58 protein-coding genes (1 of these 58 only partly in view) are annotated in these 53967 nt (G+C 62.4%); 30 read left to right on the forward strand and 28 right to left on the reverse strand.

All coding sequences use genetic code 11. The features are described 5' to 3' along the window. Positions 1-490: 490 nt before the first annotated feature. From FGE05_RS22770 to FGE05_RS22785, 4 genes are all read right to left on the reverse strand, one after another. On the reverse strand, positions 491-871 hold the full coding sequence (locus FGE05_RS22770; protein WP_139648477.1) for a RidA family protein: 381 nt from the start codon (positions 869-871) through the stop codon (positions 491-493). A 68-nt stretch (positions 872-939) separates the two neighbouring features. Beyond that, a complete protein-coding gene (locus FGE05_RS22775; RefSeq protein ID WP_139648479.1) occupies positions 940-1806 on the reverse strand; it encodes an NmrA family NAD(P)-binding protein in 867 nt (288 codons plus the stop codon). Positions 1807-1831: 25 nt separating this feature from the next. Then, a complete protein-coding gene (locus FGE05_RS22780; RefSeq protein WP_139648481.1) occupies positions 1832-2509 on the reverse strand; it encodes an SOS response-associated peptidase family protein in 678 nt (225 codons plus the stop codon). A 202-nt stretch (positions 2510-2711) separates the two neighbouring features. Next, on the reverse strand, positions 2712-3614 hold the full coding sequence (locus FGE05_RS22785; RefSeq protein ID WP_139648483.1) for a LysR family transcriptional regulator: 903 nt from the start codon (positions 3612-3614) through the stop codon (positions 2712-2714). A 101-nt stretch (positions 3615-3715) separates the two neighbouring features. Between FGE05_RS22785 and FGE05_RS22790 the strand changes: the two genes are divergently transcribed. Further along, the gene (locus FGE05_RS22790) at positions 3716-4579 is read left to right on the forward strand and encodes an aldo/keto reductase family oxidoreductase (RefSeq protein WP_139648485.1); all 864 of its coding nucleotides are present in this window, start codon (positions 3716-3718) and stop codon (positions 4577-4579) included. Between the two features lie 64 nt (positions 4580-4643). Here FGE05_RS22790 and kefC read toward each other — a convergent pair whose 3' ends face one another. From kefC to FGE05_RS22810, 4 genes are all read right to left on the reverse strand, one after another. Next, a complete protein-coding gene (kefC, locus tag FGE05_RS22795) occupies positions 4644-6470 on the reverse strand; it encodes a glutathione-regulated potassium-efflux system protein KefC (protein ID WP_139648487.1) in 1827 nt (608 codons plus the stop codon). A gap of 1 nt (position 6471) precedes the next feature. Further along, a complete protein-coding gene (kefF, locus tag FGE05_RS22800; protein ID WP_139648489.1) occupies positions 6472-6993 on the reverse strand; it encodes a glutathione-regulated potassium-efflux system oxidoreductase KefF in 522 nt (173 codons plus the stop codon). A gap of 98 nt (positions 6994-7091) precedes the next feature. Further along, positions 7092-8441, reverse strand: coding sequence for an ATP-binding protein (locus FGE05_RS22805; RefSeq protein ID WP_139648491.1), 1350 nt, complete (start codon positions 8439-8441; stop codon positions 7092-7094). Further along, on the reverse strand, positions 8438-9148 hold the full coding sequence (locus FGE05_RS22810; protein ID WP_047700760.1) for a response regulator: 711 nt from the start codon (positions 9146-9148) through the stop codon (positions 8438-8440). The genes FGE05_RS22805 and FGE05_RS22810 overlap by 4 nt, the downstream gene beginning before the upstream one ends. 330 nt (positions 9149-9478) lie before the next feature. Between FGE05_RS22810 and FGE05_RS22815 the strand changes: the two genes are divergently transcribed. The 3 genes from FGE05_RS22815 (at position 9479) to FGE05_RS22825 (ending at position 11118) form a co-directional block, all read left to right on the forward strand. Next, positions 9479-10255 (forward strand): VacJ family lipoprotein, encoded by a 777-nt coding sequence (locus FGE05_RS22815; RefSeq protein ID WP_139648493.1) that lies wholly within the window; start codon positions 9479-9481, stop codon positions 10253-10255. Then, complete coding sequence (locus FGE05_RS22820; protein ID WP_139648495.1) at positions 10248-10484, forward strand: hypothetical protein; 237 nt, start codon at positions 10248-10250, stop codon at positions 10482-10484. Before FGE05_RS22815 ends, FGE05_RS22820 begins: the two co-directional genes overlap by 8 nt. A gap of 154 nt (positions 10485-10638) precedes the next feature. Then, positions 10639-11118 (forward strand): VOC family protein, encoded by a 480-nt coding sequence (locus FGE05_RS22825; RefSeq protein WP_139648498.1) that lies wholly within the window; start codon positions 10639-10641, stop codon positions 11116-11118. Positions 11119-11383: 265 nt separating this feature from the next. On the opposite strand, the gene FGE05_RS22830 is transcribed toward FGE05_RS22825, so the two are convergent. Next, positions 11384-11785: a RidA family protein gene (locus FGE05_RS22830; protein WP_139648500.1), complete on the reverse strand. Its 402-nt coding sequence runs from the start codon at positions 11783-11785 to the stop codon at positions 11384-11386. A 134-nt stretch (positions 11786-11919) separates the two neighbouring features. Between FGE05_RS22830 and FGE05_RS22835 the strand changes: the two genes are divergently transcribed. Together FGE05_RS22835 and FGE05_RS22840 are read left to right on the forward strand one after the other, a co-directional pair. Further along, a complete protein-coding gene (locus FGE05_RS22835) occupies positions 11920-12846 on the forward strand; it encodes a LysR family transcriptional regulator (RefSeq protein WP_139648503.1) in 927 nt (308 codons plus the stop codon). A 94-nt stretch (positions 12847-12940) separates the two neighbouring features. Next, on the forward strand, positions 12941-13330 hold the full coding sequence (locus FGE05_RS22840; RefSeq protein WP_139648505.1) for a GFA family protein: 390 nt from the start codon (positions 12941-12943) through the stop codon (positions 13328-13330). Between the two features lie 5 nt (positions 13331-13335). On the opposite strand, the gene FGE05_RS22845 is transcribed toward FGE05_RS22840, so the two are convergent. The 3 genes from FGE05_RS22845 to FGE05_RS22855 all read right to left on the reverse strand — a co-directional run bounded on the left by FGE05_RS22845 (position 13336) and on the right by FGE05_RS22855 (position 16496). Further along, positions 13336-14793 (reverse strand): aldehyde dehydrogenase family protein, encoded by a 1458-nt coding sequence (locus tag FGE05_RS22845; RefSeq protein WP_139648507.1) that lies wholly within the window; start codon positions 14791-14793, stop codon positions 13336-13338. A 190-nt stretch (positions 14794-14983) separates the two neighbouring features. Beyond that, entirely contained in the window at positions 14984-15370 is a 387-nt protein-coding gene (locus tag FGE05_RS22850) for a RidA family protein (protein WP_139648509.1), read from the reverse strand. Continuing rightward, positions 15360-16496 (reverse strand): DSD1 family PLP-dependent enzyme, encoded by a 1137-nt coding sequence (locus FGE05_RS22855; RefSeq protein WP_139648511.1) that lies wholly within the window; start codon positions 16494-16496, stop codon positions 15360-15362. Before FGE05_RS22855 ends, FGE05_RS22850 begins: the two co-directional genes overlap by 11 nt. A gap of 94 nt (positions 16497-16590) precedes the next feature. On the opposite strand from FGE05_RS22855, the gene FGE05_RS22860 reads away from it, so the two are divergent. The 13 genes from FGE05_RS22860 (at position 16591) to FGE05_RS22920 (ending at position 32184) form a co-directional block, all read left to right on the forward strand. Beyond that, a complete protein-coding gene (locus FGE05_RS22860; RefSeq protein ID WP_139648513.1) occupies positions 16591-17475 on the forward strand; it encodes a LysR family transcriptional regulator in 885 nt (294 codons plus the stop codon). A gap of 468 nt (positions 17476-17943) precedes the next feature. Beyond that, entirely contained in the window at positions 17944-18612 is a 669-nt protein-coding gene (locus FGE05_RS22865) for a haloacid dehalogenase type II (RefSeq protein ID WP_139648515.1), read from the forward strand. A 35-nt stretch (positions 18613-18647) separates the two neighbouring features. Next, a complete protein-coding gene (locus FGE05_RS22870; protein WP_139648517.1) occupies positions 18648-19922 on the forward strand; it encodes an FAD-binding oxidoreductase in 1275 nt (424 codons plus the stop codon). 87 nt (positions 19923-20009) lie between these two features. After that, positions 20010-21653, forward strand: coding sequence for an ABC transporter substrate-binding protein (locus FGE05_RS22875; RefSeq protein ID WP_139648519.1), 1644 nt, complete (start codon positions 20010-20012; stop codon positions 21651-21653). A gap of 45 nt (positions 21654-21698) precedes the next feature. Beyond that, complete coding sequence (locus tag FGE05_RS22880) at positions 21699-22655, forward strand: ABC transporter permease (RefSeq protein WP_139648521.1); 957 nt, start codon at positions 21699-21701, stop codon at positions 22653-22655. Next, the gene (locus FGE05_RS22885; protein WP_139648523.1) at positions 22652-23527 is read left to right on the forward strand and encodes an ABC transporter permease; all 876 of its coding nucleotides are present in this window, start codon (positions 22652-22654) and stop codon (positions 23525-23527) included. Before FGE05_RS22880 ends, FGE05_RS22885 begins: the two co-directional genes overlap by 4 nt. 1 nt (position 23528) lies before the next feature. After that, positions 23529-25373, forward strand: a complete 1845-nt coding sequence (locus FGE05_RS22890) for an ABC transporter ATP-binding protein (protein ID WP_139648525.1) — start codon at positions 23529-23531, stop codon at positions 25371-25373. Beyond that, positions 25370-25678 carry a (2Fe-2S)-binding protein gene (locus tag FGE05_RS22895; RefSeq protein WP_041020269.1) on the forward strand — a complete coding sequence of 103 codons (309 nt, stop codon included), beginning with the start codon at positions 25370-25372 and terminating at the stop codon, positions 25676-25678. Before FGE05_RS22890 ends, FGE05_RS22895 begins: the two co-directional genes overlap by 4 nt. Beyond that, positions 25660-27036, forward strand: coding sequence for an NAD(P)/FAD-dependent oxidoreductase (locus FGE05_RS22900; RefSeq protein WP_139648527.1), 1377 nt, complete (start codon positions 25660-25662; stop codon positions 27034-27036). Before FGE05_RS22895 ends, FGE05_RS22900 begins: the two co-directional genes overlap by 19 nt. Next, entirely contained in the window at positions 27033-28190 is a 1158-nt protein-coding gene (locus tag FGE05_RS22905; protein WP_139648529.1) for an FAD-binding oxidoreductase, read from the forward strand. The genes FGE05_RS22900 and FGE05_RS22905 overlap by 4 nt, the downstream gene beginning before the upstream one ends. After that, a complete protein-coding gene (gene argE, locus FGE05_RS22910) occupies positions 28187-29344 on the forward strand; it encodes an acetylornithine deacetylase (protein ID WP_139648531.1) in 1158 nt (385 codons plus the stop codon). The genes FGE05_RS22905 and argE overlap by 4 nt, the downstream gene beginning before the upstream one ends. Positions 29345-29606: 262 nt before the next feature. Then, positions 29607-31064 (forward strand): NAD-dependent succinate-semialdehyde dehydrogenase, encoded by a 1458-nt coding sequence (locus FGE05_RS22915; RefSeq protein ID WP_139648533.1) that lies wholly within the window; start codon positions 29607-29609, stop codon positions 31062-31064. A gap of 40 nt (positions 31065-31104) precedes the next feature. Continuing rightward, positions 31105-32184 (forward strand): tartrate dehydrogenase, encoded by a 1080-nt coding sequence (locus FGE05_RS22920; RefSeq protein WP_139648535.1) that lies wholly within the window; start codon positions 31105-31107, stop codon positions 32182-32184. A 229-nt stretch (positions 32185-32413) separates the two neighbouring features. Here FGE05_RS22920 and FGE05_RS22925 read toward each other — a convergent pair whose 3' ends face one another. The 3 genes from FGE05_RS22925 to FGE05_RS22935 form a co-directional block, all read right to left on the reverse strand. Then, entirely contained in the window at positions 32414-33121 is a 708-nt protein-coding gene (locus FGE05_RS22925; protein WP_139648537.1) for a cupin domain-containing protein, read from the reverse strand. A gap of 28 nt (positions 33122-33149) precedes the next feature. Further along, on the reverse strand, positions 33150-34007 hold the full coding sequence (locus FGE05_RS22930; protein WP_139648539.1) for a GNAT family N-acetyltransferase: 858 nt from the start codon (positions 34005-34007) through the stop codon (positions 33150-33152). A gap of 408 nt (positions 34008-34415) precedes the next feature. Further along, positions 34416-35342 (reverse strand): glyoxylate/hydroxypyruvate reductase A, encoded by a 927-nt coding sequence (locus FGE05_RS22935; protein WP_139648541.1) that lies wholly within the window; start codon positions 35340-35342, stop codon positions 34416-34418. Positions 35343-35536: 194 nt separating this feature from the next. On the opposite strand from FGE05_RS22935, the gene gabT reads away from it, so the two are divergent. The 3 genes from gabT (at position 35537) to FGE05_RS22950 (ending at position 38109) form a co-directional block, all read left to right on the forward strand. Beyond that, positions 35537-36829: a 4-aminobutyrate--2-oxoglutarate transaminase gene (gene gabT, locus FGE05_RS22940; protein ID WP_139648544.1), complete on the forward strand. Its 1293-nt coding sequence runs from the start codon at positions 35537-35539 to the stop codon at positions 36827-36829. 90 nt (positions 36830-36919) lie between these two features. After that, positions 36920-37576 (forward strand): 2-haloalkanoic acid dehalogenase, encoded by a 657-nt coding sequence (locus FGE05_RS22945; protein ID WP_139648546.1) that lies wholly within the window; start codon positions 36920-36922, stop codon positions 37574-37576. A gap of 44 nt (positions 37577-37620) precedes the next feature. Beyond that, on the forward strand, positions 37621-38109 hold the full coding sequence (locus tag FGE05_RS22950) for an Lrp/AsnC family transcriptional regulator (RefSeq protein ID WP_003203167.1): 489 nt from the start codon (positions 37621-37623) through the stop codon (positions 38107-38109). 137 nt (positions 38110-38246) lie between these two features. Here FGE05_RS22950 and FGE05_RS22955 read toward each other — a convergent pair whose 3' ends face one another. Further along, on the reverse strand, positions 38247-39203 hold the full coding sequence (locus tag FGE05_RS22955) for an alpha/beta fold hydrolase (RefSeq protein WP_139648548.1): 957 nt from the start codon (positions 39201-39203) through the stop codon (positions 38247-38249). A gap of 280 nt (positions 39204-39483) precedes the next feature. Between FGE05_RS22955 and FGE05_RS22960 the strand changes: the two genes are divergently transcribed. Further along, positions 39484-40233: an ABC transporter substrate-binding protein gene (locus FGE05_RS22960; protein WP_139648550.1), complete on the forward strand. Its 750-nt coding sequence runs from the start codon at positions 39484-39486 to the stop codon at positions 40231-40233. A gap of 4 nt (positions 40234-40237) precedes the next feature. Here FGE05_RS22960 and FGE05_RS22965 read toward each other — a convergent pair whose 3' ends face one another. Together FGE05_RS22965 and FGE05_RS22970 are read right to left on the reverse strand one after the other, a co-directional pair. Then, positions 40238-40471, reverse strand: a complete 234-nt coding sequence (locus tag FGE05_RS22965) for a hypothetical protein (RefSeq protein ID WP_139648552.1) — start codon at positions 40469-40471, stop codon at positions 40238-40240. Positions 40472-40487: 16 nt separating this feature from the next. After that, the gene (locus FGE05_RS22970; protein WP_175385841.1) at positions 40488-41315 is read right to left on the reverse strand and encodes a hypothetical protein; all 828 of its coding nucleotides are present in this window, start codon (positions 41313-41315) and stop codon (positions 40488-40490) included. A gap of 49 nt (positions 41316-41364) precedes the next feature. Between FGE05_RS22970 and FGE05_RS22975 the strand changes: the two genes are divergently transcribed. After that, a complete protein-coding gene (locus FGE05_RS22975; RefSeq protein WP_139648554.1) occupies positions 41365-41529 on the forward strand; it encodes a DUF2986 domain-containing protein in 165 nt (54 codons plus the stop codon). Between the two features lie 221 nt (positions 41530-41750). Here the strand turns inward: FGE05_RS22975 and FGE05_RS22980 are convergent, their stop codons facing one another. After that, positions 41751-42572 (reverse strand): helix-turn-helix domain-containing protein, encoded by an 822-nt coding sequence (locus FGE05_RS22980; protein ID WP_139648731.1) that lies wholly within the window; start codon positions 42570-42572, stop codon positions 41751-41753. A 95-nt stretch (positions 42573-42667) separates the two neighbouring features. Between FGE05_RS22980 and FGE05_RS22985 the strand changes: the two genes are divergently transcribed. Further along, entirely contained in the window at positions 42668-43879 is a 1212-nt protein-coding gene (locus FGE05_RS22985; RefSeq protein WP_139648556.1) for an MFS transporter, read from the forward strand. 107 nt (positions 43880-43986) lie between these two features. On the opposite strand, the gene FGE05_RS22990 is transcribed toward FGE05_RS22985, so the two are convergent. Further along, a complete protein-coding gene (locus FGE05_RS22990) occupies positions 43987-44589 on the reverse strand; it encodes a TetR family transcriptional regulator (protein ID WP_139648558.1) in 603 nt (200 codons plus the stop codon). 167 nt (positions 44590-44756) lie between these two features. On the opposite strand from FGE05_RS22990, the gene FGE05_RS22995 reads away from it, so the two are divergent. After that, positions 44757-45758 (forward strand): NADP-dependent oxidoreductase, encoded by a 1002-nt coding sequence (locus tag FGE05_RS22995; protein WP_139648560.1) that lies wholly within the window; start codon positions 44757-44759, stop codon positions 45756-45758. Between the two features lie 19 nt (positions 45759-45777). Here FGE05_RS22995 and FGE05_RS23000 read toward each other — a convergent pair whose 3' ends face one another. Continuing rightward, complete coding sequence (locus FGE05_RS23000; RefSeq protein WP_139648562.1) at positions 45778-46269, reverse strand: DUF1543 domain-containing protein; 492 nt, start codon at positions 46267-46269, stop codon at positions 45778-45780. Between the two features lie 111 nt (positions 46270-46380). Between FGE05_RS23000 and FGE05_RS23005 the strand changes: the two genes are divergently transcribed. Genes FGE05_RS23005 through FGE05_RS23015 form a run of 3 tightly spaced genes read left to right on the forward strand, consistent with a single transcriptional unit; the run spans position 46381 to position 47761 of the window. Then, the gene (locus tag FGE05_RS23005; RefSeq protein WP_139648564.1) at positions 46381-46920 is read left to right on the forward strand and encodes a chalcone isomerase family protein; all 540 of its coding nucleotides are present in this window, start codon (positions 46381-46383) and stop codon (positions 46918-46920) included. 2 nt (positions 46921-46922) lie between these two features. Next, positions 46923-47459, forward strand: coding sequence for a DUF3833 domain-containing protein (locus tag FGE05_RS23010; protein WP_139648566.1), 537 nt, complete (start codon positions 46923-46925; stop codon positions 47457-47459). Next, positions 47456-47761, forward strand: coding sequence for a DUF6482 family protein (locus tag FGE05_RS23015; protein WP_139648568.1), 306 nt, complete (start codon positions 47456-47458; stop codon positions 47759-47761). The genes FGE05_RS23010 and FGE05_RS23015 overlap by 4 nt, the downstream gene beginning before the upstream one ends. Positions 47762-47779: 18 nt before the next feature. Here FGE05_RS23015 and FGE05_RS23020 read toward each other — a convergent pair whose 3' ends face one another. The 7 genes from FGE05_RS23020 to FGE05_RS23050 all read right to left on the reverse strand — a co-directional run bounded on the left by FGE05_RS23020 (position 47780) and on the right by FGE05_RS23050 (position 53286). Next, positions 47780-48268, reverse strand: a complete 489-nt coding sequence (locus FGE05_RS23020; protein WP_139648571.1) for a DUF2878 domain-containing protein — start codon at positions 48266-48268, stop codon at positions 47780-47782. Beyond that, complete coding sequence (locus FGE05_RS23025) at positions 48268-49530, reverse strand: cyclopropane-fatty-acyl-phospholipid synthase family protein (protein WP_139648573.1); 1263 nt, start codon at positions 49528-49530, stop codon at positions 48268-48270. The genes FGE05_RS23020 and FGE05_RS23025 overlap by 1 nt, the downstream gene beginning before the upstream one ends. Next, positions 49505-50314, reverse strand: a complete 810-nt coding sequence (locus tag FGE05_RS23030; RefSeq protein WP_139648575.1) for a DUF1365 domain-containing protein — start codon at positions 50312-50314, stop codon at positions 49505-49507. Before FGE05_RS23030 ends, FGE05_RS23025 begins: the two co-directional genes overlap by 26 nt. Then, positions 50311-51558, reverse strand: coding sequence for an NAD(P)/FAD-dependent oxidoreductase (locus FGE05_RS23035; RefSeq protein ID WP_139648577.1), 1248 nt, complete (start codon positions 51556-51558; stop codon positions 50311-50313). The genes FGE05_RS23030 and FGE05_RS23035 overlap by 4 nt, the downstream gene beginning before the upstream one ends. A 3-nt stretch (positions 51559-51561) precedes the next feature. Then, the gene (locus tag FGE05_RS23040; protein WP_139648579.1) at positions 51562-52317 is read right to left on the reverse strand and encodes an SDR family oxidoreductase; all 756 of its coding nucleotides are present in this window, start codon (positions 52315-52317) and stop codon (positions 51562-51564) included. Then, positions 52314-52736 carry a nuclear transport factor 2 family protein gene (locus FGE05_RS23045; protein WP_139648580.1) on the reverse strand — a complete coding sequence of 141 codons (423 nt, stop codon included), beginning with the start codon at positions 52734-52736 and terminating at the stop codon, positions 52314-52316. The genes FGE05_RS23040 and FGE05_RS23045 overlap by 4 nt, the downstream gene beginning before the upstream one ends. A 103-nt stretch (positions 52737-52839) precedes the next feature. Next, positions 52840-53286: a PAS domain S-box protein gene (locus FGE05_RS23050; protein WP_139648582.1), complete on the reverse strand. Its 447-nt coding sequence runs from the start codon at positions 53284-53286 to the stop codon at positions 52840-52842. Between the two features lie 147 nt (positions 53287-53433). On the opposite strand from FGE05_RS23050, the gene FGE05_RS23055 reads away from it, so the two are divergent. After that, positions 53434-53967: the 5' portion of a MerR family transcriptional regulator gene (locus FGE05_RS23055; RefSeq protein ID WP_139648584.1), read on the forward strand. It continues 354 nt past the right edge of the window; 534 of the gene's 888 nt are visible here — the first part of the coding sequence; its start codon is at positions 53434-53436; its stop codon lies off the right edge, out of view.

Here is a 53967-nt window from a genome sequence, read left to right on the forward strand (position 1 = left end):
CAGATTCAACAGCGGCGTGACAGACACTCCGCTTTCGCGAGCAGGCTCGCTCCCACATTGGATTTGGGTTGCACGCAGCCTTTGCGGGGCGCCACCAGACCGGTGGGAGCCAGACTTGCCCGCGAAGGCGATGGCAGATTCAACAGCAGCGTGACAGACACTCCGCTATCGCGAGCAGGCTCGCTCCCACATTGGATTTGGGTTGCTCGTAACCTTTGCGGGGCGCCACCAGGCCGGTGGGAGCCAGGCTTGCCCGCGAAGGCGATGGCAGATTCAACAGCGGCGTGACAGACACTCCGCCATCGCGAGCAGGCTCGCTCCCACTGGGGAATTTGTGGTCAACAGGATTTGCGGGGCGCCGCAGAAAAACTGTGGGGTCTGCGGGATACGTTGGCTCTGTGACCGCCGGGAAAACTCATGTGGGAGCGAGCCTGCTCGCGATGGCGTCGGCACAATCGACCCCACTGCAAGCAAGCGTGCGAGGAGCGTTTCAGCCTTTGGCCGCCATCGCCGTGACTTCCACCCGCATGCCCTCGACCCCCAGTGCCGCCACGCCGATCGCAGCGCGGACCGGCCAGGGTTTGGCGAAGAAGCGTTTGTACACTTCGTTGAAGGCGGCGCGTTCGGTCATGTCGGTGAGGTAGATGGTCAGGTGCAAGACCCGGTCCAGGGAACTGCCGGCACGTTCCAGCGCGGTCTTGAGCGCTTGCAACGTGCATTCGCTCTGCAGGGTGATGTCGCCCAGCTCCAAACTGCCGTCGGCGCGGGTCGGGATCTGGGTAGTGACCAGCAGGCCGCCGAAGCCGGCGACGTCGGAAGAAATGGAGTCCGCATCCGGGTCGGGAGTGAACGTGATGTCTGGGTTAGCCATGCGGTGCCTCATGCTGGAAAGGAAAAAGACGCAGTCTACCGTCCATTGGTGCGCCGTTCCCGGTTTCCTTATCTATCCTCGTTTCGCACCAGCGCCCGGATGTAGGCTTCGATCGTGGTGGTGCCGCGCAGCCCATCCTCGACAATCTCGAAGCCGCTGTCGACGCTGACCTCGGTCATCCGAGTATAGGATTGCGCGGCGGCAGGGCTGAAACCGAGCTCCAGGAAGGCCTGTTCCCAACGGTCCCTCGGTATCACCTGCACCTCGACCGGCCGACCGAGCGCCTTGGAAAAAGCCTGCGCAACATCGTTGGGTGAATACAGGCGAGGCCCTTGCACATAACGAACGCCAACATCGGTCACTGGCGACAACAGCCTCGCCGCTGCTATTTCGCCCATGTCCTGGGGAGCGACCATGGGCAGGGCCAGGTCTGCGGGAAGCAGGGTTGGCAGCTTGCCTGTAGCGCGGACGGTGTCGAGCACGCCGTCCCAGTTGCTCATGTAATAAACGGCGCGATTGATCGCTGCCGGGATCGACTGATTGCGCAAGCCTTCTTCCAGCTCCCACAAGACGCTGAGGTCGCCGAGACGCTCGCCGGGTTGGGCACCGGCGGTGGACTGGGCGACGATCTTCTCCAGGCCCGAGCCGTCCAGCGCGGCGAGAATGTTGGCCACAGTGTGCCGTTCCACCGCATCGGTATCGGTACTCGGAGGGGCTGGCGGGTTGAGGATGAAAGCCCGGTGCCCGAGTCGCAAGGCGGCCCGCAGCGATTCCACACTCTGCGCATCCGCCTCGACGATCCGAGCGCCTTTGGCGCGCCACTCCTCCCCATGGGCGGCGTTGCGGGTCAGGACAATTACCGGCTCTGCCTGGGCCAGCAATGCCTGGACGGTGGCCGAGCCTACATGCCCGGTACCTCCCATGATCACGTACATGATTTACCTCCCTCCGGGGCCAGGGTCAAAGGTTGGCCTGGACCTGGGCTGTCATCGCCGGTTCAAGGTGCGCTTCCACGCTGTTCAGGCGCTCGGCCCATTGTTGTGCCTGCTCCCAACCGAACTCAGGTCCCAGCCAATCGAGTGCTTCGTCTGTGCTCAAGGCCAGTACGCGTTGCTGTTGGCTGGCAATATCGCCATAAGTCACCAGGGCCAGGCCGTCGCAGCCAAAGGAGGTCTCGCTGGCCTGGGCCAGGGCCGCCAGGAAAATCGGCGCCGGCTGCCGTGAGGTCGTATAGCTGAAGGGTTGCGCCTGGGCTGAGTCGCAGGGCGCTTGTGAGTCGTACCAGCCTTCCACGGGCACCAGCACGCGGCCTTCGCCCTTGATAGGTTCGAAGACCTTGGAGCGCATCACCAGATGCAGCGGCAGATGCGTCAGCGGAGGCATCGTTCCCACCGACCAGATGGGTGACCAGCCCCAACGAACCTTGATGGATTCCAAGTGCCCGCCACGGCGGCGAATGGCGCTGACCTGCATGTTCGGCTTGATCAGGTTGTGCCGCTCCTGTGGCCTGGCGGGTACCATCCTGTACAAGTCCAGGTGCGTCACGCTGGAATCGAAACGTCCTCTCGGGGTGTCTCGCTGGGCGAAATACGCCAGGGCGTCCTTTGAGGAAACGTGCTGAACAAAACCCTCACACATGGCGAAAACTCCCGGAATCGAAACGCAACGGACCGTCGCGCTAGCCGTTCGAGTCTCGACTGCTCAAGCGCGTCATCACTGATTTCAGTGGTGTCATGTAGGTCCGAGCCGTGCGCAGGGGCTTGGTTCGAAAATCTTCGGAACGGGGAGACGAGCGGCTGTAGCCGTCTGTGCGGAGCAGGATGAGCAGTACAACGGAGGGTCAGTGCCCTCGGTTCTCATTGATGAAGTCCACGAAAGCCCGCAATGGCGAGGGCAGGTAACGGCGGCCGGGGTAGTAGAGGTACGGCCCGCTGAAGCCCTGCCACCAGGGCTCCAGCACCGGCACCAGCGCACCGCTGTCCAGGTAGGGTTTGAGCCAATCCTCGAACAGATAGATCACCCCCAAGCCATCCAGCGCAGCTTTGATGGCCAGGTCCACCGCGCCTGCCACGCGGAAAACCAAGGGGCCGCCCGGGTCCACGCTGACGGTTTCGCCGTCACGTTCGTAGTCCCAGAGCGGCATGGCCCCACTGGGGAACTTGCCCCGCAGGCAGGCGTGCTGGAGCAGGTCCCGAGGATGAGCAGGGCGTCCCCTGGCCTGGAGATAGGCCGGTGAGGCGGCCGTTGCGAAACGCTGCACGCGTGGACCGATGGGAATGGCGATCATGTCCTGTTCGAGGCGATCGTCGTAGCGAATACCGGCATCGCAACCGGCCGCGAGCATGTCGACGAAGCTTTCTTCGGTGATGATCTCCAGGCGAATATCGGGGTAACTTTTCAGAAACGGAGTGATGATCGACGGCAACACCAGCGTCGCTGCACTGACCGGCACATTCAGCCTGAGGGTGCCCGAAGGACGATCACGGAACTCGTTGACCACGTCCAGCGCGGACTCGACTTCACCCAGGGCCGGCACGATGCGCTCCATCAGTCGGGCACCGGCTTCGGTCGGCACCACGCTGCGGGTGGTGCGGTTGAGCAGGCGCACGCCAAGCCGAGTTTCCATCCTTCGTACCGCATCGCTGAGGCTGGAGGCGGACTTACCGCTCAGCCGAGCGCCTTCCCGAAACCCTTTTGCATTGACCACGGCCACGAAGGACAGCAGGTCCTGGATATCCGTCATAGTGTTCTCTGTACCGTACAACCTGTGCGGATTGCACCTGATTATCAGTGGAGTGGTCAACGCCTATAGTCGGCTCACGCATTTAATTCGAGGTATTCGCGATGAGCAGGGTAGACAAGGCAGGTAGTTTTTTACTGGGCGACCGCAAGATCAATCGCATGGGCTATGGCGCGATGCAACTGGCGGGGCCTCACGTGTTCGGGCCACCGAAAGACCCGGTAGCGGCCCTCGCCGTGCTGCGTGAAGCCTTGGCGGCTGGGGTCAACCATATCGACACCGCTGACTTCTACGGGCCCCATGTCACCAACCGTCTGATTCGCGAAGCACTGCACCCTTATGCCAGTGATCTGGTGATCGTCACCAAGGTGGGTGCCGTCCGTGGCGCCGACGCTTCGTGGAATCCCGCCCTGAGCCCCGCCGAGTTGACCCAGGCCGTCCACGACAACTTGCGCAACCTGGGTGTTGACGCATTGGACGTAGTCAACCTGCGGGCCTGGGGCAACATGCAAGCGCCTACGGAGGGCTCCATCGAGGAGTCGTTCTCTACATTGGCTGAGTTGCAGCACCAGGGTCTCATCCGCCACCTGGGGTTGAGCAACGTCACGGCTGCGCAGGTCAAGCAAGCCCAGGGCATCGCCAACGTGGTGTGTGTGCAGAACCACTACAACTTGACCCATCGAGGTGACGAGTCACTCATCGCCGATCTCGGTCGGCAGGGCATCGCCTACGTGCCGTTCTTTCCTCTGGGTGGCTTCACACCGCTGCAATCACAGGCCCTCTCCACCGTCGCGGCGCGCCTGGAGGCGTCACCGCTGTGCGTTGCGCTGGCGTGGCTGCTGCAACGTGCGCCGAATCTGCTGCTGATTCCAGGTACATCGTCGGTGGCGCACCTGCGGGAAAACCTCGCGGCCAGCGAGCTGCGGATTCCGGCGCCGATGCTGGCCGAGTTGGACGCATTGGCCTAAGCCGCCTGGAGTCCCGGCGTCTCGCCATCTTCCGATGTCGAGCCCGTCGGCCATTGCAGCGACCTCAGCTACGCGCCTCATCCGTCTCGTTGCGATGATGTTCAGGCCAGCGGTCGACGGGGCGCGCGCGGTCTTCGTTGAACATGTCCGTGAGCAGCGCATTGGCGCGGCGGTAGGCATCGTGCCGGAACTTGAGGTCATCTTCCGGCTGGGCGACGATTTCTTCCAGCATTTGCAGGTTCAGGCGACGGAACTGATCCGCCCGTTCGCGGGCTTCGTAAGCCCCGACGCCCATCTGCATCAACGCGCGTCGGCCCAAGGACAGCGCACTTTCGAAGGTTTCCCGTTCGGCCGCCTCCACCCCCATCTGCCGCAGGGTGATCAGGTGTCCCATGTCCCGCGCCCGCACGATCAGCTTCAAGGTGGGGAAATGCTCCTGGATCAGCCGGGTCAGCGTCAGGTTGTCCTGCTGATCGTCAATGGCATTGATCAGCACGACGGCCTGGGCCGCGCCGGCGGCGTGCAGCAGGTCAAGGCGCGTGGCGTCGCCGTAGAACACTTTCACGCCGAATTTGCGCAGCGTCTCGATGTTGTCGGGGTCGTGATCCAGAACCACCACCTCGACGCCACAGGACATCAGCAAGCGGCCGGCGATCTGCCCGAAGCGACCGAACCCGGCGATGATGATGCGTGGATTCTGCTGATCGACGAGGTCGGATTCCTCGTGGTTTTTCTTGGTGACGGATTCCAGTCGACCCAGCAGCAGGATCAGCAAGGGTGTCAGGCACATGGACAGGGCCACCGCCAGCGTCAGGCTCTTGCCCCACTGATCGGTCAGGATGCCAGCCAGCGTCGCGGCGCCGAACACCACGAAGGCGAATTCGCTGCCCTGGCCCAGCAACACCGCCTGCCATGAGCGTTGGCCCGCGGGGACATTGAGAAACCGGCTCACGGTCTTGATCACCAGCAGCTTGATCAGGATGAAGCCCAGGGTCAGGGTGGTGACCTTCAACGGTGCGTTGATCAGGGTGCCGAAGTCGATCGACATGCCGACGCCGATGAAGAACAGCCCCAGCAGCAGGCCTTTGAACGGTTCAATGTCGCTTTCCAGGGCATGCCGGTATTCGGAACTGGCCAGCAGCACCCCGGCGAGGAAGGCGCCCATGGCCATCGACAGGCCAGCTTCTTCCAAGAGAAAACCGAAGCCGAACACCAGGAACAGTGCCACGGCGCTGAAGATCTCCCGCAGGCCCGAGCGGGCGGCGAAGCGCAGCAATGGCCGTGTCACATAGCGTCCCAGTAGCACGACGACGCTGATGGCCGCGACGATCTTGACGATCGACAGCGCCAGGGCAGTGCCTGACGGTGTTTCACCGTGGGCCGACAGCAGGGGGATCATGGCGACCAGGGGAATGGCCGCGATGTCCTGGAACAACAGCACGGCAAAGCTGCTGCGGCCAACGGCGGTTGCCGTCAGGTTGCGTTCATTCATCGCCTGCATGGCGATGGCCGTGGAGGAAAGACTCAGGGTCAGGCCGACCAGCAACGCGGCCGTCCAGTTCAGGCCCAGGGCTGCGCAGAACACCGCGATGGCAGCGCCACAAGCCAGCATCTGCAAGGCTCCGCCACCGAACACCATCCGGCGCAACGCCCACAGCCGTTTGGGGTCGAGCTCAAGCCCGATGATGAACAGCATCAGCACGACGCCGATTTCGGCGAATTCCAGAATGGCCTTGACGTCGGTAATGAGCTTCAGGCCCCAGGGGCCGATGACGCACCCGGCCAGCAAGTAGCCCAGCACCGGTCCCAGGCCCAACCTGACGGCAATCGGCACGATCAAGGTTGCCGAGGCCAGGTAGATGAGCATCTCGATCAGGCTATGAGTCTCCATTTCAATCTTCCTTCCAGGAGGCCAGGCGGGCGCGGTAGTGTTCGATCTGTGCTTGTTGGGAATGCGATTCAGCGGCATAGGCGCCATGGACGACGACCGGATCCAGCCAGCGCATGCGGCAATAGACAGCCGTTGCGTGGAGGGGCTGGGCCAGCACGGAGAAGCCCGGATGGGCACCGATCTCGAAATGGTCCGGCTCGCCACCGGTGGTGACGGCCCACAGCAGGCTCTTGTCCTTCAGGGCCGTGGAGCCTTTGCCGTATGCCCAACCATGGGTGAACACCTTGTCGATCCACAATTTCAGCAGGGGCGGCATGCTGTACCAGTACATCGGGTGCTGGAGGACGATCAGGTCCGCCTGCTCGACGACGCGCTGTTCGGCGTCGACGTCGATGTCGAAATCCGGGTAGAGATCATAGAGGGACCGTACGACCACGTCCGGAAGGCTGGAGGCCCGTTCGAGCATCTGCTGGTTGACCCGCGACTGGTCGGGGTAGGGGTGGGCGTAGACAATCAGGATCATCGGGGCGATTCCAGGGCGGGTCCAGGCGGAAAGGCCGGCCATCCTACCGAGGATGGCCCCGGTTGTTTAGGCTTTGTTTGCCAACGGGCCCGCAGTGGTCAGCTCAATGGCAGCGAAATCGTCACTTCCAGCCCACCATCGCGCCGATTACCGAGGGTCAATGTTCCACCGTGTTCTAGCACGGTCGCCCGCGCCGCCGAGAGGCCGAGCCCGACGCCACCGGTGTTCTTGTTCCGTGAGCCTTCGAGACGAAAGAACGGGGTGAAGACTTGTTCGTGGTAGCGGGCCTCGATGCCCGGACCCCGGTCCAGAATGCGGATTTCAACGCGGTCGCTCCAGGCCTTGAGCTGAACACCGGGCTCTGCGCCATATTTGATCGCGTTGTCGATCAGGTTCACCAACGCTCGCTTGAGCCCGATAGGCCTACCTACGTAAACGAAGCGGGGGGCGCCCTCGAAGGTAACCTCGCTGCCGGCGTCCTTGAAGTCATCGACGACGGTGTGCAGCAGCTCAGCCAGATCGAAGGCGGTGGCATGTTCGAGCCGTGCATCGTCGCGGAAAAACTCCAGGGCCGAATTGACCATCGTCTGCATCTCGTCCACGTCCCTGAACAATCGGGATTGCTGCTCGGTGTCCTCGATGAACTCCCCGCGCAGCCGCATGCGGGTCAAGGGCGCGCGCAGGTCATGGGAGATGGCGGCGAGCATTTGCGTGCGATCCTCGATGAAGTGCTTGAGCTGGGCCTGCATGGCATTGAAGGCGAGAATGGCCTGGCGGATTTCGTAGGGGCCGATGACCGGAATGGGCGGTGCCTTGTGGTCCATGCCGAAACGCCTGGCACCTTCGGCGAAGCGCTCCAGCGGCGCGGCCAGATGCCGGGTGGCAACCAGCGCGACGATGAATGCCGACAGCAGGATCAGCGCGATGATGATCAGATTGCGCTCCCACTCCTCCAGGCCCCAGTTGCGCGCGGGCATGGAAAACATCACCCATGAATGGTCGCTCAGCTCGATCAGCGCGGCGTAGCGCCCGCCGGGCTGGTCGGCGGGCCAGTCGCTCGGCTCGTAGCCTTCTATCCGTGCATCGGACCTGCCCAGTTGCTGGCGCAGCCGTGCCACGCCGTCGCTGTATTCCGGGTCGTCGTCGACCACCGGCACTCGCGCCTCGGCATGGTCTTGCAGCCATTGGGTGGTAAATTCCCGGTCACTGGCGGCCTTGGCAATGGCGGGCCGCTGTTCAAGCGCTACCGAGTCGATGATGCGGGCGATGGCGGAGATCTTTTCAAACAGGCCGGTTTCCATCAGGGGCGGGCGTGCCCAGGCTCCGGCCAGTTGGCTGAACAACGCGTTCAGGGCCAGCAGCGTCAGCATGGCAACCAGGGTGGTCAGGGCGATCCAGCGCGCCAGGGTATCGCGCGGGCGGCGAGTGCCAGGGCTCGGCGGTTTCATCGTTTCACCACGTGGGGGCTGAAGTAGTAGCCACTGTTGCGCACGGTGCGGATCATCGACGCGCCGCTGATATCGGTCTCCAGCTTGCGACGCAAGCGGCTGACCTGCACATCGATGCTCCGGTCAAACGCGTCGAAGGTTTCGCCGCGCGCCAGGTCCAGCAACTGCTGGCGACTCAGCACCCGACGCGGGTGTTCGGCGAACACCAGCAACAATTCGAACTCGCCCGCCGAAAGCGGGATCATGACCTTATCCGGTGAGCGCAATTCACGCCGGGTGACGTCCAACTGCCACTTTTCGAACTCCAGGACCGGTCGCGAGGCGTCGTTCGGCGTGCCCCTGGCTTCGGCGGTACGCCTGAGCACGGCCCGCACCCGGGCCAGCAACTCCCGCGCGTCGAAAGGCTTGGTCAGGTAATCGTCAGCACCCATCTCCAGGCCGACGACGCGGTCGCTCAACTCGCCCATGGCGGTGAGCATGATGATGCCGACCCTGTGTTCGGCCCGCAGGCGCTGGCAGAGTACCAGGCCGTTGTCTCCTGGCAGCATGACGTCAAGGATGATCAGGTCCGGCAATTGGCGCTCGACCGCCTGCCACAGGGCGGCACCGTCGGCGGCCACGTCGACGCTGTAGCCATGTTGTTCGAGGAATTTGCGCAAGAGGGCGAGGACTTCGAGGTCATCGTCCACCAGTAGTAAATGGCTCACGGTGGGGGCACGTCGGGTCATGAATACAGGGAGCGATACTAGGGTCAATCCACGCCCTGCGTCATATATTTCAATCCTGCAATAAAGTTGCCGGCGGGCAATATTCTGGAAATCTCCAGGCAAAAAAACAGCGGCAGGATTGCTCAATGCCCGTCCCGTTGAGCGCAGAACCTGTGGGAGCCGAGCTTGCTCGCGATAGTGGCTGGTCAGTTGATAAAGATGTTGGCTGAACCACCGCTATCGCGAGCAAGCTTGGCTCCCACGGGAACTGTGAATGGCTTCATTCCTCGACTGACTGGCGTCGCCCATTCCTTGCCGAGACAGCCCCGTATGCCGCTCACCGATCCCGCTTCGCTCCGCGTTCGTCACTCCGTGGTCATCATGCTCGCAGCACTCGCCAGCGGCTGCGCCAGCACGCCCGCTGCAAAACCTGGCAGTTGCGAGAGTGTTCCGTACACCGTTTACGATCCCGGGCAGCCCATCAACCGCGGCATCTTCGGCTTCAACCGCACCGTAGACGACTACGCCTTGGCCCCCATCGCCCGTGGTTATCGCCATCTTCCGGATGCCGTGCAGACCGGCATGCACAACTTCGTGGCCAACTTCGGTGAGCCCAAGGTGTTCATCAACGATCTGCTGCAAGGCAATGCGCAGCGCTCGGTCAACACCCTGGGGCGTTTTGTCATCAACACCACGGCCGGCATCGTCGGCTTGATCGATGTATCGGGCAAACTCGGTATCGAGCGCCACGAGGCTGATTTTGGCCAGACATTCGGCGTCTGGAACATCGCCCCGGGGCCGACGGTGGAACTGCCTCTGCTGGGGACGGCCAACCTGAGGGATGCCACCGGCAAGGTAATCAGTTTCGTGGTCGACCCGTTTGGCGGCGACAGCAGCACTGTCGATACCCTGGGCACGATCAATACCGCAGGCGGCATCGTCGATGGCCGCGCACAGGCGCTGCCGCTGACCGACCAACTTCGCACCCAGCCGGATTACTACGTGGCCCTGCGCGACGCCGTGGCGCAGCAGCGCGCCGATGTTGTCGCGCAAGGCAAACTGGGAGCGGTGACCGCCCAATGCGAGGGAGGGCAGGCCGATGACTAACGATGCGTTGGTTCTGCGGCGAAGCGTGAAGGCGCTCGGCCAGGGTGGTCTGCAGTGCCGCGAGGTAGAGCTACGGTTGGCGGAGGATGGCGATCATGTGTTGCTCAGCCGTTACGTCGAACGCTACCGCCATGAACAAGGCGGTGAGTGCGTTATCCAGCAGCATCAGGTATCGATGACGCACCTGATTCGCTGGATGATGAAGCATGGGGAGCGGGTGAGGGTGTAGCCGGGGCGCGGTCGCCGAATCTCTCGGCACGATTGCTCGATAGCCGCGACGAGTCGGAACGTCTTGCAAGTGCAAAAAGCCGTTCATCACCTGATCGATCCTGGAAAAGGTGCGCTGCTAGACTGCACCGACCAATCCCTCTCGGAGAAGCCGGATGAATAACAAGAACAGGATCTGTCTCTGGTACGAAGGTGATGCTGTGGAGGCGGCGCAGTTCTACGCTGCGACGTTTCCGGACAGCGCAGTACACGCCATTCATCACGCGCCTGGCGATTATCCATCGGGCAAGGAAGGCGATGTGTTGACGGTGGAGTTCACGGTGATGGGCATTCCCTGCATCGGGCTGAACGGCGGCCCGGTGTTCAAGCACAACGAGTCCTTCTCGTTCCAGGTGTCCACCGATGACCAGGCTGAAACGGACCGTTTCTGGAATGCGATTGTCGGCAACGGCGGCGAGGAAAGTGTCTGCGGCTGGTGCAAGGACAAGTGGGGCCTGTCATGGCAGATCAGCCCGCGCGTCCTGACCGACGCCGTCGCCGGCCCCGACAAAGCCGCCGCCAAGCGCGCGTTCGAGGCCATGATGCAGATGACCAAGATCGACGTCGCAGCGATTGAAGCGGCGCTGAAAGGCTAACCGGCTGGCGACTGACCCACCGCCATCGCGAGCAGGCTCGCTCCCACAGTAAATATTCAGTGGACCCGATATCCGCAGCACACCCAAAACCTGTGGGAGCGGGCTTGCCCGCGAAGGCGTCGGCACATCCAGCCTCGATGCCAGCTGACCCACCGCTATCGCGAGCAGGCTCGCTCCCACAATGGATCTCCAGTGGGCCCGGTATCCACAGCACACCGCAACTCCCTGTGGGAGCGAGCCTGCTCGCGATGGCGTCATCACTGATTCACCGCCCAGCGTCAGGCAACCTGGCAATCACCTTGATCTCGAACTCGAACCCATACAACCACGTCACCCCCACCGCCGTCAGTGTCGGGTGCGGCGCGTTGCCCCAGAATTCAGGCACCACCTTCCAGATCTTCTCGAACTTCGATTCGGGGTCGACCATGAAAACGGTCACGTCCACCACATCGTCAAAGCTGCAATCGGCCGCGGCGAGAATCGCTTCCAGGTTGGTGAATGCACGCCGGACTTGAACCTCCAGATCGGCCTCAGGTGAACCGTCGTCGGTGCTGCCGACTTGCCCCGATACGAAGAGAAAACCATTGGACCGGATCGCCGGTGAATAACGATTACGCTCGTAAAGCGCTTGGCGTCCAGGTGGGAAAACTACATCACGCGGTGTCATGGGAACCTCCATCGGTCATCAGCCAGGGAAACAACGATGAAGTCACTCTAGGGGCTTGTGCCCTGGGGATAAACGCGCAACCTTGGCGATCACTGTTTGTAAAATCCAAACAATCATCGACACGCGGAGCAGCAATGGATCGTTTTGATGCGATGCAGGCATTCGTCCGGGTGGTGGAGGCGGGCAGTTTCACCAAGGCCGCCGAGACCCTGCACATGAGCAAGACCACCGTGACCCAGTTGGTGCAGCAGTTGGAGGCGCGCCTGCGGGTCAAGCTGCTCAACCGCACGACACGTAAAGTCAACGTCACTGTCCAGGGCGCCGTCTATTACCAACGGGTGCTGCGGCTGCTGGCCGACATGGAGGATGCCGAAACCAGTCTGTCCGAGGCCCAGGCACTGCCCAGGGGCCGGTTGCGGGTAGACGTCCCGAGCCCGCTGGCTGCGCTGATCCTGATGCCGGCGCTCCCGACGTTCCATGCGCGATACCCGGACATCCAGATCGACATGGGCGTCAGCGATCGCATCGTGGACATCATCGATGAAAACGTCGATTGCGTGGTGCGCGGTGGTGAACTGACGGATCAGTCGCTGATCGCCCGGCGCATCGGTGACCTTGAGCTGGGCGTCTTCGCGGCGCCGAGTTACCTGGCACGCGTCGGCACGCCCGCGCATCCACGAGACCTCGAAGACTCCCTGCATCGTATCGTCGGCTTCCTCTGGGCCCGCACTGGCAAAGCCGTGCCCTATGCCATGCACAACGCCAATGAACACCTGCACATCAACGGGCGCTACGCCCTGGCGGTCGACGACGGCAACGCCTACCTCGCGGCGGGCCTGGCGGGGCTGGGGGTGCTGTGGCTACCCACGTACATGTCCAGGCCCCACGAAGCCAACGGCGAGCTGGTGCCGCTTTTCGAAACGTGGCGAATCGACCCGATGCCGCTCTACCTGGCTTATCCGCCGAACCGGCATATCAGCGCCAGGTTGAGGGTGTTCATCGAATGGATGGTGGAACTGATGGCGCGGCATGCGCCGGTTGTTGATCGAAGTGGTGTGTAGACAGAAGCCTGACTTGCCGGGCACCAATGGATTAAACCCGTAGCGACGAGGACGGTCGAAGATTTACACCGCTCGATTGCAGAGGAGACATTCCATGGACCGATTCACCGGCGGTTGCCTGTGCGGCAACGTTCGCATCGAAGCCACGGGGCGCCCCTACCGGGTAGGCCTCTGCCACTGTCTCGACTGTCGCAAGCACCATGGCGCGCTTTTCTACGCCGCAGCCATGTTTCCCCAGGAAGCAGTGAAGGTCGAAGGTGATACCCGCAACTACGCCGGTCGATTCTTTTGCCCCCGCTGCGGCTCGCCGGTCTTTGCCCGCAGCGGTGACGAGATCGAAGTGAACCTGGGCAGCCTGGATGCCCCTGACCAATTGATGCCTAGCTATGAATGCTGGACCTCGCGACGCGAGGCCTGGCTGCCGGCGTTTCCGTTGACACGATACGAGCATGATCGTGCCGGCAAAGGTCGGTCCGAGGAGTAGGGCGATCAACCAAACCCGACAATCGCCTTGACCTCCGTGTACTCCTCGAACCCATGAACACCGTATTCCCGACCATTGCCCGAGCGCTTGTAGCCGCCGAACGGCGCCAACGGGTTCCACGCCGGGTAGTTCAAGAGCACCTGCCCGGCGCGGATGCGCGAGGCCACGGTGCGTACAGCTTCAAGGTCCTGGCCTTGCACATGGGCGCTGAGGCCGTAGACGGTGTCGTTCGCGAGGGCGATGGCTTCTTCCACCGTGTCGTAGGGGATGAGGCACAGCACCGGGCCAAAGATTTCTTCCTGGGCGATGCGCATGGCGTTATCCACTTCGGAGAAGACCGTTGGGCGGGCGTAGAAGCCTTTCGCAAACCCTGGCACTCGTCCTGGGCCGCCGCAGAGGAGCTTGGCGCCCTCACTCAGGCCTGCCTCGATCATCGCCTGCACGCGATTGAACTGGGCTTCGTTGGCGATGGGGCCGAGTTGCGTTTCTTCCGACCGAGGATCGCCGACGATGATCGCGTCGACGGTGGCGGTGACCAGGACTTCGACTTCCGCCAGCCGGTTGCGCGGCACGATCATCCGGGTCGGTGCACTGCATGACTGGCCGACGTTACGAAACGCAGACATCACGCCGGGTGGCACGGCTTTGGTGAAGTCGGCGTCCGGCAAGAATACGTTGGGTGACTTGCCGCCCAGTTCCTGGGTGACGCGCTTGACCGTCGGGGCGGCAGCCTGGGCCACCAGCGCGCCTGCGCGGTTGGAGCCGGTGATGGAGATCATGTCGATATCGGGGTGGGCGGCCATGGCTGCGCCGACGTCCGCGCCGCTGCCATTCACCAGGTTGAACACGCCCGGTGGAAGACCTGCATCATGCAGCAACTGGGCGAACAGCAGGGCGCTCAGGGGGGACAGTTCGCTGGGCTTGAGCACCACAGTGCAGCCGGCGGCAATCGCCGGGGCGACCTTGGCGGTGATCTGGTAAAGCGGCCAGTTCCACGGCGTGATGAGCCCGCAGACGCCAATGGGTTCGCGCTGGATGGCCGTACCGTTTTCGACGTTGCGCAAACTGTAGGTGGACAGCAGATCACGGGCGACCCGCACGTGCTCGGCCGCCAGAGGGACCTGCATGGCTCGTGCGAAACCGATGGCCGCGCCCATCTCCAGGGAGAGCACCTGGGCCAGTTGCTCTTGTCGTTCCAGAATCAGTTCATGGATCTTGCCCAGGACCTGCGCACGGGATGCGACCGCGGTCGTGGACCAGCCGGGAAACGCCGCCCGTGCCGCCGCTACCGCCCGGTCGACGTCCGCGCAGGAGCCTTGGGCGACTTCGGCGACCATCGCCTCGGTGGCCGGGTTGATCACCGGCAGCGTGGTCGGATACGCCGGAAACGACCAGGCGCCATTGATATAAAGCTGCCCCAAAGTCTGTGGGTCGAGGTAGCTGTCAGAAGATCGGGTTGTCATGCAACGGGCTCCCATAGAGCAGTGAGGACATTGCCAGCAGCAGATCGTGAGGCTGTGCCTGCTCAAATAAACTAACAAAGCGACCCTGATGGGATGTGCCGTTCTTGAGGTTGGCAAAGGAGAATCTGCTGAATCTGCCGGGCTAACCGGACAAAACGCGCACTGCGCTCACCTGACCCCTTGCTGCGCTTCATATACGGGCCAGCGCTTCGATTTCGATCAGGTAGCCATGGTGCAAGGCTGGAACCGGCACCACGGCGCGTGCGGGCCGGTGCTCACCGAGATAACGAGCGTAGACACGGTCGAAAGCCGGCCAGTGTTCGATGCCCGCAACGTAGACGGTCACCTTCAGCAGATCCCTTGGCTGTCGGCCGGCCGCCGCGAGAATCGCCAGCAGGTTGTCCAGCGCGAGGGCGGCCTGCACGTCGAACGGTTGCTCGACGCTGTGGCTGCCATCGGCGTGCACCGGCAGTTGCCCGGACACGTACAAGACGCCTTGGTGCGCAACCGCCTGGGCGTAATGCCCACCCGGCAGGGCGGCATCGGTTGTGCGGATCGTCTCGATTTCACCAGCCATGCAGGCGACTCCAGAGTTGGACTTGGCCAGTGTCATCACAGGCGCAGTAATGGGGAAATTGGGCGCCGGTGGCACAGGCGTGGTTGGGCAGGATGCGCAGGCGGCTGCCGATGGGATAGCGCGCTGTGATGTCGACGTGCTCGGCACCTGACAGGGTGACGATGCCGTGTTCCTGATTGGCGCCGGTGAGCCGTGCCCCTTCGATCCAGTCGCCGGCGTCGGTGCATACCTGCCCATAGCCGAAATCATGCTGCTGGCGCTGAGTGCCCCGGTCACGACTCATCGCCATCCAACCGGCATCGGTGATGATCCAGCCCTTGTCTGGCTGATGACCGATGACGCTGGTCAGCACGCTCAGCGCCAACTCATCCGCCTGACAAACGCCGACGTTGTGCATCACCAGGTCGAAGAACACATACACACCGGCCCGAACCTCGGTGACGCCGTCCAGGTTCAGTGCCGACAGGGCCGTGGGCGTCGAGCCGATGCTGACCTGCGGACATGCCAGCCCGGCGTCGCGGATGCGTCGGGCCGCGCTGACGCAGACCTGCCGCTCCTGTTCGGCCAGGGCTTGCAGCGCCTCGGGGGTGTCCAGCTCGTAGCTGGATCCGGCATGGGTCATGACGCCGCAAAGCCGCTGTCCACCTTCGCCGAGGGCTCGTGCGATATCGACGAGCGCTCCGTCTTCGATGCGCACGCCGGAGCGATGGCCGTCGCAATCGATCTCGATCCATACGTCGAAGGGTTCGTCGTGACGTTGGCCGAAATCGACAATCGCCCGGGCTGCCACCAGGCTGTCCGTCAGGATGCTCAGCTGGCAGCCTTTGCGCCTGAGCGCCAGGGCCTGGTCCAGTTTGCCGGGCACGATGGCCACGGCATAGAAAATGTCCTGGATGCCGTTGGCGAAGCAATGCTCCGCTTCCTTCAAGGTGGACACCGTGACACCGCTGGCTCCAGCGGCAATTTGGGCCTGCACTACCTGCAGGCATTTGCTGGTCTTGATGTGGGGGCGCAAGCGCACGCCCAAGTCGTCCATGCGTTGTTGCATGCGCTGGATATTGCGTTGCATGCGTGGCCGATCGATGAGCGCGGCGGGGGTGTCGAGGGAAGCGGTCGAGGCTGGCATGGCAGGGCCCGGTGGTGGAAGACGGGGTCGACTCTACTCAGGCGTCGTGAAGTCATGGTTCAATGCGGTGTCATCAATCATTAAGTTGAACTGAATGATCAGCATCGAAGACCTGCGAATGGCCGCGACACTGGCGCGTTGCGACTCTTTGAGCGCGGCCGCCAGGGCATTGGATGTCTCGCCACCGGCGCTGTCCATGCGTCTGCGCAAGCTGGAAGGCGTCCTCGGGCTGACCTTGGCCAATCGCGATGCCCGGCGCCTGAGCCTGACCGCCGACGGCGAGCGTTTTTCCCGTCAGAGCGCGCTGTTGCTGGAACAGCTTGAGGCCCTCCCCGAATCGTTCAGGCGGCAGGATGATCAACTGGTCGGCACCCTGAGGCTGGCGGCGCCGTTCGGCTATGGGCGCCAGCGCCTCGCGCCGTTGCTGGCGCGTTTCGCCAGGTTGCATCCGCAGCTGTGCCTGCACCTGGATCTGCGGGAAACGCCTTGGCCGGATCGGCATGACAGCGACGCGGTGATTCACATCGGCAACCTCAGCGACAGCCAGTGGGTCGCCCGGACCCTCACGCAAAATGATCGGTGGCTGTGCGCGAGTCCCGCCTATCTGGCGCTGAACGGCACGCCGTCAGCGCCCGAGCAACTGGCTGATCATCGTTGCATTTGCATTCGCGAAAACGACGAGGACGTCACCCTGTGGCACTTGCGTAAAGATCAGCAGCACAAGACGCTGCGGATCAAACCGGCTTTATTGAGCAACGATGGCAGCGTGGCGCGGCGTTGGGCAGAAGAAGGGCTGGGGCTGGTGCTGCGTTCGCAGTGGGATGTCAGCAGGGCCATCGCCGACGGGCGGCTGGTACGGGTGCTCGCCGATTGGCAATTCGACAGCGCCCCCATCAACCTGCTGGTGCCTTCGCGCAAAGTGCGCAGCGCGCGGGTCCAGGCGTTGGTCAGCTTCCTGGAAGCTGAGTTGAAAGCCTGATCGAAGGCAGCGCCATGCTGTCTTTTGACAGTGCTACCGCCATCGCGAGCAGGCTCGCTCCCACATGGAATTCTGGGAGCCATCGCGCTTTGTGATCCAAGCCAAATCCCTGTGGGAGCGAGCCTGCTCGCGATGGCGTCAGCCCGTTCGACAAAGATGCTGAAACGCCCCCGGTTCCTGCGCAGATTCTGCCGCAAACAGCTTGCCGCCGTGCCGTTTGGTGCACCAGAACTGCCCGCAAACCCACTGAAACATGGGCGCAACGCCCGTGCCTGGAGCATCCCGCAAAGTCTGCTGAGGGAGCCCCGCAAAACGGTGGTTTGTACCAAGCCGCCACTATTTTTAACCGATTATCCACGGTCTCATGGTGTTGTAATGAAAATGTGATGCAGCGTTGTGCCGGTGCTTAACGAATGGCGCCGATGCTTGCCACGTTCATGCCTCCAACAACCATTCAGGACCGCACCCATGAGCTTTCTTCGACCCAAGTACATCACCTTCGATTGCTACGGCACGTTGACCAACTTCCAGATGGGCAGCATGACCCGCGAGCTGTTCGCCGATCGTGTCGATGCCGGGCAGATGGATCAGTTCGTCAAGGACTTCGCCGCTTATCGCCTGGATCAAGTGATGGGTGACTGGCGCCCCTATGATGAAATCATCAAGACTTCCCTGGCCCGCGTCTGCAAGCGCTGGGGTGTTGAGTATCGGGGCGAAGGTCAGCTCTACTACGACGCCGTGCCGACCTGGGGCCCTCACGCCGATGTGCCGGCGGGCCTGTCGAAAATCGCCGACAAGATCCCCCTGGTGATTTTTTCCAACGCGATGGACGAGCAGATCATGTCCAACGTCGACAAGCTCGGCGCGCCTTTCCATAAAGTTTTCACCGCCCAGCAGGCACAGGCCTACAAGCCGCGCCTGGCGGCCTTCGAATTCATGCTCGATAACCTCGGCTGCGGGCCGGAAGACGTGTTGCACGTATCGTCCAGCTTCCGCTACGACTTGATGCCTGCCCATGACATGAAGATCAAGAACAAGGCCTTTGTTGCCCGTGGTCACGAGCAGCCGGGCAACGCGATCTATGGCTATCACCAGATTCCCGATATCGGTGGGTTGGCCGCTCTGGTCGGGCTCTGAGACGCACGCACTTTCCAAGGCGAAAGGGGTTAGACATGGGCAGTGAGTCCTATTGGCTCGATACCGCACCGGCCTTCACAGGTGCTCAACTCGGCGGGTTGCCGAGGCAGGTCGATGTCGCCGTCGTCGGTGGCGGTTTCACCGGGCTGGCGGCCGCCCGTGCCCTGGCCCTGAAGGGGGCCAGCGTGGCGGTGCTGGAAGCGGGACGGGTGATTGGCGAGGCGTCGGGGCGTAACGGCGGGCATTGCAGCACCGGCGTCGCCCAGGATTACGCGGCGCTCACCGCCAGTCTCGGCGCCGATAAAGCGCGGGCGTATTACCAGGCCTACGAGAGCGCCGTGCAGAGCGTCGTCGCGCTGGTGGAACAGGAGGGGATTGCCTGCGACCTCAAGCGCAACGGCAAGCTCAAACTCGCCGCCAAGCCGATGCACTACGAAGGATTGGCACGCACCTGTGAGTTGATCCGCAAGGAAGTCGATGCCGAGGTCGAGCTGCTGTCCGCCCAAGAGACGCGGGCGGAGGTCAAGTCCGACCAGTTTCATGGCGGCCTGCTACAGCGCAATGGTGTGCAGATGCACATCGGGCGCTTTGGCGTCGGCTTGGCCGAGGCCGCCGCGCGTCACGGCGCGTTGATTTTCCAGGGCGTGGCCGTCAAGGACTGGAAGGCCAGCGCCGGTGGTTATCAGGTCAACACCAGCAAGGGAACACTGCACGCTTCGCAGGTCTTGCTGGCGACCGGTGCCAGTCAGCATGGCGGCTTGGGCTGGTATCGGCGGCGAATCGTCCCAGTGGGCAGTTTCGTGATCGCCACCGAGGTGTTGCCCCAGGCGCTGATCGACAGCTTGCTGCCGGCGCGCCGCTCCTATGTCACCAGTCGCATGATCGGCAACTACTTCCGCCTGACCCCGGATAACCGTCTGCTGTTTGGCGGGCGTGCGCGGTTTGCCATGTCCGACAGTGTTTCCGATGCCAAGAGCGGCAAGGTGCTGCAGGCGGCGATGGTGCGGATGTTCCCGCAACTGGCCAACGTCAGGATCGACTACTGCTGGGGCGGATTGGTGGACATGACGTCCGACCGGTTGCCCCGGGCCGGCCAGCATGGCGGGGTGTATCACTCCATGGGCTACAGCGGCCATGGCGTGCAGATGTCGGTGCACATGGGGCAGGTCATGGCCGAGGTCATGGCTGGCAAGGCTGAGGCCAATCCGTGGCGCGAGCTCGACTGGCCGGCGATTCCCGGGCATTTCGGCAAGCCCTGGTTCTTGCCGCTGGTAGGCGCGTATTACCGCCTGCAGGACTATCTCCACTGATTCATATGACGTTGTTTTTACGTTTCATCCACGTTGCGTCAACCGTGCGCAACCGAGCCCTTACCATGAGCGAAAGGTAGAACTGACATGACTGACACTAAGAGCAGCATTGATAGCCAGTTGATTACCGGTACAGACAGTCTGCGTGTTTTTGAAGGGCTCAATCGGGGCATGTCGCGCCGTCATGCGCTGCAGATGCTGGGCTTGGCCGGGGTGGCCGCGGCAGGGGCCGGCAGCCTGTTCGGCGCCGCTGGCAAACTGCTGGCCGACGAAACCGCGAGCCCTGGCAAGGGCAAGCCGGGTGGGCGCATTCGCGTCGCCGGTATTTCCAGCTCCACCTCCGATACGCTGGATCCGGCCAAGGGTTCATCCTCCACGGACTACGTGCGCCATTACATGTTCTACAACGGCCTGACCCGTTTCGACAGCCACATGGTGCCGCAACTGGAGCTGGCCGAGCGCATCGATACCACTGACGCCACGCTCTGGGTGATTACCCTGCGCAAGGAAGTGACGTTTCACAACGGCAAGGGCCTGACCGCCGCTGATGTGGTGTATTCCCTGTTGCGACACAAGGATCCGATTACCGGATCCAAGGTCCTGCCCTTGGCCGAGCAGTTTGCCGAGGTCAAGGCCAACGGCACCCATGAAGTGCAGATCCGCTTGAGTGGCCCGAATGCCGAGCTGCCATCGATTCTCGCTGTTTCCCATATGCTGATCGTGCCCGAAGGTACCAGCGACTTCAGCCAGGGTGTCGGTACAGGTCCGTTCAAGGTCAAGGAGTTCAAGCCGGGGGTGCGGTCCATCGGTGCACGCAACACCAACTATTGGAAACCCGGTTTGCCGTACCTGGACGAGATCGAGTTCATCGGCATTGCCGACGAGCCGTCCAGGGTCAACGCGCTGCTCTCGGGCGACGTGCAGATCATCAACGAGGTCAACCCTCGCTCGACGACGCGCATCAAGGACAGCACCACCCACCGGGTCGTGGACTCGCCGTCGGGTAACTACACTGACTTGATCATTCGCCAGGACCAGATGCCCGGGCAGAACCCGGAATTCACCGAAGCCATGAAGCTGCTGCTGGACCGGGAACAGGTCAAGTCGGCGATCTTCCGCGGGTTTGCCCGGGTCGGCAACGACCATCCGATTGCCCCCGGTTCGCGTTTCCACAATGCCGACCTGCCGCAACGGACCTACGATCCGGAGAAGGCTCGCTTCCTGTTGAAAAAGGCCGGCATGGAAAGCATCAGCATGCCGGTAATGTGTTCGCCGGCTGCCACCGGTTCGGTGGACGTTGCGGTGCTGCTGCAGCAATCGGCCAAGGAGGCTGGGCTCAAGCTCAACGTCAACCGTCTGCCGAGCGACGGCTACTGGTCCAACCACTGGGCCAAGCATCCGTTGAGCTTCGGCAACATCAACCCACGGCCCAACGCCGACATGCTGTTCTCGCAGTTCTTCCAGTCGACGGCACCGTGGAATGAGTCCGGTTGGAAAAATGCCCAGTTCGATCAGCTGCTGATACAGGCCCGGGGCGAAACCGACGAAGCCAAACGCGGCAAGATGTACGCCGACATGCAGACCCTGGTGCATGATCACTGCGGTATCGGCATCCCGGTGTTCATCAGCAACATCGATGGCGTCGACCAGCGCGTGAAGGGCTATGGCACCAACCCGCTGGGCGGCTTCATGGGCTACATGTTCGCCGAGCAGGTCTGGCTGGACGCTTGATGAGCGTCGGTGTTTCGCTGGCTGACAGTGCACGAGGATAGGGCGATGAATAGCAACACACTGTGGTTGATCGGCCGGCGCTTCGGTGCAGCGATCGTGACCCTTCTGATTGTATCGATGGTGGTGTTCGCCATCACGGCGGTATTGCCGGGAGACGCGGCACAGCAGGCCCTCGGACAATTCGCCACGCCAGAGCAGGTCGCGGCGCTGCGCGTGAAAATGGGGCTGGATCAGCCGGGTGTGTTGCGTTACCTGCACTGGCTGACGAACCTGCTCAGCGGCGACCTTGGGGTGTCGGCGTCCAATGCCACGTCGGTTGCGGAACTGATGGCGGGACGGGTACCCAACACCCTGATGCTGGCGATCGCGACGGCGCTGGTGTCGGTGCCGCTGGCGCTGGTCCTGGGCATCGGTTCGGCCATGGGCCGCGGCGGTCGCATCGACGGTTTCGTGAGCTTCTTCACGCTGATGATGGTGGCTGTGCCGGAGTTCCTGGTGGCCACCCTGGCGGTGCTGATTTTCGCCGTGAACCTGGGCTGGCTTTCAGCGCTGTCGTATTCCAGTGAAATCACTTCGCCGTTGCAATTCATGCGGACCTACGCCTTGCCAGTGATGACGTTGTGTTGCGTGATCGTTGCGCAGATGGCACGCATGACCCGGGCGGCGGTGATCGATCAACTCGACAGTCCTTACGTGGAAATGGCCCGTCTCAAGGGCGTGAGCCCGGTGCGGGTGGTGCTGCGTCATGCGCTGCCCAACGCCATCGGGCCCATTGCCAATGCCATTGCCTTGAGCCTGTCGTATCTGTTGGGCGGCGTGGTGATCGTCGAGACGATTTTCAACTATCCCGGCATCGCCAGCCTGATGGTCGATGCCGTGACCAACCGTGACATGGCGTTGGTCCAGGCCTGCACCATGCTGTTCTGTACCGCATACCTGTCGCTGGTGTTGATTGCCGACCTGTGCGCGATCCTTTCCAATCCGAGGCTGAGAAACCAATGAACAATCCCATTGTGAAATCCCCGACTGCGGCGGTAGCACTGGCATTGGGCAAAGACGCTCATGGTTCGTCCTGGCTTGGGCTGATCGGTGCCGTGATGTGTGTCATGTGGTTGCTGGTGGCGATTTTCGGCCCCTGGCTGGCACCCCACCCGGTGGGGGAAGTGGTGTCCGACAATGTCTTCGACGGCTTCAGTGCCGCTTACCCGCTGGGCACCGACTACCTGGGCCGTGACATGCTCAGCCGGATCCTGGTCGGCGCGCAATTCACCGTGGGCCTGGCGTTGGTCGCCGCGGTACTGGCGAGCGGGCTGGGAACCACTTGCGCGTTGCTCTCGGTGGTTTCACCGAAGTGGCTGGACGAACTGATCAGCCGCCTGATGGACGCGTTCATTTCGATTCCGAGCAAGATGCTGGCGTTGATCATGGTTTCGGCGTTCGGCTCGTCGGTGACCTTGCTGGTGTGCACGGCGGTACTGAGCTACACCCCGGGGGCGTTCCGTATCGCCCGCAGCATGGCGGTGAATATCGAGGCCCTGGAGTACGTGCAAGTGGCCCGCACCCGTGGCGAGCGTCGGCTGTACATCGCCTGCGTGGAAATCCTGCCCAATATGCTCAACCCGGTGCTGGCGGACCTGGGCCTGCGCTTCGGCTTCATCGTGCTGCTGCTCAGCGGCATGAGCTTCCTCGGCCTGGGCGTGCAACCGCCGGACGCCGACCTCGGCTCCCTGGTGCGCGAGAACATTGGCGGCCTTAACCAGGGCGCGCCGGCCATCGTGATTCCGGCACTGGCCATCGGCACCCTGACCATCGGCGTGAATCTGTTTATCGACCGCCTGTCTTCGCGGCGCAATCGACGTTCGGGAGGCCATTGAGATGAGCGAATTGATCCGAGTCGAAAACCTGCGGGTCGTCGCCGGTGACGAGCGCGGCGAAGTCGAAATCGTCAAGGGCGTGAGTTTCTCCCTGGAGAAAGGCGAAGTGCTGGCGCTGATCGGCGAGTCCGGCTCCGGCAAGACCACCATTGCCCTGGCACTGCTCGGTTACGCACGGCGCGGTTGTCGCCTGGCCGGCGGCAGCGTGCGCATCGGCGAGCATGACATGCTGGCCCTCGGTGAAAGCGAGTTGCAAGGCTTGCGCGGCAACCGTGTCTCGTACATTGCCCAGAGCGCCGCCGCGGCGTTCAACCCGGCCAAGAAGCTGATCGACCAAGTGGTCGAAGGCGCGCTGATCCATGGCCTGGGCAACCGGGCCACGCTCGAAGCCAAGGCCATCGGGCTGTTCCGGGACCTGGCGCTGCCGAACCCCGAACGCATCGGCCAGCGCTACCCCCATCAGGTTTCCGGCGGCCAGCTGCAACGGGTGATGGCCGCCATGGCGTTGATCAGCGATCCTTTGCTGGTGGTGCTCGATGAGCCGACCACGGCCCTCGACGTCACGACCCAGATCGACGTGTTGCGGGCCTTCAAGCGGGTCGTGCGCGAGCGTGGCGCGACGGCGGTCTATGTGTCCCACGACCTGGCGGTCGTCGCGCAGATGGCCGACCAGATCGTCGTGCTCAACGGCGGGCAGATCTTCGAGCAGAGCGCCACCGCGCCACTGCTCAAGGGGCCGGCCCACGAATACACCCGCAGCCTGCTGGCGGCGGCGCGGCCGGACACGACGATTCGTCCACCCTGCGGCGTGGCCGCGGACACGCCGCTGTTGACGATCCAGGGCCTGACCGCCGGCTATGGCGACAAGGACCGTCGCGGGATGCCGATGATCCGCGTGCTCGAGGACATCGACCTGACTGTGCGCCGGGGCCAGGCCATCGGGGTGATCGGCGAATCGGGGTCGGGTAAATCCACCCTGGCGCGGGTGGTGGCGGGGCTGTTGCCACCGGCTCTTGGCGGGTTGACGTTCGATGGCCAGCCCTTGGGCGGCAGCCTGTCCGAGCGCACCGATGAACAGTTCCGGCGAATCCAGATGGTGTTCCAGAACGCCGACACCGCGCTCAATCCGATGCACAGCATCAGCACCATCCTGAGCCGACCACTGAAAATGTATTTCGGCCTCAAGGGTGCAGCGCTGCGTGAACGTATCGGCGAGTTGCTGGACCTGGTGCGCCTGCCGCGAACCCTGGCCGAGCGCCGTCCGGGCGAACTGTCCGGCGGGCAGAAGCAGCGGGTCAACCTGGCCCGCGCGTTGGCGGCCAAGCCGGACCTGATTCTTTGCGATGAAGTGACCTCGGCCCTCGATACGGTGGTGGGCGCGGCGATTCTCGAACTGCTGCGCGACTTGCGCCAGCAACTGGGGGTTTCCTACCTGTTCATCAGCCACGACATTTCCACGGTGCGGGCGCTGTGCGATGACATCGTCGTGATGTACAGCGGCCACAAGGTCCAGGAGGGCTCACGGCAATCGTTCGCCCAGGCACCGTTCCATCCCTACACCGACCTGCTGATCCATTCGGTGCCTGAGTTGCGCCAGGGCTGGCTGGAAAGCTGTGGCACGACCACCTGCGGCACGCTGCCCGCACTGGGTGAAAAGGCCGAGGCGTCGACGCTGTGCACCTTTCTCAATCGCTGCCCGGTGCGCGTCGACGGCCTGTGCAACCGCACCGCGCCGCCCCGGCGCGTCATCGAGGGTGGCAGCGAGGTGCTCTGTCATCACGACGGTGGCGAGCTGCTCAAGACGCAGCAGGATGCAAACAGCATGATTGTCGGAGCCTACGCATGAGCGCTCGTTTCGTAAGGCTGGCCGAACAGGGCCGGCCCGTCGTCAAACTGACCGTGGATGGCGTCCCCGTCGAGGCGTTGCAGGGCGACACGTTGATGGTCGCGCTGCTGACCCACGGCCCGGCGTTGCGCCAGTCGGAGTTCGATCCGGGCAGCCGCGCCGGTTTCTGCCTGATGGGCGCCTGCCAGGACTGCTGGGTCTGGACCCGCAGCGGCGAACGCCTGCGTGCCTGCTCCAATGAAGTCCGCGAGGGCTTGGACATCATCACCCGGCAACCGGAGGCAATATGGCCACTGCGCGGATAGCGATAGTCGGTGCCGGGCCGGCGGGCATTCGCTGCGCCCAGACGTTGGTCGCGGCGGGCTTCAGGCCGGTCCTGATCGACGAAAACCGGCGCGACGGCGGACAGATCTACCGCCGCCAGCCCGAAGGATTCACCCGTACCTACACCACGCTGTACGGCACCGAGGCCGAGAAGGCCCGGGACCTGCACGACAGTTTCGACCGTTTGCGCCTGCAGATCGACTACCGTCCGGACACCCTGGTGTGGAACCTGACACCGGGGCAACTGTGTTGCGTCAGCCAGGGCGAACATTCGACGGTGGATTACGACGCGCTGGTGCTTTGCACCGGCGCCACCGACCGCCTGATGCCCATCGAAGGCTGGCAGTTGGGCGGCACCTACAGCCTCGGCGGCGCGCAGATCGCGTTGAAGGCCCAGGCGGTTTCCATTGGTCACCGGGTGGTGTTCATGGGCAGCGGGCCGTTGCTCTATCTCGTTGCCAGCCAATACCTCAAGGCCGGTGCCAATGTGGCTGCGGTGCTCGACACTTCGCCCTTGGGCAAGCGTATCAAGGCCCTGCCCAAACTCATGGCGCGTCCCCGTTTATTGTTCACCGGCATGAAGCTGCTGGCGCAGTTGCGCCAGGCGAAAGTCCCGGTGCACCTGGGTATTTCACCGCTGCAAATACTGGGGGAGGCGGACAGTGGTGTCAGTGGCGTGCGTGTGCGTACCGCGGGTGGCGTGACGCTGACGGTGGATTGTGACGCCGTCGCCCTGGGGTATCACTTGCGTCCGGAAACCCAGTTGGCCGATCTGGCTGGCTGTGTCTTGCGTTTCGACGAGGTATCCAGCCAGTGGCTGCTGGCGACGGATGAGGACGGGCGAACCTCGGTCAGCGGTGTCTATGCCGCCGGCGATGGTTCGAGCATCCGTGGCGCCGATGCCGCCGAATGCGCCGGTCGTCTGGCCGCCCTGGCGGTGCTGAGCGATCTGCAGCAGCCGGTGGATGCCGCCCAGGTCACCGAGCAGCGCCAGGCGCTCAAGGTGATGGACGCGTTTCGCCTCGGTCTGGCCCAGGCGTTTCCCTGGCCGGCGGCGCAAGCCAAGGCATTGCCGGACGAGGCCATTGTCTGCCGTTGTGAAATGATCACCGCTGGCGAGCTGCGGCGCACCGTCAGTGAAAAGGGCGCCTGCGAAGTCAACCGGGCCAAGGCCTTCAGCCGGGTCGGCATGGGCCGGTGCCAGGGGCGCTATTGCGCCCAGGCCGGGGCCGAAGTGATTGCCGCGGCGGCCGGTGTCGACGTCCGGGAGGTCGGCCGCCAACGTGGCCAGGCGCCAGTCAAGCCGCTTTCGATGCTCACCCGGGAGGTGACGCCATGACCCAGAACAAGGCCGATGTGTTGATTGTCGGCGGTGGTGTGATGGGCGCGGCGTCAGCATTTTTCCTGCGCCAGCGAGGGCAGTCGGTGATTCTGCTGGAACGCGACCTGATCGGTCAGTACGCCAGCGGCGTCAACTTCGGCAACGTTCGGCGCCAGGGGCGTTACCTCGGGCAACTGGAGCTGGCGAATCGCTCCTTTGCCCTGTGGAAACGCTTGCCGGAATTGATCGACGATGACCTGGAGTTCATCGCCAGCGGGCATATGCGCGTGTGCTATCGCGAAGACGAGATTGCTGAGCTTGAGGCTTACGCCGCAGCCCCTGAAGCGGTGCAGCTGGATTTGAAGATCTACCGTGGCGCCGAACTGCATGAACGTTTTCCGTTCCTTGGCAAAGACGTGAAGGGAGGCTCTTATGCGCCTCACGATGGCCACGCCAACCCGCGTCTGGCGGCGCCTGCGTTTGCGCGGGCGGCCCGGCGGCTGGGGGCGCGCATCGAAGAGCGGACCGAAGTGGCCGAAGTGCAGAAGGTCAACGCCGATACGTTCAGCGTCACCACCACCGACGGTCGCCGGTTCAGCGCCGCGCGCCTGCTGATCACCGCGGGGGCCTGGGGCCAGAAGCTCTCGGAGCAATTCGGTGAGCCGGTGCCGCTGGAGACCAACGGCCCGCAGATGGCGGTCACCGAGCCGGTGCCGTATGCCTTGCCGACGGTGATCGGCGTGTACACCAAGATACCCGAAGAGGTGATCTACTTCCGTCAGATCCCCCGGGGCAACATCATCATCGGCGGTGGCTATCGCTGCAAGCCGGACATGCTCAACCGTCGGGCCCATGTCGAGCCGCGCAGTATTCTCAATCAGCTGGACCAGATGCGCCGCCTGGTGCCAGGTATCGGCAACCTGAACATCATCCGCGTGTGGAGCGGGATCGAAGGCTACCTGTCCGACTCGCTGCCGGTGATGGGGCCCAGTGGCAACGTGGATGGCCTGTACTATGCGTTCGGTTTCAGCGGTCACGGCTTCCAGCTCGGCCCGGGTGTCGGTGATGTCATGGCCGAGCTGATCAGCACCGGCAGCACCAGCACTTCCATCGAACCGTTCTCCATTTGCCGGTTCGCCTCTTCTGCCGAGCAACGGAGCAAAGCGTCATGAAACCAAGGGTACTGGCGATTCTCGAACGCCTGCTGGCATTTGAAACGGTCTCTTCGGAGTCGAACCTGGCCTTGATCGAGTATGTGCGCGAGCTGCTGGCGAGCAAGGGCATCGAGTCGCTGATCGTCAAGGACGAGAGCGGCAAGAAGGCCAACCTCTTCGCCAGCACCGGCCCCCGTGAGCAGCCGGGGATCCTGTTGTCCGGGCACACCGACGTGGTGCCGGCGGCGGGACAGGCGTGGACCGTCCCGGCGTTTCAGGCGACGCTGCGCGACGGCCGGATCTACGGTCGCGGCAGCTGTGACATGAAAGGCTTCATCGCGCTGGCCATCGACGCCATGCTCGATGCCGCCGACTGCTCGTTGAGCCGACCGTTGCAACTGGCGCTGTCCCATGACGAAGAGATCGGTTGTGTCGGCGTGCGTCGTCTGCTCGATGTGCTTCACCTGGCGCCGATCCGGCCGTTCCTGTGCGTGATCGGCGAGCCCACCAACATGCAGTTCGTGCTCGGGCACAAGGGCAAGGGTTCCTACCGTACCTACTGTCGGGGCCTGGAGGCGCACTCGTCGCTGGCGCCGCTTTCGGTGAACGCGATTCACGTGGCATGCGATTTCATCGCGGCGCTGCGCCAGAGCCAGCAGCAGTTGCAGGAGCAGGGCGCCCGGGATACGGATTTCGATGTGCCCTACAGCACCGTGCACGTCGGGCAGATCGTCGGTGGCAAGGCCCTGAACATCGTGCCGAACCTGTGCACCCTGGATTTCGAGGTGCGCAACTTGCCGGCTGACAACCTGGATCAGTTCCTGGAGCAACTGCGCGAGCGCGCCGAAATGATCGTCGGTGAAGCAAAAAAACTCTCCAGCGTGGCGGCTATCGAGATCGACACCTTGAACGTCTACCCGGGCCTGGATACCCACCCGAGCGTGGAGGCGGTGCGCTTCCTGAAAAACTTCGCCGCCCCGGACACCGGCACCGCCAAGGTATCCTTCGGCACCGAAGGCGGCCTGTTCAAACAACGCCTGGATGTACCCGTAGTGGTCTGTGGCCCAGGCTCCATCGAACAGGCGCACAAGCCCGATGAGTTCATCGAGGTCAGCCAGATGGACGCGGGCGAACGGTTTCTGGAAGGGGTGTTGGGGTCCTTGAAACTGTAAACGCCTCTTGAATCACCACCGAACCCCTGTGGGAGCGAGCCTGCTCGCGATGGCGATGTCACAGTCGACATCGTCGTTGACTGACCCAGCGCTATCGCGAGCAGGCTCGCTCCCACAAGGGTTGGTGGTGATTTTCATGTCCCGGTAGAGCCTGCCGTCCCACCCCGCAACTTCAGCATCCCGCACTGCCCAACACCCGCTTTCAGCATCCTGCGCCGCGGCATCTCCCTAGACTGGAAATACCTCGGAACAGGACACGACCATGCTCAAGACGCTATTGAAAGACCCCAGCCTGCTGGCAGAGCTCGCCTATATCGACGGTCAGTGGACCGGCGCTGACGATGCCGCCACCCTTGACGTCATCGACCCGGCCAGTGGTGAGCTGCTGGCCCGCGTACCGGCCCTGCAGGGTGTGGAGACCCGTCGTGCCATCGAGGCCGCCGAGCGTGCCTGGCCGGCCTGGCGCGCCCGTCCGGCGGCGGAGCGTGCGGTGCTGTTGGAGCGCTGGTACCAGGCAATGATCGACAACCTCGACGACCTGGCGCTGATCATGACCTGCGAGCAGGGCAAGCCGCTGAACGAAGCCAAGGGTGAAATCCGCTACGGTGCCGGTTTCGCCAAATGGTTTGCCGAGGAAGCCCGCAGGATCTATGGCGAAACCATCCCGGCGCCCAGCGGCGACCGTCGCCTGCTCACCCTCAAGCAACCGGTGGGGGTCTGCGCGGCCATTACCCCTTGGAATTTCCCCAACGCAATGATCACCCGCAAGTGCGCCCCGGCCCTGGCGGCGGGTTGCCCGGTCATTGTCAAACCTTCGGAGCTCACGCCGCTGTCGGCCCTGGCGCTGGCGGTGCTGGCCGAGCGGGTCGGGATTCCCGCAGGTGTGTTCAACGTCGTCACCGGCCTGCCCGCGGGCATCGGCGAAGAGCTGACCGGCAACCCGACGGTGCGCAAGATCTCCTTCACCGGCTCCACGGCGGTCGGTCGGCTGCTGATGCGCCAGAGTGCCGAGCACATCAAGCGCCTGAGCCTGGAACTGGGCGGCAATGCTCCCTTCATCGTGTTCGATGACGCGGACCTGGAGCAGGCCGTGACCGGCATCATGCTCAGCAAGTTTCGCAATGCCGGTCAGACCTGTGTCTGCGCCAACCGCATCCTGGTGCAGGATGGCATCTACGAGCGTTTCGCCGAACGCCTGGTGCAAGAGGTGGGCAAGCTCAAGATCGGCAATGGCCTGGAAGCGGATGTGACGATCGGCCCGCTGATCAACCCTGCGGCGGTCAGCAAGGTCGCCCGGCACATCGACGATGCGTTGAGCCAGGGCGCTCGCCTGCTCTGTGGTGGCATCCCTGAAGGTGACAGCCAGTTCGTGCAGCCCACCGTGCTTGGCGAAGCCCATGCCGGAATGTTGCTGGCCAACGAAGAAACCTTCGGCCCGGTGGCGCCGTTGATGCGCTTCACCACCGAAGAGGAGGCGCTGGCCCTGGCCAATGCCACGCCGTATGGCCTGGGCGCCTATTTCTTCACCCAGGACCTGCGTCGGTCCTGGCGTTTCGGCGAGGCACTGGAGTTCGGCATGGTCGGCCTCAATACCGGGATCATCTCCATGGAAGTGGCGCCCTTCGGCGGCATCAAGCAATCGGGCCTGGGTCGCGAGGGCAGCAAGTACGGGCTGGACGAGTACCTCGAAGTCAAGGCTTTCCACATCGGTGGGTTGTGAGCCGGTCATCGTTTGAACAGACAGCAGGGGACCAGGATTGATGAGTAAACCATTCAGAATCGCCGCCATTGCCGGCGATGGCATCGGCAAGGAAGTCTTGCCGGAAGGGCTACGGGTGTTGGAGCAGGCCGCGAAGAAATGGCAGTTGGATTTGCACATCGAAGTGCTCGACTGGGCTCACTGCGACTACTACCTGGAACATGGGCAGATGATGCCCAGCGACTGGTTCGAACAGCTCAAGGGCTTCGACGCGATCTACTTCGGTGCCGTGGGTTGGCCGGACAAGGTGCCGGATCATATTTCCCTGTGGGGGTCGTTGCTCAAGTTCCGTCGCGACTTCGACCAGTACGTGAACATTCGCCCGGTGCGACTGTTCCCCGGCGTGCCGTGTCCGTTGGCCGGGCGCGAGGCGGGAGACATTGATTTCGTCGTCATCCGTGAAAACACCGAGGGCGAGTATTCCTCCGTTGGCGGCAAGATGTTCGAAGGCACCGAGCATGAGTTCGTGCTCCAGGAGTCGGTGTTTACCCGCCGTGGTGTCGACCGGATTCTCAAGTTCGCCTTCGACCTGGCCCAGACCCGGCCACGCAAGCGCCTGACGTCGGCGACCAAATCCAACGGGATCTCCATCAGCATGCCGTACTGGGACGAACGCACGGCGCTGATGGGCGAGCAGTACCCCGAGGTGACGTGGGACAAGCAGCACATCGACATCCTGTGCGCGCGTTTCGTCTTGCAGCCTGACCGTTTTGACGTGGTGGTGGCGTCGAACCTGTTCGGCGATATCCTTTCCGACCTCGGCCCGGCATGCGCCGGCACCATCGGCATTGCGCCCTCGGCCAACCTCGACCCGCAACGACGTTTCCCGTCGCTGTTCGAGCCAGTGCATGGCTCGGCCCCCGATATCTATGGGCAGAACATCGCCAACCCGATTGCGATGATCTGGTCGGGCGCCTTGATGCTCGACTTCCTGGGGAATGGGGATGAGCGTTACCGGGCGGCCCATGACGGGATTCTCAAGGCCATCGAACGCGTGATCGCCCAAGGGCCTATCACACCGGACCTGGGCGGGCAGGGCTCGACCCAGGACGTTGGCGGGGCGATTGCTGCGGCGCTTTGAGCCCACGGTCACGCAACACCTTTTGCCCGCTCACACTGCGGGCTTTTTTTTGCGTGGTTTTCTTTGTGGAAGCGGGTGGGGCCGTTGAAGGTGATGGTGACTGTGCCACCGTCATCGCGAGCAGGCTCGCTCCCACAAGGGATCTGAGGTGGACACCACTTCTGTGAACACCCGGAAACACTGTGGGAGCGAGCCTGCTCGCGATGGCGGTGGTGCTGCTCAATCAGACCTATCTGACGACATAGAACTTGCGCACGTAGACATTGCTCTTCCAGGCACAACGGGCATTGAGGGGAACGAAGACCGTGTCGCCGGTGTTGACGATCAGGTCACTGCCGTCGGCTGTCTGCAAGGTGACGCTGCCTTCGATCAGGTGCATCAGTTCATGCAGTTTGTGAGGCCGTGCCCTGCGCGTGTAGGGGGTCGAATCCCAGACACCGATGCGCAGGTCGGTGGCTTGTTCGACGAACACGTTGTACGAGCGGCACTGCGGCGCCGGGCTGAGCAGGATCTCGGCATCGGGCGCAGCGGAAGGCGAGAGCAGGGTGTGCGCAGGCAGTGCCGTGAGCCCGGGGGTGCTCGCTGCGACGGGTTGGGTGTCGGCGCAGAAGGCCCAGCGCGAATCGGGCTGTGCGTCGATCTCCACTGCTGTGCCGCGGGCGATCACCGCGCTTTCACCGGGTTTGAGCTGGAGCGTCTGCTCCTGGCTGCGCAGGGTGACGGCACCGGCGTGCACCACGATCATTTCGCTGAACGGATAGTGGTCGACTCGGGTCTGGCCGCTCAGCTCGACTACACCGGCGGCGATGCCATCCTCCCCGGCGAAGGCGATCAGCCGGTCGAAAGGATCGTTGGCGCCCAACGAGGTCAGGATGAAGGTCGTGGCGACAGGACTGCCGTCGGCGCGGGCCAACAGCATTGCAGTAGGTTCGGGCATGGGGGTGACTCTCCAGGAAAAGTATGTGTTAGCCAATGGCCTGGGTCACCAGCGCGAACTGTTGCACCGCGCCGGTGGCCTGGGGAGGTGTGCCGAGGGCCATTTGGGCGACGGTGTCGATTTGCTTGAGCCCGGCCTCTTCCAGAAAGGCCGTCAAGCCGCTATTGGAAGGAATGTCGATGCGTACGAAAGCGTCCGGGATCTGCGCCAGCAGGACCGCGATCATGTGCCGGGCCTGCTCCAGGGTCTGCGCAACGACCGGGCCGATGCTGCGACCCCGCCCGAACGGGCGCAGCAGGGCGAAGCCGCACAGGCGGCCGTCCTGCTCTATGCCTACCGCCTGCTCGACGACATCGAACAGATCGTTCAGCACGACAGTTCGATCCAGGCCGCTTCCGGCATTGGCCAGTTCGATCACTGCGGCCTGATCGGCTTCGGTCAGCGGGCGGCAGCGTTCGCCAGGGGACAGTGGCTGCGGTGCAAGCGAAAGCGCCTGTCCCTGATGTTGTTGGATATGCCCGAAATCGACGAAGCCCTGGCTGGCATACAACGGTGCACCGGCCAACGTCGCGTTGAGCATGGGCGTACGCGTCCCGCAGGCCTCGAGGGCCAGTTCCATCAGCCTGCGGCCAATGCCTTGGCCCTGGTATTCGTCATCGACGATGACCAGGCCAATGCTGGCATGGCTGCCCTGTGGGCAGGTGAACGCACTGCCGATGAGGCGACCCTGGTCTTCCACCACAAACCCTTGGGCGACACGCTCCAGCATTGCCCAGTCTTCCAGGCGATGGGGCCATTTCAGTTTCACGGACAACGTATGGGCGCGGGGGACATCTGCCGCAGTCATGGGTCGATAGAGGTAAGCAGGGCGTTGCGAAATGGACATGGCAGATCCCCGTTGGGAAGGCGTGGAATCGGACGGATTCGTCCGCTGAGAGCCCTTGTATCTCACCTGCCACCGGGCCTGACAATAGGCTGGAATGGATTCGGCAGGTTCCGTTGACGACGGCTTCACCGGCCACATTTTTTGCTCAAATCCTGTGTCGAGCCAGCAGTAAATATCGGGGCGGTTTTGCGAAGCGGTGGGGCAGTTGGAAGTGTTGCCAGCTGTGCCGCCGCCATCGCGAGCAGGCTCGCTCCCACAGTGTTTGCGGGGTGCTCACAGGAATTATCTCCACCCCCGAATCCCCGGTGGGAGCGAGCCTGCTCGCGATAGCGATGGATCAGCTTGCAGAGATGTTGCCTGTGCCGCCGTCTTCGCGAGCAAGCCCGCACCCACAGTGTTTTCGAAACGTCAGTAGGCCCGTTCGCGATTCACCTGGCCAAGCATCGATTCGCCCCGCTGATGCCGGCGGATATTGTCCAGCAGAACGCCAAACGCACTTTCGGGTTGGGTCATTGCCGCGATGTGCGGGGTCAACAGAATCTGCGGGTGATGCCAGAAGGGATGATCCGGTGCGGCCGGTTCCTGTTCCAGTACGTCGAGCACGGCCGAGCTGAGCTGGCCGTCGGCAAGCGCTTCGAGCAGATCCGCTTCGACCAGATGGCCGCCGCGGCCCATGTTGATCAGGGCCGCGCCTTTGGGCAGTTGCTGGAATACCTCACGGTTGAGGATCCCCCGGGTCTGCTCGGTCAACGGCAGCACACACAGCAGGATATCGCATTGGCCCAGAAACGCCGGCAGTTGTTCGGCACCTGCAAAGCATGCCACCCCGGCGATCTGGTGTTCACTGCGGGCCCAACCCGACAGGGCGAAGCCGAATGGCTGCAAGGCGGTGAGGATATTCCGGGCCTGCAGGCCCAACCCCAGGACCCCGATCCGACGCTGCCGGGCGGGAACCAGTCGGTGTGCCTGCCAGCACCGTTCGGCCTGTTGCTGACGGTAGCGCAGCATGTCCCGGTGCAAGCCGAGCACGGCGAACGTGGCGTATTCGCACATGCCCTGGCTGATGCCCGGATCGAGCAGGCGCACCACCGGCAGGTTCGTCGGCAGGCGACCCAGATCGAGCTGATCCACCCCCGCCGACAAGGCGAACAGCACCTCAAGATTCGGCAGCACCGTTTCGATATCGTCCGGTGCCTGCCACGCCGCCAGGTAGCGAATATCCCGTGGGTCACCGATGTCCGGCCAGGCGCGCCATTCGATATCCGGAGCATGTTCGGCGAACAGGCGCTTCCACTGTTCGCCGCGTACCGGGTCAGCTTTGTAGAGCAGGGCCATGGGTCTTCTCGCCGGGAAATAAGGAGTATCCAGCATGCCTCAATGGGGCGAGAGGATTCTGCTGTTTGCCGGGGTGTAAACAGTCGATCCGGATTTCTCAGCGGGCAAGTTCGGCTTAGAGCATTGTGTCGAAGGCTTAACCTGTGAACACATCGCAGCCGCTTCGGGTTGCCTGGCTCACTATGGGAAATGCCATGAACAGTAAAGTCGAAGAAACCCCAAGTCTGCTCCGTCAGCGTGATCAATTCGTCCCCCGTGGTCTGGTGACCGCGCACCCGCTGGTGATCGATCGGGCCCAGGGCTCGGAGTTGTGGGATGTCGACGGCAAGCGCTACCTGGACTTCGTGGGCGGTATCGGTGTGCTGAACATCGGGCACAATCACCCCAAGGTAGTGGCGGCAGTGCAGGCGCAACTGCAAAAGGTTTCCCACGCCTGCTTCCAGGTAGTGGCCTACAAGCCGTACCTGGACCTCGCCCAGCGGCTGTGCCAGATGATCGGTGGCCAGCACGCCTATAAAGCGGCCTTTTTCACTTCCGGCGCCGAAGCGGTGGAAAACGCGGTGAAGATTGCCCGCGCCCACACCCATCGTTCGGCGGTGATCGCCTTTCGCGGCGGGTTCCATGGCCGGACGCTGCTCGGCACCACGCTGACCGGAATGAGCCAGCCCTACAAACAGAACTTCGGGCCATTCGCGCCGGAAGTCTTCCACACGCCCTATCCAAATGCCTATCGGGGTGTCACCAGCGAGATGGCGCTCCAGGCGCTGGACGAACTGCTCGCCACCCAAGTGGCGCCTGAGCGGGTCGCGGCGATCATCATCGAACCGGTGCAGGGCGATGGTGGTTTCCTTTCGGCGCCGGTAGAGTTCCTCCAGGGCCTGCGTGCGCTGACCGAGAAACACGGCATCGTGTTGATCCTCGATGAAATCCAGACCGGTTTCGGGCGCACCGGCAAGTGGTTCGGTTTCCAGCATGCCGGTATCCAGCCAGACCTGGTCACCGTCGCCAAGAGCCTCGCCGGTGGCCTGCCATTGTCGGGTGTGGTCGGCAAGGCCGAGATCATGGACGCTCCACTGCCTGGCGGCCTGGGCGGGACCTATGGCGGCAACGCATTGTCGTGCGCGGCGGCGCTGGCAGTGATCGAGGCCTATGAGCAGGAACAACTGTTGGCGCGCGGCGACGCCCTGGGCGAGCGCCTGCGTCAGGGGCTGTTGCGTCTGCAAGCCCGCTACCCGCAGATCGGTGATGTGCGTGGCAGCGGTTTCATGCTGGCCATGGAGTTGATCAAGAATGATGAAGCATGCACCCCCGACGCGGACCTGAACCAACGCCTGATCGACGAAGCCCGTGTGGGCGGGTTGCTGGTCATCAAGTGTGGGGTCTACCGCAACGTGATGCGTTTCTTGGCACCGCTGGTGACCAGCGAGGCGCAGATCGATGAAGCGTTGCAGATTCTTGAAGGGGCACTGGCGCGGGTCTTGAACTGAGCGTCTGTGGCGAGGAAGCAGGCTGCCTCGCCACACTCGTTCCAACGCGTTGGATGAACTGCATTAGGGACTCATCGGAGGCTTTTAGCCATGAGGCTGACTGAATATCGAGCGTTGTTGATCGACTGCGACGAGGTCCTGGTGGATCGGGATTCCGGCATCTGGACGGCCTTGCAGCCGCTGCTGGAGACCCATGGCGACCCGCCGGACAAAACTCAGGTGCTGACCGAGTTCGATGAGGCGCTGCGGGCCCTCTATCCACGCTTTGGCGAGCTCGGTTTCAGTGGGCTGCTGTGCTTCGCCCACCGTCAGTTGGCTGAGCGCTGGCAGCTCAAGGTCAGTTGGGAGGAGGGCATGAGCTTCGCCCGCTCGGCGGCCAGTTGGACGCTGTTCGAGGATGCACCGGGTGCGATGCTCTACCTGCGCAAGTTCTACCGTCTGCTGGTGCTGGGCGACCGTGATGCCGAGGACCGGGGCGTGCTGTGCGAACGCCTGGGTATCGAGCCGGAGGATTTCATCTCACTGGCGAACGATCCTTTGCAGGATCCCGATTGGCTGGCGGCCAACGGTCTCGATCCCGGCGCTATTCTCCAGGTAACCCGTCCGGGCGCCCATTCACGCCGGGATCGGGCTGTGTGCCTGATCTGCCGAAACCCCGAGCTGCCGCTCCAGCCGTGCGCGGCGGACTACTGCATCAACAGCATGGCGGATCTGGTGGCGCAGCACCAGTTGTCGCTACGTCACTGATTTTGTTAGAAGATAGTCTACAAACGGCACGCAAGGGGTATGCGATGGAAGGTTTAGCGAAACTGGACCGTATTGACATCAGCATTTTGGTCGAGCTGCAAAAAGACGGCCGCATGACCAATGTCAGCCTGGCCGATGCCGTGGGGTTGTCCGCCAGCCCTTGCCTGCAACGGGTCAAGCGGCTGGAGTCGTTGGGGTACATCTCCAGCTACAAGGCGCACCTGAACCTGGCGAAGATTACCGATTCGGTGACGGTCTTCACCGAAGTCACCCTGAGCGACCACAAGCGCGAAGACTTCGCCAAATTTGAATCCAACATCCGCCTGGTGGACGAAGTGCTGGAGTGCCACTTGATCAGCGGGGGCTACGATTACCTGGTGCGCTTCATGACCCGCAGCATCCAGGACTACCAGGACGTGATGGAAAGTCTGCTGGACAAGAACATCGGCATCTCCAAGTACTTCAGCTACATCGTCATCAAGTCGCCGGTACGCAAGGACGAGATTCCATTGCGCAAGTTGCTGCGGCACTGATCCGATTACCTACCGGGAACAAATGTGGGAGCGAGCCTGCTCGCGATGGCGGTTTATCAGACGCATAAGATGCTGACTGATATTCCGCTATCGCGAGCAGGCTCGCTCCCGTAGAGGTTGTCGTGGGTGTGCTGGCTTTATTCCTTGAGGAAGGTCAGCAGGTCCTGGTTCAGACGATCCTTGTGCGTCTCGGTCAACCCGTGCGGCGCGCCAGGGTAGACGATCAGTCGGGCGCCCTTGATCAGCGCCGCCGAAGCCCGGCCGGCAGCGTCTATCGGCACGATCTGGTCGGCGTCGCCATGGATCACCAGGGTCGGCACGTCGAACTTCTTCAGATCGTCGCGGAAATCGGTGGCCGAGAACGCGGCGATCGAGTCATAGGTGTTCTTGGCGCCGCCCTGCATGCCCTGGGCCCAGAACGATTGGATCAGGCCCTGGGACGGCTTGGCGCCCTTGCGGTTGTAACCGTAGAAGGGGCCGGAGGCGATGTCCAGGTAAAGCTGCGAGCGGTTCTCCAGGGACGCCTTGCGCAGGCTGTCGAACACGGCGAGTGGCAGGCCACCGGGGTTCGTGTCGGTCTTGAGCATCAATGGCGGAACAGAGGACACCAGCACCGCTTTCTTGACTCGGGCAGTCCCGTGGCGACCGATATAGCGAGCCACTTCACCGCCCCCTGTCGAGAAGCCCACCAGGGTCACATCCTTCAGGTCCAGCGCTTCAATGACCGCCGCCAGGTCGTCGGCGTAGTGATCCATGTCGTTGCCTTCCCAAGGCTGGCTGGAACGTCCATGGCCGCGACGATCGTGGGCGACAACCCGATAACCTTTCGACGCGAGGAACATCATCTGCGCTTCCCAACTGTCGGAGTCCAGCGGCCAGCCGTGGCTGAAGGTGACGACCTGGCCATCGCGCGGGCCCCAGTCCTTGTAATACAGCTGAACGCCGTCCTTGGTGGTGATGTAGCTGGCGGATTGGATGACGCTGCCGATAGCCGAAGCAGTGGTCGTAGCAGTGGTCTGTGCCGGTGCGGCTTCTGCGCCGAGAGTCGCGAGTGCCAAGGTAGCGATGGCCAGGGTGCGGTTGAGTGTGTTCATTGGGCTCTCTCCATAAGGGCTGGTTGACTGTCGCGACCGCTGTCGATCGCGTTGGTGGGCAGATTAGAGAGAGAGGACGATGACGAGAACGGTGCCGGTATCGATAGCGACTATAGAAATAACAGATACTTGGGAGGCTTTGGTTGTGAAAGCCTGCTCGCGATGGGGCCTTGAAGGTAGATCGCCGGCTCAGTCAAGCACACCCGTGTTTGAGTCTATGCTTACCTTATCCTTCCCATCAGCCCACCCATGAACGGCCCGGACCCCTCCAGGAGACCACGTGAAACCTTCGATACCCGCCACGGCGCTGTTCTGTCTATTGCTTGGCACGGGGGCTGTCAGGGCCGAGGAATATCAGGTCGTCACCGAGGAGTGGGCACCGTACAACTATCAGGAGAACCATCAGCTCACCGGCATGACCACCGAGATCGTTCGGGCCATCATGGCGCTGACCGGGGATGAATTCGAAGTGGTGCTGCAACCTAGTATGCGCGCCACTCAGGTGTTGAAAACCCGGCCCAAGACGATCATGTACTCGCTGTTCCGCACGCCGGAGCGTGAGCCGTTGTACAAGTGGGTCGGACCGATCGTGGAGGAGGCCATTTATCCTTATCAATTGGCGAGTGCGCCGCCGGTGCATTCCCTGGAACAATTGCTGGGCGCCCAGCAGATCACCACGCGGCACGCCGGGCTGGTACCTGAAAAGCTGCAATCGCTGGGCTTCAAGAACCTCGACAAAAGCGCAACCGAGAGCAAGTTGCTCTACCGCATGCTGCTGGCGGGGCGCACCAATATCATCGTGGGTGACACCGATGCGGGGGTGGCGTACTACACCCGCCAGTTGAACATCGCCCCCGGCACGCTGCGAAAAATACCTATTGAACTGTACCGTTCATCGCTGTACATCGCCTTCAGTCCCGACAGTGACGACGAACGGGTCGCCGCGTGGGCCAGCGCCTTGGAACAGTTGCGCCAGTCTGGCGAGTTGAGGCGTATCCAGCATCGGTACGAGCAGCTCGCTGGGCAATGAACGGTTAACCGAAAGAAGGCATCGGCCCCAGCGAATTCAGAATCCAGGTGATCGCTGCCACCGCCACGAGCACCGCGACTACCACGCCGATGAACAGCCACTTCAGGATCTTCGGCAACACCGGCGGCTTGGACCGTGGCGCGAGGGCTTCTACGGTGACCCTCATCTCTTCGGCGCATCGCGGGCAGGCCGCGTTGTCGTCGAGGATGAGGCTCCTGCATTGATCACAGATTTTCATGTCGTCGACTCGGGGCTCAGAATTTGTGGACGATACCCAGCCTACCCATGATTTCCAACGCATTGACCAGGCCCAAGCCGTTCATGGGCAGACAGGCAAAGGTCTGGTGCTCATCGAAGTGAGTGCCGATGGCCAGCAGCTTCAGGTCATGGGCATCCAGCTGTGCGTTGAAATACTGGAGCAGCGCCCGCTCCCAATCGTTGGCACCGTTGATCGCATCGACGGTTTTACGGTCGGGTATCGCGATCTCGATGTTCAATTGCTGTAGCGGGGCAAGGGTGTTGACGGCGATGACCCCGCAGGACGACCACTCTTTCCATTCGAACTCGGCCAATTGATTGGCCTGGGCAAGGGCTGATGCGACTTGAGTCCACGCCCAGTCCCACTGTGCCGTTGGGGGCGCAATGCCTTGAATGAGCACTTGCGCGCGATCCTCGTCGAACAGGCAATCGAACAGATCGGCCAACGTCTCGACCCGATTGGGCTGTGACCCCTGACTGTCCAGGTCCCGGCTCAAGCGTTGCCACAGCGTGCCCAGCTCCTCCCAGTCTTCCTCATCCATTTCATCTTCGATCACCTTTGCCTTGTCGCCGCGCTGGTAGTTGTCCAGCCGTGTCTTGAGGACACGTATCGCGCCGTCGGCGAGATCGACTTCATAGCTGCGGTAATCCAGGTAGTTGGTCTGGAAAACGATGCGATCGGGAAATATTTCCTGGACGAGGTCTTCTTCAGCGTCGAAATACACCGCGCCCTCGAGCGAGCCATGGGCGGCGATGATGCGTTGGAACGACAGGGCGTCGATGGGGTTCATGTAGGTCCGATCATAGGGGATTGTGGCGTTCACGGGTTGAGGTCTGTCATTATCCTGGAAGCCGGAATTTGAGCAGAAGCGTATGAATCGTCAGAAAAAAATCAAGCAGCTACTAAAGGCCCACGCCAAAAAGGCGAGTGCCAAGTTGGCGCCGAAGAACAAACCCAAGTACATCAGTAAAGCGGATCGATTGAAACTGGCTGCTGAGTCCAGTGAAGAATCAGCCACTATCCCTGAAACTGAGTAGTGTCAGTGAGTAGATCACAGAACCTGTGGGAGCGGGCTTGCTCGCGAATGCGGAGTGTCAGTCGCTGAAATGTTCAATATCTGCCGCCATCGCGAGCAGGCTCGCTCCCACATTTTTGCTGGGTGGCCACAGGGTTGGTGTTCACCACAAACCCTGTGGGAGCGAGCCTGCTCGCGATGGCGGCCTGTCAGCCGCCACTGGCAAATCTGGAAACGCTCCTTTCAGGTAAAAAACTTGCTCGGCGTCTTGCCGAACTGCTTCCTGAACATGTTCGTAAACGCGCTGGGGCTGTCGTATCCCAGTGCCAGCGCGACATCGATGATTTTTTCTCCCACCGCCATTCGCTCAACCGCTTGCAGCAGGCGAGCCTGCTGTCTCCATTGTCCGAAAGTAATCCCGGTTTCCTTGCGAAACAGCCGCTGGATCGTCTTCCCGTCAAGGCCGAGGCGGGCGCTCCAGTCCGACAGTGTCGAGCCATCGGCAGGGTCGCCTTGCAGCGTGACGCAGATCTTCTTGATCCGCGGGTCCGTGGGTTGCGGAAGGTGCAGCGGCAGGGTGGGGAGCAGGGCGAGCTCATCGAGGATCAACGCCATCACCCTGGCCGCGCGGGTGTTCGGGGCATGGGGGAGCGGCAGGTGCACGGCGACCTTGATCAACTCACTCAACAGGGCGGAAATGCTGACGGCCTTCGTTTCGGTTGGAAGGTCTGCCACGGCATCAGGCCGGACGAATACGCTGCGCATTTTGACGTGCCCCACGCACCGCACGGAATGTACCTGCCCGCATGGCATCCATAGCCCCCGGTTCGACGGCACCGTCCACTGGCTTGATGCCGTGTGTACAACCATCACGCCTTCGACGGCGTAGATCAGTTGGTGCTTTTCATGGGAGTGGGGTGAGATGAACCAATCCGCAGGGTAATCGGTTGCCCTGCCGATCATGGTCCAGGCACCTTCGTCGATCTCGAGCAACGCTTCATTCAAGGGCTTGATCATGATGTCCTTTTTGCGATGGTTGATTCCCTTGTCCAGTGAGACAGACATTTCCGTGGATTCTAGGATGACGACGCGCCTGTCAGAAAGTGCTGTCACCTTCTGCCCAGGTTTTTTTTCAGACCTATCGCCTGGAAGCTTTTGTCATGTCCACCACCGCCACAGCCTCGACCACGGCATCCGTCGTCAACCAAACGAGCCCGCTTGTCATGCGGGTCATCGGTGCCTGTGCCCTCGCGCACCTGATCAATGACCTCATTCAGGCCGTGCTGCCTTCCATCTATCCGATGCTGAAGGCCAACTACGGCCTGACGTTCACCCAAGTGGGATTGATCACCCTGACGTTCCAACTGACCGCCTCGCTGTTGCAACCGTGGGTGGGCTATCACACGGATCGTCATCCCAAACCCTGGCTGTTGCCTGCCGGGATGGTCTGCACCCTCATCGGCATCATGATGCTGGCGTTCGTCGGCAGTTTTGGCGCGATCCTCATCGCTTCCGCATTGGTGGGCATCGGCTCTTCAACCTTCCACCCGGAAACCTCCCGTGTCGCACGGCTCGCTTCAGGTGGTCGCTATGGTCTGGCGCAGTCGACGTTCCAGGTCGGCGGCAATGCGGGCAGTGCCTTCGGTCCGTTGCTGGCCGCGGCCATTGTGATCCCATATGGTCAAGGCCATGTTGCCTGGTTCGGTCTGTTTGCCGTCTTCGCCATCTTCGTGCAGTACGGCCTGAGTCGTTGGTACCGCAACCACCTCAACCTGTTCAAGTTGAAACAGGGCGGCAAGGCAACCCACGGCCTGTCCAAGGGCCGGGTGACCGCTGCGCTGGTGGTCCTGGCGTTGCTGGTGTTCTCCAAATATTTCTACATGGCGAGTTTCACCAGCTACTTCACGTTCTACCTGATCGAAAAATTCCACCTGTCGGTGACCAGCTCCCAGCTGTACCTGTTCCTCTTCCTGGGGTCGGTGGCGGCCGGCACGTTCTTCGGCGGCCCTATCGGCGACAAGATCGGCCGCAAGAAGGTCATCTGGTTCTCGATCCTCGGCGTCGCGCCTTTCACCCTGGCGCTGCCTTATGTGGACCTGTTCTGGACCGGCGTGCTCAGCATGATCATCGGCTTCGTCCTCGCCTCGGCGTTCTCCGCCATCGTCGTCTTTGCCCAGGAGCTGGTGCCGGGCAATGTCGGCATGATTGCCGGCGTGTTCTTCGGCCTGATGTTTGGTTTCGGCGGCATCGGCGCTGCGTTGCTGGGCTACCTCGCTGACATCCACGGTATCGAGTATGTCTACACGCTGTGTTCCTACCTGCCGTTGCTGGGTGTGTTGACCATTTTGCTGCCTTCGACCAAAGGCGTTTAAAAGCGCTATCCCTCTGTGGGAGCGCGCCTGCTCGCGAAAGCGGTATGTCAGTCACCGAGAGGCTGAATGTGCCGCTGCCATCGCGAGCGGCCTCGCCATCCCAAGCATCATTTTTCCTGTTCGGCCGCCTCCGCCGTTCCCGCGGGCGCGATCATTCCAAGAATCGCATCACGGCACACCGCAAGAATTTCATCGGCCAGCGGCGAGTCATCCGGACAGGCGCGGGACATGACCACGGCGCCAAGGGCATGGGCCATCAAGGCAAGATGTTTTGCACGGACCTGCGCAGCGTCTGGGCCGTCCGCTTCGCTACTGCCTTCACACAGTGCCGCGAGCTGGGCTTCAATACCGGCCGCAAACGTGGTGCGAACCGTTTCTTCCTTGCGCGCGGCGTCAGCGCACAAGGCCGCCAGTGTGCAACCTGTGGCGCGATGATCGCGATGATCGCGCGCCAGGTAGGTCTTCACGAAATCCTCAGCCGAGGCGCCAGCCAATAGCGCCGCAGACTGTTCAATGCCGCACGCAGACGACTCCGCCATCAGATCGGCTTTGGAGTTGAAATGCTTGTAGAACCCTCCCTGGGTAAAACCGGCGGCGGCCATCAAATCCGCTATGCCGACGCCGTCATAACCGCGCTCTCGAAAGAGAGCCGATGCCGTTGCCACGATGTGCGCACGGTTTTCCTGCGCCTGTTTTTTCGAGACTTTCATGGTCTATCCACGTGTTTTCTATGCCGTCAGCATACATTGATGTCGTCCGACATCAAAATATTGACTTTTTAGAGTTTGGTCGTAATCATTATATGCACTTCCATTGGAAGCCGAAATCAGATCTGAGCCGCGATACGCCATAGCCCCATTCATCTATCGGAATCAATATGAAAGCACTCACATTCAAACGCTATGGCAAGTCGCCGGATGTCGGGTTTGAGCAAGTTGCTCGCCCGAGCATCAAGCCTGACGAATTATTGGTCGAGGTCCACGCTGCCGGGTTGAATCCGATCGACAACATGATTACCACCGGCATGTTCAAACCCGTCTTGAAATTCCAGCTGCCCGCCACGATGGGCAGCGATCTCGCTGGCGTAGTCAGGGAGGTTGGAAGCGCTGTGACTCGCTTCAAGGTCGGTGACGCCATTTTTGCCAGTGTGTTTGACCTTGGCATCGGTTCAATCGCCGAGTATGTCGCCGTACCGGAGCGTGTTGCAGCGCTAAAGCCAGACAACCTGGACTTCGTGCAAGCCGCTTCTATTCCGATGGTGGGGCTCACCGCCTGGCAAGCGCTGAAAGGGCGTGTACACCTTGAACCCGGCCAGAAAATATTCATCCCGGCTGGCTCGGGGGGCATCGGGACGTTCGCGATCCAACTGGCAAAATACCTGGGCGCCAAGGTCGCCACGACCACCAGCACCATCAATACCGAGTGGGTTGGCAACTTGGGCGCGGACGAAGTGATCGACTATAAGAAACAGGCGTTCGAACAGGTACTGAAGGGATACGATGTGGTACTCGGTACGACCAGGGGCGATACCCTTGAAAAGTCCGTTGGTATTCTCAAACCCGGAGGAAAAATTGTTTCCCTCATCGGCCCGTTGGACAAAGCCTTCGCGCAAACTCGCCGGCTGAACTTCTTCCTCGCCTTCGTATTCGGCCTGATGAGTCGCAAGATCATGGGCCTGGCGAAGAAAAACGACATCAGCTATTCATTTCTCTTCGTTCGCCCGGAGGGAACTCAATTGAATGCGATTGGCGAACTGATCAGAGCCGGGCACATCAAGCCAGTGATCGATCAGGTCTTTCCCTTCGAGCAAGCCAAGGGGGCGCTTGATTATTTGGCTCAGGGCCGTGCGAAGGGGAAGGTTGTGGTCAGGATCAAGTAAGGGGCTTGGCGGCCAAACTTCATATCTGGATGTAATCGCTGCATTGGCGAATGCCCTTGTGGGCACCTGCGATCAGATGGACATAATGGCCGTTCACCCAGTCAACCGGCAGGCAATCATCCACCTCAAACACGGCGTCGGTGTGTGATTTGAGCCAGTCCGTCGGCATGCGTCGCTTGCCCAGCTGCTTGGCCTGGGCTTTGTCCCGAGCCACCACCAGCAGGTAGCGGTGAGCCTCGCCAAACACATCGCGCTCGTAGCCGCCAAGGTTGATGAAAAACAGCCTTGGCTCATCAGGGCCTGGGGCCATTGGGCTGAGTTCGACCCGGTAGGTGTCGATGCCGTCCACTTCCAGCCAGGCGTCGATGTGCAAACCCTTTTGGCTACCAAACCAGGCCTGGCGCAGTTGGGGATAAGCGTGTTCCAGCGAGTCCGCCTGCGCGAACACCACGTCGTGTATCTCGATGCTGGCGCGGGGGTGACGACCGCCGAGCATGACTACGTACAGCATGAAAACTCCTTTTTCAGGGGGCCGTGCAGCGCAAAAATCTATACATGAATTGCATTTATCTGTACAAGAAACTAACTTTGTACAGATATTTTATCATTCTACAGGTTCCTCATGGCGCATCCTGTTCGTTGGGCCTGCCTCTGCCTGATGTTGACGGTGATGTCGTCGGCCGCCGCAGATTGGCGAGCGGCACTGCCAACCGCGCAACGGCTGGGTGAGGGGGATTTCACCTGGTTCGGCCTGCGTCTGTACACCGCCCGGCTGTGGACCGCCGGCCCGGCGCAGGATTGGAACCGGCCCTTCGCGCTTGAGCTGCTTTACCACCGATCGATGTCCCGGGAAACGCTGGTGCAGGCCAGCCTTGAGGAAATGCAGCGGCTTGGCCCCGGCAGCGTGACGGCCCAGTCCCTTGAGGCCTGGACCCAGGCGATGGGGGCCGCATTCGTGGACGTGCGTCCCGGCATGCGCATCACTGGCCTGTATCTGCCGGGGAAGGGCTGCCGCTTCTACGTGGACGGCAAGCTCAGCCATGAAATTGCCGACCCGGTGTTTGCCCGGGCGTTCTTCGCCATCTGGCTCGATCCGCGGGCCCGGGACCCACAATTGCGCCAGCGCCTGCTCGGCCTGGCCGACAACGACCGAGGGACCTGAACATGTACAAAGCACTGTTGCTGGCCGCCTGCCTGTTCCTCGGCAGTTGCGGCAATGTCGGTGTCGACCACTACGCTGGTGAACAACCGCATTTGGACTTGGCGGCGTTCTTCTCGCGACCGGTGCAGGCCTGGGGGATGTTCCAGAAGCGGTCCGGGGAAGTGGTCAAGCGCTTTCATGTTCGCATCGACAGTCGTCGTGAAGGCGAGCGGCTGATCCTCGACGAACATTTCCTCTACAGCGACGGCACGCGACAGCAGCGTACCTGGACGATTGTGCCGGATGGCCCGGGTCGCTGGCGTGGAACGGCAGGGGACGTGATCGGCGAGGCCCAGGGTGAAGTGGCCGGTAATGCGCTGCGTTGGCGTTACCGACTGGACCTGCCGGTCGAAGGGCGGCACTGGGAAGTAGACCTGGACGACTGGATGTACCTGATGGATGACGACACCCTGATCAACCGTTCGAGCATGAGCAAACTGGGGGTGGAGATCGGCCAGATCACCTTGTTTTTCCGTCGTCTGCCGGAGGGCACGCCATGAATTTGAATAACCTCATCGAGCGGGTCGCGGCCGGGGAAGTCGAAGCGCTTGAACTGCTATCGCTGGAAGGCGGCTTCTACATCCTGCGCGCCATTACCGCTGCCGGCCCGGTCACACTGAGCGATGCGCAGGGGCAGCCTGTTCGATTGCGTTCATCCACCGAGCTGCGCCAGTTGTTGATCGACCTGCCACCGTTGCCCTGCACGCTGGTGCAGCACGTGGTGCATGATGAAATGTGCGGGCAGCATGACGGCCCCGTCGCGCCCTTGCGGCTGCCGTTGACGCTGGCTAGCCAGTGGTAGAGCGGAAGATGCCGCGGGTCAGCGCCACGCCGCGATGCGCACGAGCAGGGGAAAGGCCAACGCCCAGATCGCGCTCAACAGCAGGCCGGTTTCCATCGTGCCCAGCGGCAAGTCGACATATGCCACCCTGGCGCCGCCTATGTACGCCAACGGGCCTGCAACTGCGCCCAGCAACGCCCCGCGCCAAAAGGGCCCGCCGGCCCAGGCCAGGCTGTGGCGCAAGCCGCTGGCCAGGACCAGCCACAACAACGCCAGCCACAGGGGCAGTGGCCAGCTATCAAATCGGAACACGTCAAATGCGCCCAGCAGGCTGTCCAGCGCGCAGCCGGCCAGTGCGGTGCGCAGCAGGGCCTTTACCTCGGCATTGAAATCCCGGCACAAGCACAGGTGCAAGGCCAAGCCGAGGGGCACCAGCAGTAACAGCCAGGGGCGTTGGGCCCCCAGCACGCAGATCCACCAGCCGACCTGCAACCAAAGTGCATTGGCGACCTGCCAACGCCCGGGCATCAAGCCTGCCCGGGCAAGGCCGCACGCCGTGCCTGAGGCGCAGCCCAAAGCAGTTGCGCCACGCCGATGGCGCGCTCCTGGAAACCGCCCTGGCAATAACACAGGTAGAACTCCCACAGACGCTGGAACGTATCGTCATAGCCCAGCGTCGCCAGTTCGGTGCGGGCCTGGCGCAAGTTGTCGCGCCAGTGTTCCAGGGTCCGGGCATAGTCCAGGCCGAAATCCTCCAGGTGCACAAGGTTGAGCCCGGTGTGACGACTGGCGGTGTCCAGCATCACGCTCAGCGAGGGCAGGGCGCCGCCCGGGAAGATGTAGCGTTGGATGAAGTCCACCGAGCGGCGTGCCTGGGCATAGCGCTGGTCGCGAATGGTGATTGCCTGCAACAGCATGAGGCCATCGGGTTTGAGCAGTGCCGCACACTGGCGGAAGTACACCGGCAGGTAACGGTGGCCGACCGCTTCGATCATTTCGATCGAGACGAGCTTGTCGAATGTGCCCCTGAGGTCGCGGTAGTCTTCACGCAGCACCGTCACACGCTGCTCCAACCCCAAGGCGTGGACGCGTTGCAGGGTATGGGCGTATTGCGCCTCGGAAAGCGTCGTGGTGGTGACCCGGCAACCATGCCGGGTGGCCGCGTGGATCGCCAGGCTGCCCCAGCCACAACCGATTTCCAGCAGATGATCGCCGGGGTGCAGTTCAAGCTTCTGGCAGATGCTTTCCAGCTTGTGCAACTGGGCTTGCTCCAGCGTTTGGCCAGGGTGCTCGAACTGGGCGGCGGAATACATCATGGTCGGGTCCAGTAGCCGCTCGAACAAGGCATTGCCCAGGTCGTAGTGGGCCAGGATATTGCGTCGGGAACCGCGCCGGCTGTTGTGGTTCAGCCGATGCAGCAGCCGCAGGGCCGGGCGCCCCAAGCGCGCCAGGCCGCCTTCCAGGGCATCGAGCACGTCCAGGTTGGCGACGAACAGGCGGGTCACCAGCGCCAGATCCGGGCTGCGCCAGAAGCCGTGGATGTAGGCCTCGCCCGCGCCGATCGAGCCATTGCCGGCAATCATGCTCCAGGTGGTGTCGTCGAGGATCTCCACTTCGGCCTGCAACGGGCTGGCGGCATCACCAAAGTTCCACTGGCGCCCGTGACTGAGCAGCCGCAGATGACCGTGGCGCAGTTTGCCCAGTTGAGCGAGCACGGCACTGCGCGCCAGCCCGCCGAGCAACGGCGCCAGGCCTGTGGACTTGTTAACGCTCAGGGTTGGGTTGGACATGGTCGGGGTTCTCGCAAGGTTGGCCGAGCGCCAGGTCGCCCTGGCAGGTCGTGTGGTCATGGATGGGGGTGCGTTTGAACAACAGGCGCAGGGCTTGCCAATAAATGGCCGAGACAGTGCGCAGGCTCATCCATGGGAAAGTCAGGATGTATCGGTGCAGCGCCTTTCGATCCAGCGGCTGGCGGCGCAAGGCAAGGTCCGCCTCGAAAACCTTGTCGGCGCCTTGCCAGTTCTCCATGTGAATGCGCACGTGTCGCTCGTCCAACGCAAATCGCAGGTGATAGTCCATGTCCAGTGGCATGAACGGCGACACATGGAAGGCTTTGGCCACGGCGAACGGTCTGGCGAGGTTGCCTTGCACCGGCAGCACGTAATGGAAACGTTCACGCCACGGCGTGTTGCGCACTTCAAGCAGGATCGCCGCCAGGTGCCCGTCGCGGTCATGGCAGAAATAGAAACTCACCGGGTTGAACGACAGGCCCCAGCAACGCAGTTGGGTGAGCAGGCGAACCGGGCCGTCGGGCGTTTGCCCCGTGGCCTGTCCGACCAGTAGGCGGGCGGCCTGGGCCAATGACTCGCCTTGTCGGGTCCGGGCGGGTAGGTAGTCGGTCTCGCGCCAGCTAAGCGGCGCCAGGTGCCAGCGTCCTAGCCAGCGCGACAGGCCGAGTAGCCAGGCCTGCTCGTCCAGGTCCAGGTAGAACAGGCCGGTCCGGTAGCGAAAGGCATGACGTTGCGGCGACAAGCGACGGTGGCTGATCCAGCCCAGGCAAAGGCTGCTGTTCACAACGTCTCTCCAAAATGTTCAGCCACCTTCAGCGCGCTGACCACCCCGTCCTCGTGAAAGCCGTTACCCCAATAGGCGCCGCAGTAGTAGGTCAATTGCTGGCCCTGCAGTTGCGCCTGGTTCGCTTGCGCGGCAGATGCGGCGAGGCTGTATTGCGGATGGGCGTACTGGAAGCGGGCGATGATCTTTGCCGGGTCCACCAGAGCCGTCTGGTTGAGGCTCACACAGAACGTCTCCGCTGCCTGGATGCCTTGCAGGATGTTCATGTTGTAGGTCACCGCCGCCGGAGCCTGGTCGCTGCCGCCGAGGCGATAGTTCCAGCTGGCCCAGGCCCTCCGGCGACGCGGCAGCAGGCGGCTGTCGGTGTGCAGCACGACGTCATTCTCGGCGTAGTGGATGGCGCCCAGCACGGCGCGCTCTTGCAGGCTTGGGGTTTCCAGCAGTTTCAGGGCCTGGTCGCTGTGGCAGGCGAACACCACCGTGTCGAAACGCTCCGGGCCGGCGGCGCTGATAAGCGTTACACCACCTTCGTCACGGCTGACGCGGCGAACCTTGCAGTTGAGGCGAATGCGTTCCGCGAACGGTTGGCACAGCGGCGCGACGTAACTGCGCGAGCCACCTTCGATGACCCGCCATTGCGGGCGCTGACTCACCGACAGCAAGCCGTGGTTGCGACAGAAACGCACGAAGAACTGCAGGGGGAAGTCGAGCATGTCCGCGGGGGACATCGACCAGATCGCCGACCCCATGGGCACGATGTAGTGTTTGATGAAGCGATGACCGTAGCCCTGCGCCCGGAGGTAACTGCCCAGCGTGGTGCTGGCGTCGATACGTCGGGCGTCCAGGTCTGCGAGTGACTGGCGGTTGAAGCGCAGGATGTCGCGCAACATTCCCCAGAACTCCGGCGACACCAGATTGCTGCGCTGGGCAAACAGCGTGTTCAGGTCGTGACCGTTGTATTCCAGGCCAGTGAGCGGGTCATGCACGGAGAAACTCATCTCGGTCGGCCGTGAGGCAACCTTGAGCTGATCGAGCAAGCGGATGAAGTTCGGATAGGTCCAGTCGTTGAAGACGATGAAGCCGGTGTCGATGGCATGCCGTTCGCCGCGCCAGTTCACATCGACGGTATGGGTATGGCCGCCGATCCATTCGTCCGCCTCGAAAACCGTCACTTCGTGTTTGCGGGACAGCAGGTAGGCGCAGGTCAGGCCCGCGATGCCGCTGCCAATGATTGCTATACGCATCGATCATCGGTCCTGTTCATGGCGAGCCAGGCGTTGGCCCAGTACCAGGCGCAAGCGCGCGGGCATGGCCCCGAGCAGGCGCAACGCCAGAGTGAAAATGCCGGGAAAATTGATCTCCAATGGGCGCCGCGACAGGCGCTTGGCGATATGCCGGGCGGCGCGCTGTGCCGACCACAGTTGCGGCATGGGGAAATCGTTGCGGCGGGTCAGTGGCGTGTCGACGAAGCCCGGGCTGACCAGGGTGACGTCGATGCCTTCGCGGGTCAGGTCGATACGCTGCGACTCCACCAGATAGCGCACGGCCGCCTTGGACGCGCCGTAGGCACCGGCGCGGGGCAACGCCAGCCAGGTCACTGAACTGCCCATCACCACCAGGTGAGGACGATGGCCGGCGCGTAGCAAGGGCAGGGCGGCCGCCAGGCAGTAGCTGACCCCCATGAGATTGGTGCGGATCACGCGCTCGACCACGGCCGGGTCGAAATGGCCAGGCTCCAGGTATTCGCAGGTACCGGCATTGAAGATCGCCATGTCCAGCGCTCCCCAAGCCAGCTGGATCCGGGCTGCGATCTCGGCGACTTGCTCCGGGTCATCGAGATCGCCGATCGCCAGCAGCACCTGGCCTGGAAAACGTTCCGCCAGAGACGCCAGGCTATCCGCGTGACGACCGCCCAAAGCCACTTGGTGGCCTTGCTCCAGCAGGCTTTGCGCGAGCGCGGCACCGATACCGCTGCTGGCACCGGTCAACCAGCAGCGGCTCATGCCAACCTGCCTTTGAGCCAGCGGATAGCGCCGCCCATGACCGGAATGTGTTCATAGAGCAGGGCACCTGCGTCGAAATAGTCCTGGTGAAAATGAACCCGGTCGCGCCACAGCAAGTGACTGCAGCCTTGCAAAGTGATCGGCTGGCCGCGGGCCAGGCGTGGGTGGCGGAATTGCAAGGTCCAGCGCAGGTAACCCTCGCCAGGGCGGACTTCGTCGGCGCCGGCGAAGGCATAGCGAATATCGTCGGCGTTGGCGTACAGCTCGGTGAGGTAGGCCCGCAGGTCCGTCAGGCCCTGAATCTGATGCAGGGGATCGCAGAAGATAATGTCTTCGCTGTACAGCTTTTCCACCGCGTCGAGATTGTCTCCCGTGAGGGTGGCGAACGCCTCGGCGAATTGCTGTAGGTAAGCTGACATGGGGCGCTCCAGGTAATCCTGTACAAAAAAGAAATGTTGTACAGGTATGTCTGAAGCGTACGGTTAAATCTGTACAAGTCAATCCTCTTGTACAGTTATTTCTTCAGCGATTGGCCTCGGCGAGTTGCTGGCGCAGCTGCGCAACTTCTGCTTCCAGCGCGCGAACCTGCTCCTCGGCGGCTATTTGCGCCGTGACGTCGCGTTGGATGCCGATGTAGTACGTCAGTTGGTCCGCCTCGTTGTGCACGGGCGTGATGGACAATTCGTTCCAGAACAGGCTGCCGTCCTTGCGGTAGTTACGCAGGACCTGACGGCAGGGCCTGCCTTGGCTGATCGCTTCGCGGATGGCGGCGATGCCTGCCTGTTCATGATCCTGGCGCTGGAGAAAGCGGCAGTCCTGGTAGAGGATGTCATCGGCGCTATAACCGGTGAGACGCTCGAAGGCGGGGTTGGTGTAGATGAGGATACTGTCGCTGCCCTCCTGCTCGGCGACGACGATGCCATCGTTGGAGTTCTCGACCATCAATTGCAGGAGTTTTGCGTCGATCATTTGGCCCACCCACGAAATTATGCAGCAGTCTGCGTAGCGCACCTGTGCGGAGCGCCGGCGCGGTTTGCCACATGATGACCTACGGATGCTCGCCGCAGAAAGACTGTATGGGTTTAGAATGTGCCACCTTTCGGATAAACCCCTCATATGACTGAAGCCACTTCACCCGATTTGCTGCCCATGCGTGATGTGGTCAGCCTGACCGGCATCAATCCGGTGACACTGCGTGCCTGGGAGCGGCGCCATGGGCTGATCCGCCCGCAGCGCACCGACGGTGGCCATCGGTTGTACACGGCCAATGACGTGCAGCGCATACGCGACATCCTGCGCTGGACGGCCGCAGGCTTGTCCATCAGCAAAGTCGGCGAAATGCTCGAAGGCCAGCGTGAGGTGGTCCCACCCCAGGACAGCGAGCTTGACGATTGGCGTGAGGCCGTCGTGCACGCCACGAGAGCTTTCGATACCCAGGCTCTGGATGCGCTCTATCGCCAGCTGTTCTTGGTTTTGCCCAAGGCTGTCGCGCTGCGCAAGGTGCTGATGCCGGTCTGGCATGACCTGGCTTCGGGCAGTGCGCCGGGTGAGTGCAGCCAATGGCTGTTCCTCGACACGTTCCTGCGTGGCCGGCTGCTGCTGCGCCTGCAGACGAATCAGGTGGAGACGCCGCGGGTGCTGCTGGCAGGC

It is taken from the genome of Pseudomonas sp. ICMP22404, assembly GCF_006227205.1.
Lineage (GTDB): Bacteria > Pseudomonadota > Gammaproteobacteria > Pseudomonadales > Pseudomonadaceae > Aquipseudomonas.

What these genes read in the sequence shown, in the direction of transcription:
- FGE05_RS22770 (WP_139648477.1), bottom strand. Translation starts at nt 871, where the DNA reads ATGGCTAACCCAGACATCACGTTCACTCCCGACCCGGATGCGGACTCC.
- FGE05_RS22775 (WP_139648479.1), bottom strand. Translation starts at nt 1,806, where the DNA reads ATGTACGTGATCATGGGAGGTACCGGGCATGTAGGCTCGGCCACCGTC.
- FGE05_RS22780 (WP_139648481.1), bottom strand. Translation starts at nt 2,509, where the DNA reads ATGTGTGAGGGTTTTGTTCAGCACGTTTCCTCAAAGGACGCCCTGGCG.
- FGE05_RS22785 (WP_139648483.1), bottom strand. Translation starts at nt 3,614, where the DNA reads ATGACGGATATCCAGGACCTGCTGTCCTTCGTGGCCGTGGTCAATGCA.
- FGE05_RS22790 (WP_139648485.1), top strand. Translation starts at nt 3,716, where the DNA reads ATGAGCAGGGTAGACAAGGCAGGTAGTTTTTTACTGGGCGACCGCAAG.
- kefC (WP_139648487.1), bottom strand. Translation starts at nt 6,470, where the DNA reads ATGGAGACTCATAGCCTGATCGAGATGCTCATCTACCTGGCCTCGGCA.
- kefF (WP_139648489.1), bottom strand. Translation starts at nt 6,993, where the DNA reads ATGATCCTGATTGTCTACGCCCACCCCTACCCCGACCAGTCGCGGGTC.
- FGE05_RS22805 (WP_139648491.1), bottom strand. Translation starts at nt 8,441, where the DNA reads ATGAAACCGCCGAGCCCTGGCACTCGCCGCCCGCGCGATACCCTGGCG.
- FGE05_RS22815 (WP_139648493.1), top strand. Translation starts at nt 9,479, where the DNA reads ATGCCGCTCACCGATCCCGCTTCGCTCCGCGTTCGTCACTCCGTGGTC.
- FGE05_RS22820 (WP_139648495.1), top strand. Translation starts at nt 10,248, where the DNA reads ATGACTAACGATGCGTTGGTTCTGCGGCGAAGCGTGAAGGCGCTCGGC.
- FGE05_RS22825 (WP_139648498.1), top strand. Translation starts at nt 10,639, where the DNA reads ATGAATAACAAGAACAGGATCTGTCTCTGGTACGAAGGTGATGCTGTG.
- FGE05_RS22830 (WP_139648500.1), bottom strand. Translation starts at nt 11,785, where the DNA reads ATGACACCGCGTGATGTAGTTTTCCCACCTGGACGCCAAGCGCTTTAC.
- FGE05_RS22835 (WP_139648503.1), top strand. Translation starts at nt 11,920, where the DNA reads ATGGATCGTTTTGATGCGATGCAGGCATTCGTCCGGGTGGTGGAGGCG.
- FGE05_RS22840 (WP_139648505.1), top strand. Translation starts at nt 12,941, where the DNA reads ATGGACCGATTCACCGGCGGTTGCCTGTGCGGCAACGTTCGCATCGAA.
- FGE05_RS22845 (WP_139648507.1), bottom strand. Translation starts at nt 14,793, where the DNA reads ATGACAACCCGATCTTCTGACAGCTACCTCGACCCACAGACTTTGGGG.
- FGE05_RS22850 (WP_139648509.1), bottom strand. Translation starts at nt 15,370, where the DNA reads ATGGCTGGTGAAATCGAGACGATCCGCACAACCGATGCCGCCCTGCCG.
- FGE05_RS22855 (WP_139648511.1), bottom strand. Translation starts at nt 16,496, where the DNA reads ATGCCAGCCTCGACCGCTTCCCTCGACACCCCCGCCGCGCTCATCGAT.
- FGE05_RS22860 (WP_139648513.1), top strand. Translation starts at nt 16,591, where the DNA reads ATGATCAGCATCGAAGACCTGCGAATGGCCGCGACACTGGCGCGTTGC.
- FGE05_RS22865 (WP_139648515.1), top strand. Translation starts at nt 17,944, where the DNA reads ATGAGCTTTCTTCGACCCAAGTACATCACCTTCGATTGCTACGGCACG.
- FGE05_RS22870 (WP_139648517.1), top strand. Translation starts at nt 18,648, where the DNA reads ATGGGCAGTGAGTCCTATTGGCTCGATACCGCACCGGCCTTCACAGGT.
- FGE05_RS22875 (WP_139648519.1), top strand. Translation starts at nt 20,010, where the DNA reads ATGACTGACACTAAGAGCAGCATTGATAGCCAGTTGATTACCGGTACA.
- FGE05_RS22880 (WP_139648521.1), top strand. Translation starts at nt 21,699, where the DNA reads ATGAATAGCAACACACTGTGGTTGATCGGCCGGCGCTTCGGTGCAGCG.
- FGE05_RS22885 (WP_139648523.1), top strand. Translation starts at nt 22,652, where the DNA reads ATGAACAATCCCATTGTGAAATCCCCGACTGCGGCGGTAGCACTGGCA.
- FGE05_RS22890 (WP_139648525.1), top strand. Translation starts at nt 23,529, where the DNA reads ATGAGCGAATTGATCCGAGTCGAAAACCTGCGGGTCGTCGCCGGTGAC.
- FGE05_RS22895 (WP_041020269.1), top strand. Translation starts at nt 25,370, where the DNA reads ATGAGCGCTCGTTTCGTAAGGCTGGCCGAACAGGGCCGGCCCGTCGTC.
- FGE05_RS22900 (WP_139648527.1), top strand. Translation starts at nt 25,660, where the DNA reads ATGGCCACTGCGCGGATAGCGATAGTCGGTGCCGGGCCGGCGGGCATT.
- FGE05_RS22905 (WP_139648529.1), top strand. Translation starts at nt 27,033, where the DNA reads ATGACCCAGAACAAGGCCGATGTGTTGATTGTCGGCGGTGGTGTGATG.
- argE (WP_139648531.1), top strand. Translation starts at nt 28,187, where the DNA reads ATGAAACCAAGGGTACTGGCGATTCTCGAACGCCTGCTGGCATTTGAA.
- FGE05_RS22915 (WP_139648533.1), top strand. Translation starts at nt 29,607, where the DNA reads ATGCTCAAGACGCTATTGAAAGACCCCAGCCTGCTGGCAGAGCTCGCC.
- FGE05_RS22920 (WP_139648535.1), top strand. Translation starts at nt 31,105, where the DNA reads ATGAGTAAACCATTCAGAATCGCCGCCATTGCCGGCGATGGCATCGGC.
- FGE05_RS22925 (WP_139648537.1), bottom strand. Translation starts at nt 33,121, where the DNA reads ATGCCCGAACCTACTGCAATGCTGTTGGCCCGCGCCGACGGCAGTCCT.
- FGE05_RS22930 (WP_139648539.1), bottom strand. Translation starts at nt 34,007, where the DNA reads ATGTCCATTTCGCAACGCCCTGCTTACCTCTATCGACCCATGACTGCG.
- FGE05_RS22935 (WP_139648541.1), bottom strand. Translation starts at nt 35,342, where the DNA reads ATGGCCCTGCTCTACAAAGCTGACCCGGTACGCGGCGAACAGTGGAAG.
- gabT (WP_139648544.1), top strand. Translation starts at nt 35,537, where the DNA reads ATGAACAGTAAAGTCGAAGAAACCCCAAGTCTGCTCCGTCAGCGTGAT.
- FGE05_RS22945 (WP_139648546.1), top strand. Translation starts at nt 36,920, where the DNA reads ATGAGGCTGACTGAATATCGAGCGTTGTTGATCGACTGCGACGAGGTC.
- FGE05_RS22950 (WP_003203167.1), top strand. Translation starts at nt 37,621, where the DNA reads ATGGAAGGTTTAGCGAAACTGGACCGTATTGACATCAGCATTTTGGTC.
- FGE05_RS22955 (WP_139648548.1), bottom strand. Translation starts at nt 39,203, where the DNA reads ATGAACACACTCAACCGCACCCTGGCCATCGCTACCTTGGCACTCGCG.
- FGE05_RS22965 (WP_139648552.1), bottom strand. Translation starts at nt 40,471, where the DNA reads ATGAAAATCTGTGATCAATGCAGGAGCCTCATCCTCGACGACAACGCG.
- FGE05_RS22975 (WP_139648554.1), top strand. Translation starts at nt 41,365, where the DNA reads ATGAATCGTCAGAAAAAAATCAAGCAGCTACTAAAGGCCCACGCCAAA.
- FGE05_RS22980 (WP_139648731.1), bottom strand. Translation starts at nt 42,572, where the DNA reads ATGTCTGTCTCACTGGACAAGGGAATCAACCATCGCAAAAAGGACATC.
- FGE05_RS22985 (WP_139648556.1), top strand. Translation starts at nt 42,668, where the DNA reads ATGTCCACCACCGCCACAGCCTCGACCACGGCATCCGTCGTCAACCAA.
- FGE05_RS22990 (WP_139648558.1), bottom strand. Translation starts at nt 44,589, where the DNA reads ATGAAAGTCTCGAAAAAACAGGCGCAGGAAAACCGTGCGCACATCGTG.
- FGE05_RS22995 (WP_139648560.1), top strand. Translation starts at nt 44,757, where the DNA reads ATGAAAGCACTCACATTCAAACGCTATGGCAAGTCGCCGGATGTCGGG.
- FGE05_RS23000 (WP_139648562.1), bottom strand. Translation starts at nt 46,269, where the DNA reads ATGCTGTACGTAGTCATGCTCGGCGGTCGTCACCCCCGCGCCAGCATC.
- FGE05_RS23005 (WP_139648564.1), top strand. Translation starts at nt 46,381, where the DNA reads ATGGCGCATCCTGTTCGTTGGGCCTGCCTCTGCCTGATGTTGACGGTG.
- FGE05_RS23010 (WP_139648566.1), top strand. Translation starts at nt 46,923, where the DNA reads ATGTACAAAGCACTGTTGCTGGCCGCCTGCCTGTTCCTCGGCAGTTGC.
- FGE05_RS23015 (WP_139648568.1), top strand. Translation starts at nt 47,456, where the DNA reads ATGAATTTGAATAACCTCATCGAGCGGGTCGCGGCCGGGGAAGTCGAA.
- FGE05_RS23020 (WP_139648571.1), bottom strand. Translation starts at nt 48,268, where the DNA reads ATGCCCGGGCGTTGGCAGGTCGCCAATGCACTTTGGTTGCAGGTCGGC.
- FGE05_RS23025 (WP_139648573.1), bottom strand. Translation starts at nt 49,530, where the DNA reads ATGTCCAACCCAACCCTGAGCGTTAACAAGTCCACAGGCCTGGCGCCG.
- FGE05_RS23035 (WP_139648577.1), bottom strand. Translation starts at nt 51,558, where the DNA reads ATGCGTATAGCAATCATTGGCAGCGGCATCGCGGGCCTGACCTGCGCC.
- FGE05_RS23040 (WP_139648579.1), bottom strand. Translation starts at nt 52,317, where the DNA reads ATGAGCCGCTGCTGGTTGACCGGTGCCAGCAGCGGTATCGGTGCCGCG.
- FGE05_RS23045 (WP_139648580.1), bottom strand. Translation starts at nt 52,736, where the DNA reads ATGTCAGCTTACCTACAGCAATTCGCCGAGGCGTTCGCCACCCTCACG.
- FGE05_RS23050 (WP_139648582.1), bottom strand. Translation starts at nt 53,286, where the DNA reads ATGATCGACGCAAAACTCCTGCAATTGATGGTCGAGAACTCCAACGAT.